This is a genomic window from Plastoroseomonas arctica (assembly GCF_018128965.1).
In the GTDB taxonomy this organism is placed as follows: Bacteria; Pseudomonadota; Alphaproteobacteria; order Acetobacterales; family Acetobacteraceae; genus Plastoroseomonas; species Plastoroseomonas arctica.
On the sequence record NZ_JAAEDH010000006.1, the window covers coordinates 55,619 to 111,975 of the forward strand.

The following is a 56,357-nucleotide window of genomic DNA, read 5'->3' on the forward strand; positions in this document are numbered from 1 at the left end:
CCGGCGAACGCCCCCCAGCGGGCCAGCGCGAAGCCGGCGACGCCGCCGATCAGCGTGGCGAGCGTGGCCGAGCCCGACGCGACGCGGAGCGATAGCCAGGCGGCCTCGACCAGCCGCTCATTCGTGGCGAGTGCGGCGAACCAGTGCAGGGAAAAGCCGCCCCACTGGAAGGGGATGCGGTCCGCGCTGAAGGCGAAGCCCACCAACAGCAGCACCGGCACCCAGAGGAACCCCAGCCCGAGGACGAGCACGCCGCGCCACATCACGACGCGCGCTGGAACAGGCGGATGGGCACGATCAGCAGCGCGAGCAGCGCCACGGCGAGGGCCGCCGCCATGGGCCAGTCACGGTTGCTGAAGAATTCCTGCCACAGCACCCGCCCGACCGGCAGCGCGTCCGATGGCCCCAGCAGTTCGGGGATGACGAACTCGCCGGCGGCAGGGATGAACACCAGCAGAGACGCCGCGACGACGCCTGGCAGCGCCAGCGGCAGGGTCACCGTCCAGAACACCGTCGCCGGCGTCGCGCCGAGATCGGCCGCCGCCTGCTCCAGCACCGGATCCAGGCGCGAGAGCGTGGCGTAAAGCGGCAGCACGGCGAAGGGCAGGTACGCATGCACCATCCCCGCCAGCATCGCGCCCTCCGTGTAAAGCAAGGTCAGCGGCTCCTCGATGAGACCGAGGCCGAGCAGCGCGGCGTTCACCAGCCCCTGGTCGCGCAGCAGCCCGATGAAGGCGCCCATGCGCAGCAGGAAGCCGGTCCAGAACGGCAGCAGGACCAGGGCCAGCAGCGGCACCCGCCAGCCGCGCCGCGCACGTGCGATGGCGAAGGCCATGGGGAAGCCCAGCAGCAGGGTGAGCACCGCGGTGCTGCCGGCCAGCAACGCTGCGCGCCACAGTGAATCGCGGTAGAACTCATCCTGGATCAGCGTTGCGAGATTGCCGAAGCTGCCCTGCCAGGCAAGGCCCGGCCCGAACGGCCAGCGGAACGGCGGCACGCCCTCTGCCCCGGTGCCGAACGCGATGCCGAGCAGGATCACCGCCGGCGCCGCCACGAAGGCCAGCAGCCAGGCCCAGGCCGGCAGCAGGACCAGTACGCGCCGCATCACGCGGCCAGCGGCACGAGGTCGTCCGGATCCCAGGCAAGGGCCACGCGCTCTCCCATCGCGGGCATCGGGTCATCGGCCGGCACCATCACGCGCAGCTCGCCGCCGCCATCGAGGGCGACGACAAACAGCGTCGCGTCACCGCGGAATGCCGCTTCGCGCACCTGGCCGATGGCCGCGTTGGCGCCGATGGCCTCGCCGCCCGGCGTCAGGCGGATGCGCTCCGGCCGCAGCGCATAGGCCGCCGCCCCAGGCTCGGCTGCCGCGAGAGAGAGGCACGCGGCTTCCACGATGTTCGCGGCACCCAGGAACCGCGCCACGAAGGCGCTCGACGGCCGCGCATAGACCGCCTCCGGCGAACCCACCTGCATCAGCCGACCGCCCTCCAGCACCGCGACGCGGTCGGCGAGGGCGAGCGCCTCGCCCTGGTCATGCGTGACCATGACGAAGGCGGCGCCGGTTGCCCGCTGCAGAGCGCGCAGCTCGAACCCGGTCTGCTCGCGCAGGCCGGCATCGAGGGCGGCCAGCGGCTCATCCAGCAGAAGCAGTTTCGGGCGCATCACCAGGGAGCGGGCGAGGGCCACGCGCTGCTTCTGCCCGCCGGAGATCTGGTGCGGCCGGCGCGCGGCAAAGCCCTCGAGCTTCACCAACGCCAGCACCTCGGCGACGCGGCGCGCCTGCTCCGCCTTCGCGACCCCGGCGCGGCGCAGCCCATAGCCGATATTCTCCGCCACGCTCATATGCGGGAACAGCGCGTAGGACTGGAACATCATGTGCACCGGCCGCGCCCAGGGCGGATCACGGGTGATGTCGCGCCCCTCCAGCAGCAGGGTGCCGCCATCGGGCGCCTCGAGCCCGGCGATCAGCCGCAGCAGCGTGGATTTTCCCGAACCCGAGCCGCCGAGCAGCGCGAAGAACTCGCCCGGCAGGATGGCGAGGTCGAGCGCCTCCAGCGCGACCGCCGCGCCATAGGATCGCCGCAGCCCCCGCGCCTCCAGCAGCAGTGGCGGCACGCCGATCAGCGCCCGGCCTTGAAGCGCGACCAGAGCCTGGTGCGCAGTCGCTCCGTCGCCTGGCTCGGTGTGGTCGCGACGAAGCTGGCGGCCAGGGTCGCTTCGGTCGGGTAGACGCTCGGGTCGTTGCGCACCCCCTCGGACACCAGCGCGCGCGCCGCCGGCACCGCGTTCGGGTAGCGCACGTGGGTGGTGATCGTGGCCATCACCGGCGGCCGCAGCACGAAGTCGATGAACGCCTCCGCTGCTTCCGGGTTCGGGGCATCGGCCGGGATCGCCAGCATGTCGAACCACAGCTGCGCGCCCGCCCGCGGAGCCACATAGGCCACCTCCACCCCGCGCCCGGCCTCGCGCGCCCGTGCCGAGGCCTGGATCACATCGCCCGAATAGGTAAGCGCGAGGCACACATCGCCCGTCGCCAGCGCGTCCAGCACCGACCCCGAGGGCAGGATCGCGCGCACGAACGGCCGGATCGCCAGCAGCGCCCGTTCCGCGGCGCGCAGGTCCTCGGCGCTGTCGGTGTTCGGGTCGAGGCCGAGATGGCGCAGCACGGACGGGATCACATCCGTCGCGCTGTCCATCACCTGGATGCCGCACCGCGACAGGCGCTGCGCGTGCCGCGGGTCCAGCAGCAGGGCCAGGCCATCCATCGTCGCATCGGGAGCCAGCACGCGCACCCGATCGGGCCGGATGCCCATCCCCACCGTGCCCCATAGATAGATCGCGCCATGCCGGTTGCCCGGATCGACCGCCGCGGCCCGCGCCATCAGCGCCGGATCCAGGTTCGCCCAATTCGGGATCCGCGCCCGGTCCAGCGGCCGCAAGGCGCCTGCGCGCACCAGCCGCGCGAAGGTCGGCTCGCTGGTCGGCACGACCAGGTCATAGCCCGAGCGCCCGGCGGAGAGCTTGCCCTCCAGCGTCTCGAGGCTGTCGAAGACGTCGTAGCGGACGCGGATGCCGGTCTCGGCGGTGAAGCGCTGCACCACGTAGGGGTCGATGTAGTCGGACCAGTTGTAGATGTTGAGCACCGGCTGTGCCTGCCCCACGACCGGCAGCAGCAGCATCACGACCAGGGCGGCAATCCAGCGCGGCATCGCATCCATATCCCTCAGGCAACCACGATGTTCGCCGCTGCGGCGCGCCAGCGGAAGGGGCAAGCGACGCGCGATCATGTGGAGGAATTATTTCCTTTACACTAGGCTGTTATTCTCCTAATGCAGACGGGCCAAGGGGCGAACCATGTCCCGAAGGCCTCACGGCCAAGCCCTCCCCCCTCTCAGGCGCCCCCCATCACAACCCGCCCGCACCGCCCGGCCGCAAGACCGGGTGGCTTTGCGCCTTGCGCGGATGCAGGAGACCCGCATGCCCTATGACGAACGTGGCCTCAACGCGCTGTCCACCATCTCGGGCTTCACCCTTTGGCACTACCGCACGGGCGACCAGCGCGGCAGCGTGATCGCGCCGGGCTACTTCACCGCCGCCGCGGCGCGTCTGGCGATCGGTGACGTGATCATCGTCCAGGCATCGGACGCCACGGCCTTCCTGCCGGTGGGCGTGGCGAACACCACCGGTGCCGGCCTCACGCTCGACACCACGGGGGCGGGGCTTCGGCTGATCCGCTCGGCCACGCAGTTCATCGAGGTCAACCATGGCGGCATCGCCACGGCCCGGGCGATCATCCTGGCCGGCCTGCCTCCATCCGCACTGCCCGAGACGCCGGCGGCGCTGACCATCACGGTGATCGGCCCGGTCGCGCAGGTCACACTGTCGCTCATCGACGAGAACGACCAACCCGCGGCCGCGCCACAGATCTTCACCGTGGTGGGCGGCCTCGTCGCAACGACCATCACCCTGCCCGGCCCGCCCGGCGCGGAGTGGCGCCTGCGCGTGGCGGATACCGCCGACGCAACGCTGGTGACGATTTCCGCGCCGACGCTCATCCGCGCCTATGCCCGCCTGCTGCGTGAATCCGGCGGCCTGCTGCTGCTCGAAAACGGCGCCGTTTTGTTGAGTTAGCGTTCCCCTTCGGCGAGCCGCCAACGCAACAGCATTCTTGTGCCCTCAAGCGCCGGGCGCGCTTGGCTCGCTGGACGCCCGGCAACGCCCGTTCGGGCTTGCGGCCCGCAATGCGGGCCGGGTTCCCGTCCCTCACACCCGCACAGCCTCTCCCCCCGATCATCGAGCGAGGATCCCACACCGATGTCCGATACCAAGATCAGTGCCCTTCCCGCGGCCAGCGGCGCCGCGGGCGCCGACATCATCCCCATCGTCCAGGGCAGCGGCGCCGCCGCGGTCACGCGCCGCGCCTCGGTCACCCAGCTGCGTGGCGCCGTGCTGAGCGGCCGGTCCGTCAGCGTCGAGGATTTCGGCGCGGTGGGCGATGGCATCACCAATGACGGCCCGGCCATCCAGGCCGCCATCAACAGCCTCACGGGCACCGGCGGCACCATCCTGTTCGCGGCCAAGCGCTATCGCATCGCCTCCGCCGTCGTGATCGACAGCGAGGCCATCACGCTGCAGGGCATGGGCTTCACCGAAGGCCCCAACGCCGCCGATGGCAGCTGGATCACCATCGACACCACCGGCTTCACGCCCTTCACCTTTACCGGCACCGCCGCGCGCGGCTCCGCCGTGCGCGACATCGCCTTCCGCCAGACGCATCCCTCCCTGGCGCCAGGCTGGACGCCGACCAACTACGACTTCGTCTTCCGCGTGCAGGACTGCCTGGGTGCGGTGGATTTCCGCAACGTGTTCCTGTGCTCGATCAACCGCGGCATCTTCTGCGACAATTCTGGGCGCCTGAACGTGGAACGCCTGCGCGGCCAGGTGTTCACGACGGGCATCGAGATCGATCGCTGCTTCGACATCCCGCGCGTCAACTACGTCCACTTCTGGACCTTCGCGACATCCGACGTGAACGTGCTCGGCTACCAGCAGCAGAATTTCGACGCGCTCGTGATGCGCCGCGTGGACGGCATCTTCATGGACGACATCTTCGTTCTCGGCTGCCGCTCGGTCTTCCGCTTCGCTTCCTCCGCCTCAGGCACCACGACAAAATTCTACCTCGGCAACGGCTACACCGATTTCGCAAAGTACAGCCTCTGGGTCGAGGGCAACGACGTCTCCGGCCAGATCGCCAACCTCACCACCCAGGGCGAGCTGATCACGCCTGCCGGTGCGCCGATCCCCGGCGGCACCGGCATCCGCATCGACGGCAGCAATGCCCGCATCCAGATCGCGAACCTGCGCATCGACGCAGTCGAGACCAACGCCATCCAGGTCAATGGCGTGAACAACCGGCTCGATGTCTTCTCCGCCCGCGTCGAGAAGGCGAACCTCGCGAATAATGGCTCGCCGGCGATCAACCTGCTCAACGTCGCCTCGGGCACCCCGAACCAGATCTATCTCGGCGCGCCGGTGCTGATCGCGAACAGCAACGGCGCCGCGCTGCAGAACGGCAGCACCAACGGGTTCGTCGCGTCGATGTCGCCCGCCGGTTCCATCGCGGCACCCGGTGCGATGGTCGGTGCAACGAACACCGGCCTGTCCAGCCCGGCCACCAACCAGCTCGCGATCAGCACCGGCGGCGTGGAGGTGATGCGGGTGCAGTCCGGCACGGTCACCATCGGCGGTGCCTCCGGCGCGCACGCGCTGGGCGTCACCACGCCCGCCAGCACGGTGAACGAGTTGCGCGTCAGCGGCGCCGTCACCGGACAGCCGGTGGTCGCCGGGGCGCAGGGGAGCGACACCAACATCGCGCTCAGCCTGCGCAGCAAGGGCACCGGCCCGGTGCAGATCGCGCCCAACGCCATCCTCGCCTTCGAAGCGCTGGCGGGTGCGACCCAGGCCAACTATCTCCGCGCCAATGGCGCGGTGGCAGCCGGCCGCGTCAGCGTTCAGGCGCAGGGCAGCGACGCAAATATCGGCTTCGACGTCGCCGCCAAGGGCACCGGCACGCTGGGCCTGCAGGCGAACAGCGCCAATGCCGTGGTGGTCACCAATCCGGCCTCCGCGGTGAACTTCCTCCAGGCTTCGGGGGCGGCGACGGCGGGCAAGGTGAGCCTCTCGGCACTCGGCACCGACGCCAATGTCAGCTTCGACATCACGGCCAAGGGCACCGGCGTGCTCGGGCTGCAATCCAACAGCGCCTATGCCTTCGTCATCACCAACCCGACCTCGGCGGTGAACTACCTCCAGGGCACGGGTGCAATCACCGGGACCGGCCCGCTGATCACCGTCAACGGGTCCGACGCGAACGCCGCACTGCGGCTTTCGGCGAAGGGCACCGCGCCGGTCAGCGCACTGTCGCCGCTGCAATTGCCCAGCTTCACGGTCGCGACCGTGCCGGCCGCGGCCAGCTACCCGCGCGCGATGATCTACGTCTCGGACGGCACGCTCAACAAGCGCCTAGCCATCAGCGACGGCACCGCCTGGCGCTGGCCGGACGGCGCGGTGGTCTCGTGACGGACAGCGGAAGGAGAACCAAGCCATGACCGCATTGACCGACTACGCGCGCAACCTGGTCGCCCGCGCGGTGTGCGCGCGGGTGCCGGCGCTGCCCACCAACGCCTACCTCGCGCTGGGCACCGGCGGCTCGCTCGCCGCCGGCGTCACCGGGGAGCCGGTGGGCGCGGGCTATGCCCGCCAGCGGGTGACCTTCGCCGGCACGGGCGACCAGGCCAACGCGGCGCTGCTGCGCTTCACCTTCACCGCCGGCGTCGGCAGCCTGACCCATATCGGCCTGTTCGACGCGGTGCAGGGCGGCAATCCGCTGACCTTCAGCGCGCTGGCGACACCCGCCGCGCTGCCGGCTGCGGGGCAGGTGACCGTGCCGGCGAGCAGCTTCGTGGTGACCGCGAGCTGAAAGTAACGTGCCCGACAACCCTACCGGCGACGCCGTCTTTCCAACCACTTGGGCGGCGGCGCCGGGTAAGGTGTCCTTGGTGGCTTATCCCAGGGCGCTACTCGACGCGGCCGATCCGGTTGATCGCTGCCTCGATGCGCACGCGGTCGGCGTCGAGAAAGGCCTGGAAGGCCGCCCCTTCGCGGTGGTCGACCACCATGCCGGTGGTCTCCAGCTGGCGCTGCATCTCGGGTTCGCGCAGCGCGGCGGCGACACCTTCGCGCAGCCGGCGCTGGATAGCGGGCTCCACCCCCGCTTGGGTGAACAGCCCGACCCAGAGGTAGAACTCCACGCTCCGGAAGCCGAGCTCGATCGCGGTCGGGCAATCAGGCAACAGAGCGACGCGCTGTGCCCCTGTGTGCACAAGTGCACGCATCTGCCCGCCCCGGATGAAGGGGTTCACGACGGAGGGCACGGATGCGGTCGCCGAGACCTGCCCGCCGAGCACTGCCGTCATCGCCGGCCCACCACCCGAATAGGGCACGTGGTTCAGCCGCATCTCGCCGGCCTGTGCCAGCATTTCGAAGGGCAGATGCAGCGCGCTGTAGGGGCCGGAGGATCCATAGGCGATCTCGCCCGGCCGCCGCTTCGCGTCGGCCACGTAGTCAAGCCAGGTCCGCCACGGCGCGTCCGCCTTGACCACCACGACCAGCGGATCGGCGGTCAGCAGGGCCACCGGCGCAAGTGCGGTGCGATCCAGGCTCGGCGGCCGCCCGAACAGCGCGTCCGCCGCCGGGATCGAGGAATAGGAGACATGGGCAATCAGCGCGGTGTAGCCATCCGGCCGCGCCGCCGCACCCGCCGCCATGCCGATGCCGCCGCCGGCGCCACCGCGGTTCTGCAGCACCACTGATTGGCCCCAGACCTTCTGCAACGCCGCACCGAGCGGACGCGCGATCAGGTCCGTCGCGCCGCCGGGCGGGAACGGCACGATCACCGTCACCGGACGTGTCGGGAAGTCCTGCTGCGCGGACGCGGCACCCGCCGCCAGCAGCGGCAGCGCCAGCGCGCCGCGCCGGGTGAGACGCGCGCTCATACGCCGGCGAGGCCGGTGACCTGACCCGTCGCGTTGCGCGAGACACCCATGGCCGCCGCCTTCTCCAGCACGCTCGGCTCCCACGCCACCTTGCCGGCATCGGGGCCGCCGATCAGCGTCAGCAGCGTGCCGCGGCCTTCGCCGACGTAGCGGAAGCCGCGATAGACGCCGGTGGGCACGTGGATGCAGTCGAAGGGCTGGAGGATGATTTCCTTCTCGCCCGCCTCGGTCATCCACACCACGGCCCAGGGGCCGACCAGCGGCATGAACACCTCCTCGGTGGTGTGCGCATGCAGGGATGCGCCGTTGCCGTGCTCGGCCTGGATCATGCCCAGGTTGAAGCCATGCGCGCCGAGCGGGATGTTGGGCTTGAGGTCGGGCAGGTCCTCGCGCTCGACCACGCCCATGCCGACCAGGTTGATCTTGAAGCGGCGGCTGCCGGGAAGGTGGGAGTCGACGAAGGCTTCCTCGGAACCGCGCAGCGTGGCGAAGCGCGCGACGAAGCGCTCCATCTCGGCCACGGACATGTTCTGTGGGTTGCTGATTGCGGTCATGGGGTTTCCTTTTTCCTTACCCCGACGCTGGCAAGCGGCGTTGCGACTGTCAAACCACGCAGCGTAAAAAAGCGGTTCATCTGAAATCGCGGCTGTCTGGCAGCTTCGCCTTGGGGCGGCGCGCGCCCGGCTCCGGCCGCTTCACCTCATCGGCGCGCCCGATCGAGCGTTCCGCCCAGGCGCTGTCGCCCATCAGCCCGTCGAGCAGGTCCGACCGGTCGATCAGGCGCCGCACGATCAGGTGGGTGATCGGCACCTCGGCATGCTCGACCACCCGCTCCACGCGACCTTCGGCGAGCAGCAGGCGGCCGGCGATGAGTGCCGCGCGGTCGCGCGCGGCGATGGACGCGTAGACCACCAGATTGCCCACGCCCCACTCATCCTCGATGGTGAGGAACACCACCCCCTTTGCCGTCCCCGGGCGCTGGCGCATCAGCACGAGGCCCGGGATGCGCACCGAAGACCCCTGCCGCGCGGTGGCGAGCGTGCGGGTATCGTCGCGCGTCAGCCGCACCAGCGCCGGCCGTAGCAGTGCCAAAGGATGCCGCCCGAGCGTGAGGCCGGTGGCGCGGTAATCCTCCACCACCCCCTCCCCTTCCGAGGGCGGCGCGAGTGCGACGGCGGGCTCCACCACCACCGGCTCATCGGGCTCGGTCATGGCCGCGAACAGGGGCAGGTCCCGCGGGCCGCCGGCGACCCCGCGCGCCGCCCACCCCGCCTGCCGCCTGCCGTCGCCCAGGCCCGCGAACCCATCCGCCGCGGCCAGCGCATCGAGCGCGCGCTTGCCCACGCCCGATCGCCAGGCCACCTCCTCGACGCTGGCGAAGGGGGCGCCGTTGCGCGCGACCCGCGCGGCCATGATCGCCTGCCCGTCCTCCACCGGCAGCCCGCCCGCCAGCCGCAGGCCGAGCCGCAGCGCGAGGCCGTCCGCGCTGTCGGGGGCGGGTTCCATCGTAGAGTCCCAGGCACTGGCGTTCACATCGACGGCGCGCACCGCGACGCCGTGCTCGCGCGCATCGCGCACGATCTGCGCGGGTGCGTAGAATCCCATCGGCTGGCTGTTGAGCAGTGCGGCCGCGAAGACGCCGGGATGGTGCCGCTTCATCCAGGCCGAGGCGTAGACGAGATGCGCGAAGCTCGCCGCGTGGCTTTCGGGAAAGCCATAGCTGCCGAACCCCTCGATCTGGGCGAAGACGCGCTCGGCGAATTCCTGGACATAGCCGCGCCGCACCATGCCGGCGACCAGCTTGTCGCGGTGCTGCTCCACCAGCCCGCGCGCCTTGAAGGTGGCCATCGCGCGGCGCAACTGGTCCGCCTCGTCCGGCGTAAACCCCGCCGCCACGATCGCAATGCGCATCGCCTGTTCCTGGAACAGCGGCACGCCCAGCGTCTTGCCGAGCACCTGGCGCAGCTCGTCCGCTGGCCCGAATTCCGGGGAAGGTGCGGGATACTCCACCGTCTCCACGCCGGATTTCCGCCGCAGATAAGGGTGCACCATGTCGCCCGCGATGGGGCCAGGGCGCACGATCGCGACCTCGATCACCAGGTCGTAGAATGTCTTGGGGCGCAGGCGCGGCAGCATGTTCATCTGCGCCCGGCTTTCCACCTGGAACACGCCCACGGAATCCGCGCGGCGCAGCATCGCGTAGGTCTCGGGGCATTCCTTGGGCAGCGTCGCGAGTTCGAGATCGTCGCGCCCATGGTCGCGCAACAGATCAAAACCGCGGCGCAGACAGGACAGCATCCCCAGGCCCAGCACATCCACCTTGAGGATGCCCAGCGCCTCGATGTCGTCCTTGTCCCATTCGAGCACGGTGCGGTCCTCCATCGCCGCCTTCGTCACCACCGCGAGGTCCACCAGCCGCCCGCGCGTGATGACGAAGCCGCCCACATGCGTCGCGGCATGGCGCGGGAAATCCTGCAACTCCTCCGCCAGCTCCATCGCCATCGCCAAACGCGGGTCGGTGATGTCGAGGCCCTCCGCCTTCGCGAGCTCAGCAAAACCCATCGATCCGCCAGGCCCCCAGCTGCCCTTCGCCAGCCGCGCCGTGACGTCGGCGGTGAGGCCGAGCGCCTTGCCCACCTCGCGGATCGCGCTGCGGGCGCGGTAGCGGATGACGGTTGCGCAGATCGCCGCGCGATCGCGCCCGTAACGCTTGTAGAGGTGCTGGATCACCTCCTCGCGCCGCTCATGCTCGAAGTCGATGTCGATATCCGGCGGCTCGCCACGGCTGGCCGAGATGAAGCGCTCGAACAGCAGATCGTGCTGGCTGGGATCGACGGCGGTGATGCCCAGCACGTAGCAGACCGCCGAATTCGCCGCCGAACCGCGCCCCTGGCACAGAATCGGGTGCTTCTGCTCGCGCGCGAACCGCACGATCTCATGCACGGTCAGGAAATACGGCGCGTAGCCAAGCTCCCCGATCAGCGCCAGCTCATGCGCCACCCGATCGCGCACGCTGGCGCCGGCACCCTCCGGCCAGCGTTCGGCGAGTGCGGCCATCACCCGCGCCTCCAGCGTCTGCTGCGCGGTGCGGCCGGGTTCGTAGATCTCGTCGGGATACTCATACCGCAGCTGGTCGAGCGAGAATCCCGCCGTCGCCTCCAGCACCTCGAGCGTGTTCGCGAGTGCGAGCGGGTGGCGCGCGAAAAACCGCGCCATCATCGCAGGCGACTTCAGGTCGCGCTCGGCATTCATCTCCGCCGCATCGCCGAGATCATCGACCGTGACGCCAAGCCGGATCGCGCTCACCACATCCGCGAGCCGCCGCCGCGAGCAGTCATGAAACCGCACATCGCCGATTGCGAGCAGGCTGCCCCCCGCAATCGCCGCCAGGCGATCCAGACGGCGCTGGTCATCGCCGCGATACCCACACGCGGCGGCCAAAAACAATGGACGCATCAGGCGCCCGCGCAACGCCGCCGCATCCGCCCGAAACCGCGCCGCGAAACCGGCATCGAGATCCTCGGGCGGGACCGCCGCCAGGACCCAGCCCTCGGCCGCATCAAACATCGCCGCACGGGACATCCGGCACGCGCCGGCGACCGCCATCCGGCCCTTCGAAAGCAGCGCCGTCAGCCGGCCATAAGCGGCGCGGTCGGACGGCCAGGCAAACCAGGCGCTGCCGTCCTCCAGCACCAGGCGGCAGCCGACGCGGAACGGCAGCCTGCCCTTCGAGGCGACATGCGCGCGCACCACGCCGCCCAGGGTGTTGGTGTCGCAGATGGCAATGCCGGCCAGGCCCAGGGACTGGGCGCGGAACACCAACTCATGCGGGTGGGAGGCGCCGTCGAGGAAGGAGAAGTTCGAGCGGGCGGCCAGTTCGGCGTAAGCAAGAGCGGGGGAAAGAATTCCCCCGGACCCCCATCTTTTATTTTTATCCGTGGGCGTCGTCACGGGAGGTGGCCGTGGAGGTGCCAGTCGTCGGCGCGAAAAATCCACAGACGAAGTCCAGACTCCAACTCCACCTCAAAATAGTCCCGCGAACCTTCCTCGCCGCGCCACCACTCCGCCGCAACGCGCCGAGGCCCCTGCGCCCGCAACACCCGATGCGCAGCCCCACCCCAGCGCACCAACGCCGGCGGCCCATCCGGCACCGAAGCCACCACACCGATCGCCTCCGGCCGGCGCAACAGCCGCACCGCCGGCTGCAGCCGCCAGCCCACCGAAACCGCCGGCGAAGAAACACCCTGCACCATCCGCTCCGGCCAATGGCTCGAGCGCATCGCCACCCGCCGTACCCGCACCCGCTGGCGCAAGCGGTCGAGCAGCTCCAGCGCCGCCCCCGCATCCCGCCGGCCACCGATCGCGAGCGCCGTCTGCAAGCCACTCGCCACCGGGTCCGTCGCCCGCGCCTCAAGGGCGAAACGCTCGATCCCCAGGCCCGGCGACAAAGCCTCCAGCCGGTCGCGGAACAGCAGGCGCAGATGCGCCACGCCGCGCACCGGCTGGCCGGTGCCGATCGCCACCTCCTGCACCGCCGCATCCACCCGCCAGGCGGAGAGCACCACCTGACGCGCGCCCAGCCCCTCCGCGCGCAGCTTCGCGCACAACGCCTCCAGCAGCACATCCAGCACCGCCTCGATGCCGGCGCGCGTCACGATCGGCTCCAGCATCTCCCGCATCACCACCAGCTCCGGCGGGGGCAGCACCGGCCGCAGCACCACGCGCCGGTGGCCGAGCAGCGCATCCAGCCGCTCGAGCAACGCACCGCCAAAACGCCGCGCCAGAGGCCCCCGCGGCAGCGCCAGCAGATCGCCCACGCGGCGCAACCCCAGCCGCTCCAGCGCCGCCACCTCGCCCGCATCCAGCCTCAGCGCGTCGGCGAGCGGCAAGGACTCCACCGGCCCACCATGGCCGGCCCGCGCCATCGCCCCCGCCAGCGGCGCGATGCCGGCGACGCCCCCCTGCGCGGTCAAGCCACCCTTGCGCAGCCGCGCCAGCGCATCGTCCAGGAGCCCCGCCTCATCGCCCCAGAAATGGGTGCAGCCGGTGATGTCCAGCAGCAGCCCATCCGGCGGGTCGGTGGCGGCCAGCGGCGTATAGCGCCGGGCCCACAGCGCCAAGCCCTCCAGCGCCTGCGCATCGGCGGGCGCATCCTCGGGGAACAGCGCCAGCTCCGGCGCAATCGCCTGCGCATCGGCCAGCGCCTGCCCGGCCCGCAGCCCGGCCATGGCCGCCGCCCGGTCCACCGCCACCAGCACCCGCCGCGGCCCCAGCGTGGCCCACACCCCGAGCGGACGATCCGCGGGCAGCTCCGGCGCCGCGCGACGGATGCGGTCCGTGGCCAGCGTCGGCAGGTGCAGCGCCAGGAAGCGCCGCCCACCGGCGACCGGCGGCGGCGGGAGGAGGATTTCGCCCAACATGGGCGAACCCTACTGCACCGATGAGAACAAAAAAAGAACAAACTCCCGAGAGCCGCTGGCTTGTCCAAAACACCATCGCGTCTATCGTGCGCCCCAAGGAAACCCAAGGAACCTCTGCATGCCGCCCCGCATTCTTCTGATGGCCAGCCCGCTCAGCGACCCCGACCTCGCGCGCGAAATCGCTCCCTCCGGCATGGAGCTGACCATCGCCAATTTCGGCAGCCCCGAATTCACGGCTGAGGCCGCCAAGGCCGACTTCCTGGTCGGCTTCGGCAACAAGGCGATCGACGCCGGCTTCTACGGCGCGGCCCCGAACGTAAAGCTGTTCCAGCTGCTCTCCGCCGGCTACGACACCGTCGACATTGAGGCCGCGCGTGGCGCCGGCGTGCCGGTCTGCAACAATGGTGGTGCCAATTCCACCGCCGTCTCCGAACACGCGATGATGCTGATGATGGCCGTCTGCCGCCGCCTGGTCTGGCAGCATGAGAGCGTTGTCTCCGGCCGCTGGCGCGGCAACAATCCGGGTTCGGTGAAGCTGTTCGAGCTGCGCGACAAGGTGCTCGGCCTGGTGGGCCTGGGCGCGATCGGCAAGAAGGTCGCGCGCCTGGCCAACGCCTTCGGCATGCGCGTGCAGTACTACGACATCAACCGCGTCTCCGAGGCCGAGGAGGATGCGCTGACCGTCCGCTTCCGCCTGCTGGGCGAGATTCTTGCGACCTCGGACATCGTCTCCCTGCACGTCCCGCTCACCCCCGCCTCGAAGCACATGATCGGCGCGGCGGAGCTTGCCTCGATGAAGCGCACCGCCTTCCTGGTGAACACCTGCCGCGGCCCGGTGATCGACGAGGTCGCGCTGATCGCGGCCCTCGAGGGCGGCACCATTGCCGGCGCCGGCCTGGACGTCTTCGACCAGGAGCCGCCGCCGGCCGACAACCCGCTGTTCCGCCTGCCCAACGTGATCCTGACGCCGCACTACGCCGGCCCCACCTGGGACAACCAGCAGGCGCGCTTCCGCAACGCCTTCGACAATTGCCAGCGGGTCGCGCGCGGCGAGAAGCCGCTCTGGGTCATCCCAGAACTGCAGTAACGCCAAGGCGTCTTCACGCCCCGGCGGCGCATGCTAGGCTTTCCGCAATGCCCCGCCATCAAGAGCGGGGCGCCCTGAGGAACGCCCTATGCACCGTCGTCACCTGCTCACGGCAGCAGCGGCAATTTCCGTTGCACGCCCGCTCTCCCGCCCTGCCCTGGGCCAGCAGCCCAGGACACTGATCCATGTGCCGCAAGCGAGCATGGGCAGCCTCGATCCCGTCTGGACCACCGCCGTGGTCACCCGCAATGCGGGCGCGATGCTGTGGGAGACGCTCTACGGCCGCGACGAGCGGCTCAACGCGCGCCCGCAGATGGTCGAGGGCCACACGGTCGAGGATAACGGCAAGCGTTGGACGATGCGCCTGCGCGAGGGCCTGTTCTTCCATGATGGCGAGCCGGTCCGCTCACGCGACTGCGTCGCCTCGATCCGGCGATGGATGAAGCGCGACCTGGTCGGCCAAACGATCGAGGCACGGCTCGATGCGCTCGAAGCGCCTGACGACCGCACCCTGGTGTTCCGCCTCAAGGCCCCGTTCTCCTCCTTGCCCTACGCGTTGGCGAAGACGCAGCCCACGCCGGTCATCATGCCCGAACGGCTCGCCCTGACCGACCCGTTCCGCCAGGTCACGGAATTCATCGGCAGCGGGCCGTTCCGCTGGGTGGCGGATGAATACGTCCAGAACAGCAGCGCCGTCTTCGTGAAGAACGAGCGCTATCGGCCGCGCGACGAGCCGGTCAGCTTCTGCGCCGGCGGCTATCGGGTGAAGGTCGATCGCGTCGAATGGCGCTTCATTCCCGACCCCGCGACGGCGGCCAACGCGCTCATCAACGGCGAGGTCGACTGGATCGACCAGCCGCTGCCCGACCTGCTGCCGCTGCTGCGCCGCGCGCGCGGCGTCAATGTCGAGGTGCTCGACAATTACGGCACCTACGGCGCGATGCGGCCGAACGCGCTGCATGGCGCGACCGCCAACCCCGCGATCCGCCGGGTGATGCTGGCCGCGGTCGACCAGGTGGCCTGCATGACGGCGGCTATGGGGACGGACCCGTCGCTGTTCCGCGCACCCGTCGGATACTTCCTGCCCGGCACGCCCTCCGCCAATGACGCTGGCATGGCGGCGGTGCGGAACCGGCCCAGCATGACCGAAGTGAAGCGCATGCTCGCCGCCACAGGCTACACGAACGAACGCGTCGTGCTGATGCACCCCACCGACCAGAGCTTCTATCACGCGATGACCTCCGTGGTCGCCGCGAACCTGCGCGAGGCCGGCTTCAACCTCGACGAGCAGTCGATGGACTGGGGCACGATCGTGCAGCGCCGCACCAGCCGCGAACCGCTGGAGCGCGGCGGCTGGTCGCTGTTTCCCGCCGGATTCCCGGCCGCCGAGTATCGCGACCCCGTCTTTGCGACCAATCTGCACCAGACCGGCAGCACGGCCTGGTTCGGCTGGCCCGAGGATGCCGAGGTCGAGGCGATGCGCGCACGCTGGATGGATAGCACTGACGAGGCCGAGCAGCAGCGCCTCGACCGCGCCATCCAGGAGCGCAGTTTCGCGACGGTGCCTTTCATCCCGCTCGGCCAATACCTGCCGCCGACCGCCTATCGCCGTAACATCACCGGATTGTTGAAGGGCGCGGTCCCGGTTTTCTGGAATGTCGATAAGACCTGACAGCGCTTGCATGGCCCCGCAATCGGGGTGAGGCTGATAGCGAATGCGGCGGCCGCCAGAGCACGCCCAAGGGGAGACGAAGAATGCTGTCCAGGATCAGCCTGCTGCGTGGCGCCGGGCTTCTAACCGGTGCTGGTTTCTTCACCTCATCCGCCCAGGCGCAGACCGCGACGGGGCCGATCACCACCGCCGACATCATCCGCCGCGGACGTGTGCGCATCGGCGTTGTCACCGGCGCGCCGCCCTTCGGCATGGTGGACCCACAGGGCAATGCTGTGGGCTACGATCTCGATGTGGCCGCGCTGCTGGCCCGCTACCTGGGCGTGCCGGCCGAGATCACATCCCTCACACCGCCCTCGCGCATCCCTGCACTCGAATCCGGCCGCGTCGATTTCCTCTGCGCCACCCTCGGTGCCACGCCGGAGCGCGCCCGTACGGTCATGTTCACCATGCCCTACTCCGCCTTCCGCATGGTGCTGATGGCCAAGCGTGACAGCCCGATCCGCGACTGGGCCGACCTGGCGGGCAAGCAGGTGGGCGTCCCCCGCGGGACGCCGCAGGAACAGGCGCTCGTCCGCCGGGCACCGCGGGGCACGCGCATCGTGCGCTTCGAGGATGACGCGACCTCCGCCCAGGCGCTCATTGTTGGTCAGATCGATGCGATCGGGATCCCCGATACCATCGGCGGCGAGATCGCGCGCACCCGGCCCGAGGCTGGTCTCGAATCCAAGTTCCTGATGTTCAACCAGCCCAACTGCATGACGGTTCGCAAGGACCAGTTTGAAATGCGCGCCTGGCTGCAGAACGCGATCTACTTCGCCAAGACCAGCGGCGAGCTGGACGACATTTGCCAGAAATGGACGCAGAACCCGCTACCGACCGACCTGCCGGTCTTCTGATGCCGCGCGTTCGCGCGCGGCGCCGACACGAATGAGTTTCCAGTTCCAATTCGAACCGGTCTTCGCCCGCGCCGATGTGCTGTTCGACGGCTTCCTGCTGACGGTGCAGCTCGCCGGGCTGGGCATCTTGCTCGGCGGGCTGCTCGGGACGCTGCTTGCGTTGCTGCGGCGGCTGGTGCCCGCACTCGGGCTGCCCATCACCGCTTATGTCGAGGTGGTGCGCAACACGCCGTTCTTGGTGCAGCTCTTCATCGTCTATCTAGGCCTGCCGCAGATCGGCATCCGCCTCACGCCCGAACAGGCCGCGGTCATCACCATGGCGCTCAACCTCGGCGCCTATACGACCGAGATCGTGCGCGCGGGTCTCGACAGCGTCCACCCCAGCCAGATCGAGGCCGGGCTTTCGTTGGCACTCAGCCGCTGGCAGGTGCTGCGCTACATCGTGCTCGCGCCCGCGCTGGCTCGCGTGTGGCCCTCGCTGTCGAGCCAGTTCGTGCTGATGATGCTTTCCTCATCCGTGTTCTCGTTCATCTCCGTCCAGGAGCTCTCCGGCGCCGCGAGCAATGTCGAGCAGGACACCTTCCGCAGCTTCGAGACCTACATCGTCGTCACCCTCGCCTATCTCGGCCTCGCCATGGTGCTGCGGTTGATCCTGATGGCGCTGGGCGCGGTGCTGTTCCCTTCGGGATCCGGGCTCGGGCGGCTGCGGCAATCGGCAGGCAATCGATGATCCGGCAATTCGGCATCGACGAGTTCATCTTCATCCTGCTGTCCGCTCGCTGGACGCTGGTGCTGACGCTGATCGCGCTCAGCCTCGGCGGCGTGTTCGGCTTCGTCATCGCGCTCACGCGGGTCTCGCGCTTTGCGCCGCTGCGCCTGCTCGCCGGCGCATGGATCGGCCTGGTGCAGGGCGTGCCGGTGCTGATGCTGCTGTTCCTGTCTTATTTCGGCCTGGCCCTGGCGGGCCTCGACCTGCCGCCGATGATCGCGGCGGGCATTTCGCTCTCGCTCTATGCGGGCGGGTTCCTGGGCGAGATCTGGCGCGGCGCCATCCAGTCGGTCCCGCATCCGCAATGGGAGGCGTCGGCCGCACTCGCGCTCACCCGTGCCCAGCAATACCGCTACGTCATCCTGCCCCAGGCGGTGCGCATCGCGACCCCACCCACGGTGGGCTTCGTGGTGCAGCTGGTGAAGAACACCGCCATCGTCTCGATCATCGGCGTGGTCGAGCTCGCGCGCGCGGGCAACCTCATCAACAACGCCACCTTCCAGCCCTTCAAGGTCTTCGCCGTGGTGGCGCTGATCTACTTCTGCATCTGCTGGCCGATCTCGCTGCTGGCGCGACGGCTCGAAAGGGGGATGCATGCCGGTCGTCCAGGTTGACCAGGTGCACAAACGCTACGGCCCGCTCGAGGTGCTCAAGGGCGTCTCCATGGCGGTCGAGCGCGGCGAGGTCGTGGCCATCATCGGCCGCAGCGGATCCGGCAAATCCACCCTGCTGCGTTGCCTCAACGGGCTGGAGCCGATCCAGTCAGGCCGGATCGAGGTCGCCGGTCACGTGCTCGATGCCTCCGGGCGGGGCCTCCGCGCGCTCCGCAAGGATGTCGGCATCGTCTTCCAGAGCTACAATCTCTTCCCGCATCTGCGCGTGGCGGAGAACATCATGCTCGCCCCGCGCGTGGCCCTCGGCCTGTCGAAACGCGACGCCCGCGCACGGGCCGAGGCAACCCTGGCCCAGGTGGGCCTCGCGGAGAAAATCGAAGCCTGGCCCGACAACCTCTCCGGCGGCCAGCAGCAGCGCGTTGCCATCGCCCGCAGCCTGGCGATGCAGCCCAAGGTGATGCTGTTCGACGAGGTCACCAGCGCGCTCGACCCGGAACTGACTGGCGAGGTGCTGGCGACGCTGGAGGCACTCGCACGCGACGGCATGACGATGCTGCTGGTGACCCACGAGATGGCCTTCGCCCGGCGTGTGGCGCACCGCACCATCTTCATGCACCAGGGGCTTCTGCATGAGGAAGGCCCATCCGAGGCGCTGTTCGGCGCGCCGCGCACGCTCGAGCTTCGGCAATTCCTGGCCGGCGGCCTCAAATAGGCAGCCTCTACGTCACATAAATATATCCTTATGTCTCACTGCAACCCTACCCTCGCCGGGCTGGGCATGCTAGCGGCACGCCCGAAACCGAACGCAGGATCTATCGCCATGGCCGCCGCCGATTACATCATCAAGGACCTCTCCCTCGCCGCCTGGGGCCGCAAGGAAATCTCGATGGCCGAGGACGAGATGCCCGGCCTGATGGCGACCCGCGAGGAATACGGCACCAGCCAGCCGCTCAAGGGCGCGCGCGTCGCCGGCTGCCTGCACATGACCATCCAGACCGCCGTCCTGATCGAGACCCTCCAGGCCCTCGGCGCCGACGTCCGCTGGTCGTCGTGCAACATCTTCTCCACCCAGGACCACGCCGCGGCCGCCATCGCCGCCACCGGCACCCCGGTCTTCGCGATCAAGGGCGAGACGCTGCCGGAATACTGGGATTACGTGCGCAAGACGCTCGAATGGGCCGATGGCGGCACGCCCAACGTCCTGCTCGACGATGGCGGCGACATGACCCTGCTCGTCCATTACGGCCTGCGCGCCGAACAGGGCGACGTGGCCTTCCTGGAGAATCCCACCAACGAGGAAGAGGAAGTCTTCTTCGCGCTTATCAAGAAGTGCGTCGCCGAAAAGCCCGGCTGGTTCGCCCAGCTCGCCGCGAACATCAAGGGCGTCTCCGAGGAGACCACCACGGGCGTCCACCGCCTCTACGTCATGGCCAAGGAAGGCAAGCTGCTCTTCCCCGCCATCAACGTGAACGACAGCGTCACCAAGTCGAAGTTCGACAACCTCTACGGCTGCCGTGAATCCCTCGTCGACGCCATCCGCCGCGGCACCGACGTGATGATGGCCGGCAAGGTCGCCATGGTCGCGGGCTTCGGCGATGTCGGCAAAGGCTCCGCCGCCTCGCTCCGCAACGCCGGCTGCCGCGTCATGGTCAGCGAAGTCGACCCGATCTGCGCGCTCCAGGCCTCGATGGAAGGCTACGAGGTCGTCACCATGGAACAGGCCGCGCCGCGCGCCGACATCTTCGTCACCGCCACCGGCAACGTCGACGTCATCACCGTCGACCACATGCGCGCGATGAAGCACCGCGCGATCGTGTGCAACATCGGCCACTTCGACTCCGAAATTCAGGTCGCCGGCCTGCGCAACATGAAGTGGGACAACATCAAGCCCCAGGTCGACGAGATCGAATTCCCCGACGGCAAGAAGATGATCCTTCTCTCCGAAGGCCGCCTGGTGAACCTCGGCAACGCCACCGGGCACCCGAGCTTCGTGATGTCTGCGAGCTTCACCAACCAGACGCTGGCGCAGATCGAACTCTGGACCAACCCGGGCAAGTACGAGAACAAGGTCTACACCCTGCCCAAGCACCTCGATGAGAAGGTCGCCGCACTGCATCTGGCGAAGGTGGGGGCGACGCTCACCAAGCTCACGTCGCAGCAGGCCGGGTATATCGGCGTGCCGGAGCAGGGGCCGTTCAAGGCTGAGCAGTACCGGTACTGAGAACAGGCTGGGGGAAATGAATTTCCCCCAGACCCCCATTCTTTTATTTTTGGCTACGGGTGCTGGCTGCACAGCCAGCACCGCTCCAAGATGACCAGGCATACGCTCAACAAGCCATTTACCCTCACCGGCAAGTCGCTGCACGCCGGCAAGCGCACCACGCTGACGCTGCGACCCGCGCCCGAAAACACCGGCATCCGCTTCCGCCGCACCGACCTTGAAACCGAACTTACCGTTGCGCCGGACCACGCACGCCGCGCCACGCTCTCCACCGCGCTCGACCTGCCCGGCGGGCATCGCATCCGCACCATCGAGCACCTGCTCTCCGCCTGCATGGCCCTCGGTCTCGACGACCTCATCGCGGAGATCGACACCGAGGAACTCCCCATCCTCGACGGCAGCGCCGCACCCATCTGCGCAGCGATCCAGGCGGCCGGCCTCGTCGCGACCGCCGCGCCGCGGCCCCACCTCCGCGTCCTCGCGCCCATCGAGGTCAGCACGCCCGACGATCGCCTGCTGCGCGTTGAGCCAGCGGACACGCTCACCTTCGACATCACCCTCGACCTCGCGCACTGGGGCATGCTGCGTTGGTCCGGAACGCCGCTTGGCGCGACCTACCTCAGCGAGATTGCGCCGGCGCGCAGCTTCCTCCGCCTCGGCCATGGCCTGGCCCAACGCCTCAAGCGCGGCCAAGGCGAGCCCGTGCTGCGCGGCGCTTGGTTCACCAACACTGCTCCCCTCTTTCGCGGCGGCATCCTCGGCGGCGCGCGGCTTCCGGCCGAGCCGGTGCGCCACCGCGCGCTCGACCTTCTCGGCGACCTTGCCCTGCTCGGCATGCCCCTTCTCGGCCACGTCACGGCGCATCGGACCGGCCACGCCCTGAACCTCGCTCTCGTCCAGACGATCATGGCGAGACCTGACGCCTGGGTCATTCTTCCCAGCTAGCCCCTTGGCATCCCAGGGCCGCTTGCCCTAGATGCGCTGGGATCAATCAATGAGGATGAAACGCCCATGAATCGCCGCTCCATCATGGGCGCCGCCGCCGCGGCGCCGATCGCGCTCGCGACGCCTGCCCTCGCGCAAACGCTGCCCGAAATCCGCTGGCGCTGCGCCTCCTCCTTTCCGCGCAACCTCGATGTGCTGTTCGGCGCGCCAGAAAAGATCGCGGCCCGCATTGCCGCGCTCACCGACAACCGATTCCGCATCCAGGTCTTCCCGGCCGGCGAGATCGTCCCCGCGCTCGCGGTGCTCGACGCCGTGCAGGCCGGCACGCTCGAATGCGGCCACACCGCGCCCTATTACTACCTCGGCAAGGATCCCAGCTTCGCCTTCTTCACCGCCGTGCCCTTCGGGCTGACCGCGCGGATGAACACCGCCTGGATGATCCAGGGCCCCGGTCGCGAGCTCGCGACCGAGCTGTTCGACGGCTACAACATCCACACGATCCCGGCCGGTGACACCGGCGCGCAGATGGGCGGCTGGTTCCGCAATGAGGTTCGCAGCCTCGCCGATCTGAACGGCCTGAAGTTCCGCGTGGCCGGTCTCGCCGGGCAGGTGTTCGCCCGCCTCGGCGCCGTCCCCACCCAGGTTGCGGCCGGCGACATCTACCCCTCGCTTGAGCGCGGCACGCTCGACGCCGTGGAATTCGTCGGCCCGCATGACGACGAGAAGCTCGGCTTCTACCGCGTGGCCCGCAACTACTACGCGCCTGGCTTCTGGGAGGCCGGCGCCCGGCTGCACTTCATGGCGAACAAGACCGCCTGGGCCACCCTGCCGGACAGCTACAAGGCCGCCATCGACGTCGCCTGCGGCGAGCAGAACGCGGACATGACCGCGCGCTACGACCACCTCAATCCGCAGGCCTTGCGCCGCCTGGTCGCCGCCGGAACCCAGCTGCGCTTCTGGCCACGCGAAATTCTCCAGGCCGCCTGGCGCGAGACCCACGCGCTGTACGAGGACATTGGCGGCCGAAACGAACGCTTCAAGCGCATCTGGACGTCGTACAAGACCTACCGTGACGAGGAATACCAGTGGTTCCGCGTGGCCGAGAACTCCTTCGACAACTTCGCCTTCCCCGCCGCCGCGGCGCGGTGAGGCCATCCCGGGGATGACACTGCGCATCCTCGGCAAGGCGAGTTCGATCAATGTGCGCAAGGTCCTGTGGACCTGCGCCGAAATCGGCCTGCCCTACACCCTTGAGGCTTATGGCAGCGGATACGAGCCGACCGACACGGCAGCCTTCCTGGCCCTGAACCCGAATGGGCTGGTGCCGGTCATCGAGGATTCCGAGGGCGTGCTCTGGGAATCCAACACCATCTGCCGCTACCTGGCCTCGAGGCACGGCCGCGACGACCTGCTGCCCTCCGCGCCTCGCCCGCGCGCCCTGGTCGAACGCTGGATGGACTGGCAGGCGACCGAGTTGAACACCGCCTGGCGCACGCCCTTCATGGCGCTGGTCCGCCGAGACAGTGCCTATGCCGACCCGGCGTCCATTGCCGCGGGCATCGATCGCTGGAACGCCATGATGGCCATTCTCGACGGCCAGCTCGCCGCGACCGGCGCCTATGTCGCCGGGGAGCACTTCACCCTGGCGGACGTGGGCCTGGGCCTTTCCGCCAATCGTTGGCTCGAGACGCCGATGGCGCGGCCGGACTACCCCGCCATCGCCGCCTGGGTCGAACGGCTGATGGTGCGCCCGGGCTTCCGCGAGCACGGGCGAAACGGCACGCCCTGATCGTTCAGGCCGCCGCCATCACGTGCTGCCGGCAGGCCATCTTTGGCTGGATATGTTCGCCGAAAGCATCCATCCCCGCGATGAAATCATCGAAGGTCAGCATGATGCCCTTCACGCCCGGCATCGCCGCCGCCTCGTCCAGCATCCGCGCGACACTGGCGTAGGACCCGACCAGCGTCCCCATGTTGAAGTTGATCGGCGACGCGGAGCGCTGGATGGCGGCCGCCATCGAGGTCGCCTCGGTGTTCACGTCTGCCGCCGCATGGCCCAGCAGGTGGGCCAGCGCTTCGCGGTCGGCACCCTTGTTGTAGAGGTCCCATTTCGCCAGCGCCGCTTCGTCGGTCTCGTCGGCGATGATCATGTAGAGCATGTAGCTGCCGACATCGCGGCCGGTCTTCTTCGCGTGTTCCAGCATGCGCGCCGGCACGCCGGCCGCCTTGGTCGGCTCGTTCACGCCTTCGCCAAGGGCGAAGTTGAAGTCGCAATATTGCGCGGCGAACTCCATGCCGCGGTCGCTCTGCCCGGCTGAAACCAGCTTGATCGGCACGCTCGGTGGCGGGCTGAGCTTGCAGTGATCCATCTGGAAGAAATCGCCCTTGAAGTCGGATTCCCCCGTCTCCCAGAGCTCTTTCATGATGTGCACGTATTCGGTGCTGTAGTCGTAGCGCTTGGCGAAATGCGCCTCGCCGGGCCAAAGGCCCATCTGGGTGTATTCGACCTTGTGCCAGCCGGAGACGATGTTCACCCCGAAGCGGCCGCCGGAGATCGAGTCGATCGTGCTCGCCATGCGGGCGACGATCGCCGGCGGGATGGTCAGCACCGCCGTTGACGCATAGAGCCTGATCTTGGTCGTCACCGAGGCGAGCCCCGCCATCAGCGTGAAGCTTTCAAGCCCATGGTCCCAGAACTCGGTCTTGCCGCCGAACCCGTGCAGCTTGATCATCGAGAGTGCGAAATCGAAGCCCAGCGCTTCGGCAGTCTGCACCACGTGCTTGTTCAGCGCGAAGCTCGGCATGTACTGCGGCGATGTCGCCGAGATCAGCCAGCCATTGTTGTTGATCGGAATGAAAACGCCGATATCCATGACGGCACCTCTTATGCTCGAAGCCCCGAACGCGGGCTGCCAAAATTCATCGAAGCAACGCCCGTGCCAGACCGGCGCCTGCTGGCGGTGCCGGACGGAGGCAGGTATGAGCTTCCCCCGAGACTGACAACGAGAGCGATCTAGGATGAATTTCGCGGCACTGGCTTCCGCGCTGCTCATGGGCATCGTCGAGGGCGTCACCGAATTCCTGCCAATCTCCTCGACGGGGCACTTGATCCTGCTGGGCGAGCTGATCGGCTTCCGCGGGCCGCCAGGCAAGGTCTTCGAGATCGCGATCCAGCTCGGCGCCATCTGCGCGGTCGTTGTGGTCTACCGGGAGCTGCTGCTGCGCCTGGTCAACGGCCTGCGCCGCAACGGCATCGAGCGCTTCTACCTCATCAACCTGGCCCTCGCCTTCGCGCCGGCCCTGGTCATCGGCGCCACCTTCCACAGCACCATCACGCGGCTGCTGTTCAATCCCTGGGTGGTCTGCTGCGCGCTGATCGTCGGCGGCGTCGCCATCATCCTCATCGAGCGACTGAAGCCGGTGGGCCGCATCCGCTCGGTTCCTGAGATCGGCCCCCTTGCGGCGTTGTTGATCGGGTGCGGACAGGTGCTCGCGATGATCCCGGGGACGTCGCGCTCGGGTGCGACCATCATCACCGCGCTGCTGATCGGCGTGGAACGTCGGACGGCGGCGGAGTTCAGCTTCATCCTCGCGATCCCGACCATGCTGGGCGCGACCGTGTTCAGCCTGTTCAAGGCGCGCAACGAGCTGGAGATCGAGGGGCTCGGCCAGATCGCGGTCGGTTTCATTGCCGCCTTCGTGGTCGCCCTCGTGACGATCCGCGTCGTGCTGGCGGTGATCGGGAGGATCGGGTTCACGCCCTTCGGCTGGTACCGGATCATCCTCGGCATCGCGATGCTCACGGTCCTGTCGCTGCGATGAGCGGCGCGATCGGCCAGCGCGGGCTGGCCGTCATCATCCTGTCGGGTTGCCTCGTTCCGCTGCTGCCCGTCGCCCTCATTCCCCTGCCGCCGCTGCTGGATTATCCGAACCACCTGGCGCGGCTTTGGCTGATCGCCGGCGGTGCCGCGGGAACCCCGCTTGAACACGTCTATGCGGTGGATTGGTCGCTTGCCTGGGTCAATATCGGCATAGACCTGATCGCTCGCGGCTTGAGCCCGGTCGTGGGCCACGGATCCATCGGCAGGCTGTGCATTGCGCTGGCCATGCTGTTGCCTGCCCTGGGGTTCGTGCTCCTCGGACGGATCATCGCGGGGCAATGGCATCCCCTGCTGTTGCTCGGGCCGCTGCTTTCGGCAAACGCATTGCTCGCGCTCGGATTTCTGAACCATCAGATCTCGGTCGGTCTCGCGCTGCTTTTCGCGACGGCGGACACAATCTGGCGCGCAGGCCCATGGGTGAAATCGATCCCGCGGGTGGTCGCGGGCGCGCTGATCGCGATCGTCCATCCCTTCGGCGCATTTGCCTATGCGACGGTCCTTGCCTGCCTATCCGTGGGCATCCTCCGCCCATCACGGCCGGGCTTTGTCGTGGCGATGGCACGGGCGGCCCTGGCCGCGGCGCCGGCCCTGGCCGCCGTGATCATTCTTGCTGCGATGGCACCCCATCTTCCAGGTGGCGATCCGCGCACGACGACGCCCGGCTGGGTGTATGATATCGAGACCAAGTTCATCGGGTTCCTGTTCGGGATCGTGAGCTACGATCCGGCCTGGGAGATCGTGCTGGCCGCCATTCTGGGTTGGTTCGTCGTGCTCGGCGGCCTTCGCATGTACCTCCATGCCCATTGGGGATTGCTGATCGGTGTGGCCGGGTGCGCTTGCCTGATCCTGATATTGCCGTCGAACATCGGAGACGGCGGCCAGATGGAAATCCGCTTCGCCGGATTGACGATCCTGCTGGCCAGCTTGGCCCTCCTGCCACGCCCCTCGTTGCACGCCATCAGCGCTCCGTTGGCCGCCGCCCTGTTCCTGCTCATCAGTGCGCGGAGCGTGTACGTGTTCGAGCGCTGGAGCCAGGGCGCGCAGAACCTGGCCGCCGTCGAGGCTGTTCTTGCAGACTTGCCGCTGGGTGCCTCGCTGCTGCCGGTCCACGTCCAGTTCGGTCGCAATGCCGACGATCTGAAGCTTCTCGGCGTCTGGTCCACCAGCATTCATTTTCCGACGCGGGCTATCCCGCTGCGGCACTCCTTCGTCCCCAACCTGTTCAGCGCCGTGGGCAAGCAACCGATCCGCGTCCTGCCGCCCTGGTTCGCGCGATCCGCGCCGGACGGCGTGCTGCCCGACCCGTACTTCCTGACCGTGCCCATGTTCCCCGAGTTGGCGAGGGCCTTTCCCTACCTGGCGGATTGGCGTGCCAATTTCGACCACGTGCTTCTGGTCGATGCCGCGGGGGTGGAGATGCAAGCCTCGGGTCTTGCCCTTGTCGCCGACACCGGGTTCGCCCGGCTTTACCGGGTCACCGCTCCGAATCCCTGAACCCACGAAGCTGGGACGTGTGAGCGCTGCCTACCCTTCGAGCGCGACCTCGAACGCCGCTTCGGTCTTCTCGCGCATCTCCGCCTCGCTCACGCCCGGCGCCAGCTGGACCAGGGTGAGCCGCGGCTCGCCTCTGCGCGCGATCCGGAACACGCCGAGGTCCGAGATCACCATGTCCACCACACGCTGCCCGGTCAGCGGCAGGGTGCAGGCGTTCAGCAATTTGGGCTTGCCGCCCGCGGTATGTTCCATCAGCACCACCACGCGCTTCACGCCGGCGACGAGGTCCATCGCGCCGCCCATGCCCTTGACCATCTTGCCCGGGATCATCCAGTTCGCGAGGTCGCCATTCCCCGCGACCTGCAGGGCGCCCAGGATCGACAAATCGATATGGCCGCCGCGGATCATCCCGAAACTGTCGGCCGAGGAGAAATAGCTGCTCGTCGGAAGTTCGGTGATGGTCTGCTTGCCGGCATTGACCAAGTCCGCATCCTCCTCGCCCTCGAAGGGGAAGGGGCCGAGGCCGAGCATGCCGTTCTCACTCTGCAGCTGCACGTTCATCCCGGCGGGGACGTGGTTCGCGACCAGCGTGGGAATGCCGATGCCGAGGTTCACGTAGTAGCCATCCTGCAGCTCGCGCGCGGCGCGCGCGGCCATCTCGTCCCGATTCCAGGCCATCTGCTCGTCTCCCTCAGGCCGCGCGCTTGGTGACGGTGCGGCTCTCGATGCGCTTCTCGTAGCCCTCCGGAAGCGCGATCATGCGCTTGACGAAGATGCCCGGCGTATGGATGGCGTCGGGCTCGATCGCGCCGGCGGGGACCAGGTGTTCCACTTGTGCGACGGTCATGCGCGCCGCGGTGGCCATCATCGGGTTGAAGTTGCGCGCCGTCTTGCGGTAGGCGAGGTTGCCCTCCGCATCGCCCTTCCAGGCGTGGATGATGGCGAGGTCGGCGAACAGGCCGCGCTCCATCACATAGGTCTCGCCGTCGAAGTCGCGCAGCTCCTTGCCCTCGGCGACCGCGGTGCCGACACCGGTCTTGGTGAAGAAGGCGGGGATGCCGGCGCCGCCGGCGCGGATGCGCTCGGCCAGCGTGCCCTGCGGGTTGAATTCGATCTCCAGCTCGCCGGCCAGGAACTGGCGCGCGAATTCGGCATTCTCGCCGACATAGGAGCTGATCATCTTGCGCACCTGGCGGGTGTGCAACAGCATCCCCAGGCCGACATTGTCGGTGCCGGCATTGTTCGAGATGATGGTGAGGTCGCGCACCCCGGCATCGCGGATCGCCTCGATCAGCACCATCGGCACGCCGCACAGGCCGAAGCCGCCAGACATGATGGTCATGCCATCGCGCAGTTGCTCGGCCAGCGCTGCCCTGGCGTCCGGATAGAGTTTTGGCATCGCGCACCTCCCGCTGATCGCGCCGACCCTAAGGCCTGGGCGGCCTCGGCGAAAGGGGCGCGCGACTGCTCTTGCGGTGTTCGGGGGCGGGCGCTATACGCCGCGCTCCCGAGGGTCCGGGGCCATAGCTCAGTTGGTAGAGCGCTTGAATGGCATTCAAGAGGTCGGCGGTTCGATTCCGCCTGGCTCCACCACTTCGCGACCGCGCCGATCCAAAGCCGACGGAGACGCGCCGACCTCGATAAGATCTCTCACCGATGGTCTGCGAGCTCGATCCAGGTCGGCGCATGATCGCTGGTCTTTTCCCAGCCGCGAACGTGCCGATCAACGCCGGCTTCGACGAGGTGTCCCGAGAGCGCGGGGCTGAGCAGCAAATGGTCGATGCGCAGCCCGGCGTCGCGCGCATAGGCATTCCGGAAGTAGTCCCAGAAGGTGTAGATCCGTCCGGTCGGGTGAAGCGCACGCAGCGCGTCCATCCAGCCCTGTGCAAGAAGCGCCTGGAACGCCGTACGGACCTCGGGGCGGAACAGGGCATCATCCTTCCAGCGCTCGGGTTTGTAGACGTCGAGATCGGTCGGCATCACGTTGAAATCGCCGATCAGGGCTGCCGGTATGTCCAGGTGCAGAAGCTCGTCGGCATAGGTGGCCAGGCGATCGAACCATCGCAGCTTGTAGTCGAATTTGGGGCCGGGCGCCGGGTTGCCGTTGGGCAGGTAGAGACAGCCGATGACGATGCCTTCGACCACGCCCTCGATGTAGCGGCTCTGTGCGTCGTCGGGATCGCCAGGAAGGCCGCGCCGCGTTTCCAAAGGTGCCCGCCCTCTGGCGAGGAGCGCGACGCCGTTCCAGCTCTTCTGGCCATGCCAGATCGCTCCATAGCCGGCGTCGCGCAGCGCGGCCGCCGGAAAGCTCTCCTGGGCGGCCTTGAGTTCCTGCAGGCAAACGATGTCAGGTGCCTGCTCCTTCAGCCAGCGCAGCAATATGGGCAGCCTGCCGTTGACGCCGTTGACGTTGTAGGTCGCGATCTTCATGGCACCTGACCTTCTCGCGACGGCTTGAGCCGCCCTACCCGACGACGCCGACCTCGATACCGCGCGGGCGCCGATTTGCAATCCCTGAGGAACCGGTTCGAAAGCGGGCAGCCTGAGCTGATCGACGCAGGCTGATCCCTGCGCGGCCGCGTTTGAAAGGGACGTCGTTCTGGCACGACTCTTGCTCTCATGTTCCTCCGACGATCTTGCGCGAGACGCCATTCGGCGCGTTGCAGCCAAGGTCGTCGCGATCGTGCGCAGGAGCATCGCCATCCATGCCTCGCAACGCCGCATTGCAGGTCGAGACCGCCGCGGCGGTCGCGGCTCCGCTCATTTCGGTGAGGAGCCTCACGGTCGATTTCTTCACGGCCCGTGGGCGGTTCACGGCGCTGCATGGCATCAGCTTCGACGTGCGGCCGGGCAGTGTGCTGGGCATCGTGGGGGAATCGGGTAGCGGCAAAAGTGTGACCGCACTGGCCATGATGCGACTGCTGCCGGACCACACTGCGCGCATCACCGGCGGGCAGATCCTGTTCCAGGGCACCGACCTCGCGCACGCTGCTGAACGCGATCTGCGCCGGCTGCGTGGGCGCGACATGGCAATGATCTTCCAGGACCCCACCACCTCGCTGAACCCGATCTTTTCCATCGGACACCAGCTGCGCGAAGGGCTGGCGCTGCATCTGGGCCTAGGACGTGCCGCGGCGGACCGACGCGCCGAAGAACTGCTCGCGCTGGTGCGCATCTCCTCGCCGCGCGCTTGCCTGGCGAAATTTCCCCATGAGCTGTCGGGCGGCATGCGGCAGCGCGTGATGATCGCCATCGCGCTCGCGTGCAACCCAAAACTGCTGATCGCGGATGAGCCGACCACCGCGCTCGATGTCACCACCCAGGCGCAGATCCTGGAGCTGCTGCGCGACCTGCAGGGCGAGCTGGGGATGGCCATCATCCTCATCACCCACGACCTCGGCGTGGTCGCCGAATTCGCCGACGAGGTGCAGGTTATGTACGCCGGCCGCATCGTCGAGCGGGCGCCGGTCGCCGACATCTTCGCCGTGCCAAGCCACCCCTATACCGGGGGCCTGCTTCACTCCATGCCCTCGCTGGAGGAGGAGGACCCGGCGCTGCTGCCCACCATCGCGGGCATGGTCGCGAGCCCCTTCGCCATGCCGCCGGGCTGCGCCTTCCATCCGCGCTGCCATCTTGCCGGCGCCGACTGCACGCGCGCTGTGCCGCCGCTGGCGCGGGTGGGGGCCGGCCACGACAGCGCCTGCATCCGCACCGCCCATGTCTGAGGTGGCGCAACCCCTCGTCCGGGCACGTGCCCTCGCACGGCATTTCCCGGGACAGGGTGGCAAGCGCGTGACCGCCGTCGACGGCGTCAGCTTCGACATCGCGCGCGGCGAAACGTTGGCGCTGGTGGGCGAAAGCGGGTGCGGCAAGACCACGACGGGCCGGATGCTGGTGCGCCTGGTCGAGCCCGATGCCGGCACCATGGCCTTCGACGGGATGGACATGGCGACGCTCACCGCCGGCGAGCTGCGCGGCCTGCGCCAGCGCATGCAGCTGATCTTCCAGGACCCCGGCAGCGCGTTCAATCCGCGCATGAACGTTGCGACGCTGATCGCCGAGCCCATGCGCCTGGCCGGCTATCCCCCCGCCGAACAGCGCGCCCGCGTGGCGGAGTTGCTGCCGCTCGTCGGTCTCGCGCCCGAATACGCCGAGCGCTTCCCGCATGAGTTCTCCGGCGGGCAGCGCCAGCGCATCGGCATCGCCCGCGCCCTCGCGCTGCGGCCGGATTTCATTGTCTGCGACGAGCCGGTGAGCGCACTCGATGTTTCCGTGCAGGCGCAGGTCATCAACCTGCTCACGGAATTGCAGCGCCAGTTCGGACTCACCTATTTGTTCATCTCGCACGATCTGCGCGTGGTGCGCCACGTCGCGACGCGCATCGCGGTGATGTATCTCGGCCGCATCGTGGAAACAGCGCCCAAGGCCGCGCTCTACGCCACGCCGCGCCATCCCTATACGCGTGCGCTGCTTTCCGCCGTGCCCTCGCACCGGCCCGGTGTCGCGCGCACGCGGCTGGCCGATATCGGCGAAATCGCGAGCGCCGATGCGATCCCCTCGGGCTGCCGTTTCCACACTCGCTGCCCGCACGCAATCGCGCTGTGCCGCGAGAAGGACCCCGAACTCACGACCATCGGCGACGGCCATGAGGCCGCCTGCCACCGCCTTGACGACCTGGCTGCCTGACCCCCGACCCGCGAAGGAATGCCCGCCATGCCGAACATCCCCGCCCCCAGCCGCCGCCAGATCGGGCAGGCCACGCTCGCCGCCGCCATCGCCGGCGCGGGACCAGCGCGCGCGGCGGACAAGACGCTCGTTGTCGGCGCCTCGGTGTTTCCCGACAGCCTGCGGCCGGGCATCTCCTCCTTCGCCTCGGAAAGCCTGCTGGACCAGACCAACGAGCCGCTGGTCGCGCGCACCAATGAGGGCGGGCTGACGCCGTGCCTGGCCACCAGCTACACAGTTCTTGATGACACGACCGTGCAGTTCAAGCTGCGCAGTGGCGTGAAGTTCCACGATGGCAGCAACCTCACAGCCGAGGATGTGGCCTTCACGATCAACTACATCCTCGATGTCAGGAACGGGTACGGGCTGCTCGCACGCATTGCGCCGGTCTCGGGCGTGACGGTGGTCGATCCGCTGACCATCAACATCACCACGCGCGCGGTCTTCCCGACGCTGCTGATGGGCCTGTCGAGCGTGCTCATCCAGTCCAAGGCGTATTTCGACCGTGTGGGGATCGCCGGCATCCAGGCGCGGCCGATGGGCACCGGCCCCTTCATCTACGAACGCTGGACGCCGGGCGACCGCTACACGCTGACCGCGAACCGCAATTACTGGGACGGCGCGCCGAAATTCGACCGGCTGGTGATCCGCGAAATTCCTGATCCCGGCACGCGCGTGGCCTCGCTCGTCGCCGGCGAGACGCAGATCATCGAGGAGGTGCCGATCGACCTGATCCCGCAAGTTGAGCGCTCGCCGATCGCGAAGGTGGATGAGATCACCTCCACGGCGGGGCTGATACTGACCTATGACGTGCGAGTGCCGCCGTTCAATGATCCGCGGGTGCGGCTGGCGTTCGATTTCGCCGTGGACAAGGAAGCGATCCGGCGCGAGATCCTGAAGGGCCGAGGCGAGGTGCTGCAAGGGCAGCTGCTCACCTCCACCAGCTTCGGGTTCAACCCGAATATTCGCGCGCGCGGTTTCGACCCCGACCGGGCGCGGGCGCTGCTGCGCGAGGCGCGCTATCCCGCGCGCTACCCGGTGGTGATCTCGACGCAGTCGGGCAAGTACGTGTCCGATGTGGACATCTGCAACGCGGTCGCGGGCATGCTCGGCAATGTCGGGGTGAATGCGACGGTGAATGTGGTCGAGGGCGGGGTGTTTCAGCAGATGCAGAACGCCTTCCGCACGGGGCCTATGTACATGATCGGCTGGTACAGCCTGGGCGATGCCGATTTCGCCACCGTGTGGTTCACGCAAGGCGGACGCCGCGCGATCTGGAACAATGCCGAATATGAGCGGCTGTTCCTCGCGGCGCGGTCCACCAATGACCGCGAAATCAGGACCGCCGCCTATCACCGGATGATGGAGATTTTGCACGAGGAGAATCCCGCGCTCTTCCTGCTCGGGCTGCCGAGCCTCTATGGCGTGAACAAGCGCATCACGAATTTCTCGGCGGCACCGGACAAGATCCTGCGTCTTGCCAAGACGGATTTCGTGTAGCGGATGGGACGCTACATCGCCCGGCGTCTCGCGCTGCTGCCGCTGTCGCTGCTGCTGGTGGCGCTGATCACCTTCGTGATCCTGCGGCTGACCGGCAATCCGGTAGAGATCTTCCTCGACGTGAATTCCACGCCCGAGCAGATCGCCGAACTCACCGCGCGGCTGCACCTGGATGAGCCGATTCCAGTGCAGTTCTTCATCTTCCTGCGCGACCTGATGACCGGGGATTTCGGCGAATCGCTGCAGTTCAACGCGCCCGCCGCGGGCATCGTGCTGGAGCGGCTGGGGGCGACGCTGACGCTGGCCTCCACCGGGCTTGGCTTGGCGATGACGCTGGGGATCGGGCTGGGCCTGGTGTGTGCCGTGCAGCGCGACAGGGCGGCGGATTTCGTTATCACCTCGGTCGCGGTCGCCGGGCAGTCGATGCCGAGTTTCTGGCTGGGCATCCTGCTGATCCAGTTGTTTGCGCTGAAGCTGGGGTGGCTGCCGACATCGGGCGCGGGCGGCATTCAGCACATCATCATGCCGGCGTTTACGATCTCGGCGTTTCTGCTGCCCAACATCATCCTGATTACCCGCGCGAGCGTGCTGGACCTGTCGCATGAGCAGTTCGTGGTCGCGGCGCGGTCCAAGGGACTGTCGCGCGGGCGGGTGCTGATCACGCATATCCTGCCCAATGCGTTCAACCCGATCCTGAGCTTTCTGGGCATCCAGATCGGGGCGCTGATTGGCGGGTCAATCATCACGGAGACCATCTTCGCCTGGCCGGGGGTCGGCCGGCTGATCCTGAACTCCATCGCCCATCGCGACGTGCCGGTTGTGGAGGCGGCGGTCCTGATCATCGCGGTCGGGATCGCGCTCACCAACCTCGCGGTGGACCTGTTGCAGATGCTGATCGACCCGCGGGTGCGCCGGCAATGAGCGATGTGACGCAGGCGCGCCGGGTATGGCTGCCGTGGCGCGCGCGGGCGGCCGCGCCGGCGCGGCTGCGCGCGCCGAGCTTTGGGAAGAATTTCAAGATCGGGCTGGGTGCGGGGATCATCCTCGCGATGATCCTCACCGCGATCTTCGCGCCCTTCATCGCGCCCTATGACCCGTACCAGCAGTCCCTCGCGATGCGGCTGAAACCGCCCGCCTGGATGGAAGGCGGCAGCGCGCGCAACTGGCTCGGCACCGACACCTATGGGCGCGATCTGCTCTCGCGACTCATCTACGGCGCACGGCTGTCGATCCTGGTGGGCGTCGCGTCGATGCTGCTCTCCTGCGTCATCGGCACCACGGCGGGGCTGGTCGCGGGGTACAAGGGCGGGCGCGTCGAGCAGGTCATCATGCGGCTGGCCGATGCGCAGATGGCCATTCCCGAAATCCTGCTCGCGATCCTGATGGTTGCGGCGATCGGGGGGAGTGCGACGAACCTCATCCTGGTGCTCGGCGTGTCGCGGTGGATGGTCTATGCGCGGGTGATCTTCGGGCTCACGCGGTCGCTGAAGCAGCGGCCCTTCGTGGAGGCGGCGACGCTGTTCGGCGGCTCGGACCGCTACATCATCCGCCGCCACATCCTGCCGCAGATCATCCCGGTGCTGACGGTGGTCGCCACTTTGCAGGTCGCGCAGATGGTGTTGCAGGAGACCGCGCTGTCCTATCTCGGCCTGGGGTTGCCGAACCCGACGGCGACCTGGGGGAACATCCTCGCCGAGGGATCGTCGCGGCTGTTCGTGGCACCCTGGATCGCGGACCTCGCCGGTGTGGCGATCATTCTGCTCGTCTGGGGGATCAACATGTTCGGCAATGGGTTGCGCGAACATATCGACCCGCAATCGCGTCTCGCGCCTCGCTGAAAGGAAGCACTCGATGCCCAAGCCGTTTCACCTCGCCTGGTTTCTCTCGCGTGGGTATGGCCCGAAGGCCTGGCGCCATGATTGGGGCGGCACCGATGGCACGCAGGCGCGGTGGATGCAGCCCGACCTGTTCGTCGATCTCGCGATGGCGATGGAGCGCGCCTGCTTCGACTACCTGATCATCGAGGACAGCTGCAACGTCAGCTATACCTACAAGGGCAACCACGACACCTATCTGCGCTATGCGGCGGCGACGCCGAAGCTCGACCCCGCAGTGCTGGTGCCCTACCTCGCGCAGGCGACGAAGAATCTGGGCATCGTGCCGACGCTGTCCGCTTCCGAGTATCCGCCGTTTCTGCTGGCGCGGCTGGTCAACTCGCTCGACCACGTGACCGAGGGGCGCGTCGGGTGGAACATCGTCACCGGCAGCAATGATGGCGGCGCGCAGAATTACGGGTCGGACAAACACATCCCGCATGATGAGCGCTACGACCGGGCCGACGAGATGTGCGATGTGGTGACGCGGCTGTGGGAGTCTTGGGAGCCCGACGCGATGGTGCTGGACCGCGAGAACGCGATCTTCGCGGATGGGCAGAAGGTCCATGCGATCAACCATGAGGGGAAGTACTTCAAGGTGCGCGGGCCGCTGAGCGCGCCGCGCTCGCCGCAGGGGCGGCCGGTGCTGTGCCAGGCGGGCGGGTCACCGCGGGGGATCACCTTCGCGTCGAAATGGGCGGATACGATCATCGCGTCGCAGACCTCGGTGGAGTCGATGAAGGCGTATCGCGACGAGGTGCGGCGCAACGCCGTGCTGCACGGGCGCGACCCCGACAAGATCAAGGTCCTGTTCCTCGCCGACCCGATCGTGGATGTGACGATGGAGCAGGCGCGGCTGCGGCGGCAGAAGGACATCCAGTTCGCCTCCGACAATGTCGAGTTCACGCAGGCGATGATGTCCACGCTGACGGGGATCGATTTTTCGAAGTACCCCGTGGATGAGCCGCTGCCCGCGCTCACCTCCAACGGCCATCAATCCGTCGTCGCGAAATACGCCGGGCGCACGCCGCGCGAGATCGGGATGGCGCAGGCGAACCGTTCGGGGCTCGACTACACCGGCACGCCCGACCATGTCGCGGGGATGATGCAGGAGGTGATGGAGGAGGTCGGCGGCGATGGCTACCTGCTCACCTATGGCGATTTCAGCCGGCGCTACGTGGCCGAGATCACCGATGGCCTGGTGCCGGAATTGCAGAAGCGCGGGCTCACCAAGCGCGGCTACGCGCACAAGACCTTCCGCGACAATCTGATGGATTTCTGAGATGCCAAAACCCTTCCACCTCGCCTGGTTTCTCTCGCGCGGCTATGGCCCGAAGGCGTGGCGGCAGGAATGGGGCGGCACCGATGCCGCCCAGGCGCGGTGGATGATGCCCGATCTCTTCGTCGATCTCGCGCAGGGAATGGAGCGGGCCTGCTTCGACTACCTGATCATCGAGGACAGCTGCAACGTGCCCTATACCTACAAGGGCAATCACGACACCTATCTGCGCTATGCGGCCTCGACGCCGAAGATGGATCCGGCGGTATTGGTGCCGTATCTGGCGCGCGCCACGAAACACCTCGGCATCATCCCCACGCTTTCCACGTCGGAATACCCGCCCTTCCTCTTGGCGCGGCTGGTCAATTCGCTGGACCACACGACCGAGGGGCGCGTCGGGTGGAACATCGTCACCGGCAGCAATGATGGCGGCGCGCAGAATTACGGCATGGACAAGCACTTCGCCCATGATGATCGCTACGACCGCGCCGATGAGTTTGCCGACATCGTCACCCAGCTGTGGGAATCCTGGGATCCCGACGCGGTGGTGCTGGATCGTGAGGGCGCCATCTTCGCCGATGGGCAGAAGGTCCGCGCGATCAATTACGAGGGGCAGTACTTCAAGGTGCGCGGCCCGCTGAGCGCGCCGCGCTCGCCGCAGGGCCGGCCCGTGCTGTGCCAAGCCGGAGGCTCGCCGCGCGGCCAGGTCTTCGCCGCGAAATGGGCCGACACCATCATCGCCTCCCTGGAGACCGTGGCCGACATGAAGGCCTTCCGCCAGAAGGTCCACGCCCAGGCGCGCAGCACCGGCCGCGACCCCGCGAGCATAAAAATCCTGTTCCTCGCCTACCCGATCATCGACGTCTCGATGGAAACGGCGCGGCAGCGTCGTGACACCGAGATCGCCGATGCCGGCAAGCACATCGATGCCTCGCTCGCGATGCTGTCGCGGATCAGCGGCATCGACCTCTCGAAATACCCGCTCGATGAGCCGCTGCCGGTGCTCACCTCCAACGGCCACCAGTCGAGTGTCGCGAAATACGCCGGCCGCACGCCGCGCGCCCTTGCACTCGCCAACGCGAACAAGTCCGGCATCGACTACACCGGCACGGTGGACCACGTGGCGTCGATGATGGAGGACATCATGGAGGAGGTCGGCGGCGACGGCTTCCTGCTGTTCAACGGCGATTTCACGCGCCGCTACATCGCGGAAATCTGCGACGGGCTGGTACCGGAACTGCAGAAGCGCGGCCTCACGAAACGGCGCTACGAGCACCGGACCTTCCGCGACAACCTCATGGCATTCTGATCGCTGACCGTCGCCGGAAGCCAAGTCTTCCAGCGCCTGTGGACGATCGCCTATGAACGCGTCAAGGAAGCAGCTGTTCCACGGTGTTCGCCGCTCTCGCGCGCCAGCAACCGCCGTAGCGCGGCGTGCAATTCGCCCTCGGCCAGCGGCTTGCGCAGCAACTCGGCACCACGGGCGACGCTGCTGCCGGGCGGAAGCTCCCCGTAACCCGTCGCCCAGACCACCGGGACGCCACGGTCGGACAGCAGCTCCGCCACCGGAAAGGCAAACCGCCCCTTCAGGTTCACATCGAGCACCGCCGCACTCAGGCGGCCTGCCTCTGCCGCCGCGAGCTTCAGCGCCTCGTCCAGCGCCATGGCGGGACCGATCACTTCGCAGCCGAGCCGGGTCAGCGTCTCGGTGATCTCCATCGCGATGAGCGGCTCGTCCTCCACGACCAGAACCGCGCGCCCGCGCAGCGACCTTGGCGCCACGACGGGCGCCGGGCGGCCCGAAGCCGGATGTTCGATCCTGTCGACACCGCCGCCATCGGCGGCCGCCAGGTGTCTCGGCGCGATGGTCACCTCGCAGCACAGGCCACCCGTCTCCCACGCCATCGTCGCCACGCCGTCGAGCTGGCCGCGGACCGTCGCCTCGATCAACGTGGTGCCGAAGCCGCGGCGCTCCGGTGCCGCAGCGATCGGCGGCCCGCCCTGCTCGTGCCAGCAGAGGCGAACCGGCGCATCGGGCGCGTCCTGCTTCCAGGAGACGCTGAGGCGGCCTCCCGTGGTGGAGAGCGCACCGTATTTGACCGCATTGGTCGCCATCTCGTGCAGCACCATCGACAGGGGCTGGACCGCCTCGGGTCGCAGGCGCAGCGCCTGACCCGCGATCACCACGCGCGCGCCGCCGCTATGGGCGGCCAGCTCCTCATCGACGACCGCGCGCAGGTCGGTGCCGCGCCAGCGATCATCGGACAGCAGGGTATGCGCCCGGGCGAGCGCGGCGACGCGGCCTTCCACCGCATGCGCATATTCCCGCACGTCGGACGCCTTGGTCAGCCGCACCACGCTCTGCACGACGGCGAGCGCGTTCTTCGCGCGGTGGTCCACCTCCCGCGTCAACAATGCCTGGCGCTCGGCGGCGGCCCGCCGCGCGGTGACGTCGAGGAACAGCGCGCCGAACCGCCCGGGGCCGACCCGGTAGGCGGAGAGTTCGAACCAGCGCTTGAGCGCGGCGGTCTCGTGCTCGACATGGGCCGGTTCGCCCGTCTCGACCACGCGGGCGAAGGTCTCGACCCAGAACGGCTCGATGCCCGGCAGCACCTCGCTGGCCAGCCGCCCGGTAAGCCGGTGGACGGGAATGCCGGTCAGGCGTTCGACGGCCGCGTTGACCTCCACATGACGGAAATCCACCGCGCGGCCCGTGGCGTCATGGACCAGTTCGCCGATGAAGCAGCCCTCGTGCATGCGGTCGAGCAGGTCGCGCCAACGCGCCTCGCCCGCATCGACCGCCGCCGCCGCTTCCCGCCGGATGCGCGCGAGCCGGAGATTGGCGCCGACGCGTGCGAGCAGTTCGCGCGCCGAGAACGGCTTGACCAGGTAGTCATCGGCGCCGGCATCGAGACCCTCGATCTCCGCCTCCTCCCCGGCGCGCGCCGAGAGAAGCAGCACCGGTGCCTCGCGCGTGCGCGGATCCGCGCGCAGGGCACGCACCAGCCCGTAGCCGTCGAGCCGTGGCATCATCACGTCGGACAGCACGAGCGCGGGCGGGTTTTCCCGCGCGACCGCGGCCGCCTCTTCCCCGTCGGGCGCCGTCTCCACCCGGTAGCCCGCGGCGGTGAGGAGCCGGCGCAGGTAGTCCCGCATATCGGCATTGTCATCCGCGACGAGGATGCGCTCGGCCGTGGCGGTGGTCGCCCCGACCGCCAGTTCGGCGCCGGCGAGGTCCAAAGTCTCATCGGCGCGCGCGGCATCCTCCCCATCGGGGAGCCAGCGCAGCGCCTCGCCCACGAAGGCTTCGGTGCGCGCGGCGGTGGACGCGATAGCCGCAGTCGACGCGGCGGCGGCGAGCGCCTCGGCCGGCACATGCGCGGTGCCGAGCGGAACACGGACGGTGAAGACGCTGCCGCGACCGCGCTCGCTCGTCGCGAAGACGTCGCCGCCGTGCAGCCGCGCGAGTTCGCGCACCAGCGCGAGCCCAATGCCGCTGCCCTCATGCGTGCGCCCCGCGGCACCCTCGACGCGATGAAAGCGGTCGAACAGACGCGGCAGCTCCTGCTCGGGAATGCCGGTGCCGGTGTCGCGCACGACGAGCTCCGCGCAGCCATCCGCGGCGCGGAGCGACACGGCGATCATGCCCTCGAAGGTGAACTTGAATGCGTTGGAGACGAGGTTGAGGACGATCTTCTCCCACATTTCGCGATCCACATGCACCGGGTCGCTCAGCGTCGGGCAGTCCACCACGAGGCGCAGCCCGGCGCGCTCGCAGGCCGAGCGGAAGGCGCTGGCGAGGTCGGCGGTGAGCGGGCCGAGATCGGTGGGTGCGAAGCGCGCCTGCACGCGCCCGGCCTCGACGCGGGAGAAATCGAGCAGCGTGTTCACCAGGCGCAGCAGCCGCAGGCCGTTGCGGTGCGCGGTCTGGGTGAGGTCGCGCTGGTCACCCGGCAGCGGCACCCGCAGCAGCTCCTCCAGCGGGCCCAGCATCAGCGCGAGCGGGGTACGGAATTCATGGCTGACATTGGAGAAGAACGCGGTCTTCGCGCGGTCGAGCTCGGCCAGGGATTCCGCGCGGCGGCGCTCCGCCTCATAGGCGCGGACATTGGCGACGGCGGTGCCGATATGCCCTGCGGCGAGTTCGAAGAATGACCGGTAGGCGGCGTCGAGGGGGCGCCGCGGATTGACGCCGCAGACCAGGAAGCCCGCCGGCTGCTCGTGCCCGGGTGCGGCGAGCGGCAGCACCAGCGCACGCGACGCCGCGTCGCCCCAGGGACCACCGGGGAGCGGCGGCAGGCCATCAAGGCTGGCCTCGACCGGCAGGCCGGATTCGGCGGCGGCGCGCAGCGGCCAGGGCGCGCCGATGCCGGCAGCATCGCCGACGGCGGCGGGATGGTCCTCGGGCAGGCCCGCGTGCGCCGCGAGGCTGACCCGGCCACCCTCCGCATCGAGCAGGTAGATCAGCGCGAACGGCACGTCGGCGGGCGAGGTCTCCAAAGTCGCGGCGGCGCGGGCGCAGGCATCCTCGGCGCTGCGCGCCTCCTTCGCCCGCGCCCCGAGCTCACCGAGCACGCGCAGGCGGCGCTCACCTAGGATGCGCTCGGTCTCCTCGGTCACCACGCACAGCATGCCCGAAATCCGCCCGTCATCATCGGCAAGGGGCGAGTAGGAGAAGGTGTGGTAGGTCTCCTCGGGAAATCCGGAGCGCTGCAGGAACAGCAGCAGCGCCTCGTCCCAGGTCGCCTCGCCGGTGGAGAGCACGCGCTCGATCCGCGGCCCGATATCCGGCCAGATCTCCTGCCACACCCTGTCCGAGCGCGCGCCCAGCACCCAGTCGCGCTTGATGCCGACGGTCGGGAGATAGGCGTCGTTGCACAGGAAGGTCAGCTCCGGCCCCCACGCCATCCACATGGCGTAGCGCGAGCCGAGCATGGTGCGGACGGTGGTGCGCAGCGCGACTGGCCAATGCTCCGGCGGACCGAGCGGCGTCGCCGCCCAATCCTGGCGGCGCATGCGGTCGCCCATGTCGCCGCCGAGTGCGAAGAGGTCGGGCGAAGCGGCGCGAGGCAAGCTGACTTTCCCAGGAAGTTCCATGCACACCGTCGATCGAGCGCAGATCATTGAGACATTTGGCAGCGTCCACGCCAGCTAACGCGGCACCCGGCGAATGAGGAATGTAACGGCTGCCTCGATCGGTTCACGTTTCCGTGACTGCAAAGCCGCCGGGCCGACGCCGCCGCCCGGTTCGCCCATTCGAAAGCACGGCATCGAGGGCGGCTCATTGCGCCTCGAAATGCTGCTCTCCTAGGCCGCCCAGAGGCAGCCACAGCACGTCGTCGATCCCTCGCGCACCGCTCGCCAGCATCGCCAGCCGGTCAAAGCCCAGCGCGATGCCCGCGCTCGCCGGCATGCCGTGGTCCAACGCGGCGAGGAAATCCTCATCGGCTGGCCAGCCCTCGCCATAGCGGCGCTGGCGCTCGGCGACATCGGCCGCGAAGCGCGCCCGCTGCTCCGCCGCGTCGGTGAGCTCGTCGAACGCATTGGCCAGTTCGATCCCCGCCACGAACAGCTCGAAGCGGAGCGCGGCGCGCGGGTCGGCGGGGTCGCGCCGCGCCAGGGCCGCCTGCGGCGCCGGCCAATGCGTGAGGAAGGTCGCGCACTCGCGCCCGATCACCGGCTCCACCCGCTCCAGCAGCAGGCGGAAGAACAGGTCCTCCCAATCCTCGCCTTCGCGCAGCGCGACACCGGCGGCCGCCGAAAGCATCGCGGCATTGCCCCGCCCCTCCGGCGAGACCGTCGCTAACAGATCGGGCACGGCGGCGTGGCGCGCGAAGGCCTCGGCCATGGGCAGGCGCTGGAAAGGCAGCGCGAGGTCGGTCTCGACGCCGGCATGGCCCACCCGCGGCGGGCAGACGGCGCGGATGAACGCCTCCGTCTCATCCATCAGCCCAGCGAGATCGGCACCCGGGCTATACCATTCGAGCATGGTGAATTCCGGATGGTGGCGCGGCGAAACCTCGCCATTGCGCCACACCCGCGCGAGTTCGAAAACCGGCCCGGCGCCGCCGGCGAGCAGCCGCTTGATCGCGAGTTCGGGCGAGGTGCGCAGCCACAGCGTCGTCTCCCGCCCGCGCCCCAGATGCGGGCGATAGCGCGTGGAGAAACCCATCAGGTGCACCTCCATCCCCGGCACCGGCACCAGGCAGGGCGTCTCCACCTCGCGGTAGCCGCGCGCGGTGAAGAATGACCGCGTCGCAGCGCTCAGCCGTGCGCGCGCATCGAGAAAGGGCAGCCGCGCGGCCAGACGCTCAGGATGCCATATGGGCTTCTCCGCCATGGACGCGCTCACCCTTCCCGGACTACCACCGCATCATGCCCGATGGCCTGCCCCCCCGCACCCTCCGCGATGCCGATGCATTGCTCGCCGCCGGGCTGATCACGCCCGCTGCAGTATACGATGCGCGTGCCGTCGGAGCGCGCTACGCCATCGCGCTGACGCAAGCGGTTGCACGCCTCATCACCGCTCCCGATGACCCGATCGCGCGGCAGTATCTGCCCCATCCGAACGAACTGATCAGCGCGCCGGACGAGATCAGCGACCCCACGGCGGATGCACCGTTTACGCCGGTGAAGGGCGTAGTGCACCGCTATCCCGACCGGGCCCTGCTCAAGCCGCTGCTGGCCTGCCCGGTCTATTGCCGCTTCTGTTTCCGCCGCGAGGTGGTGGGGCCCGATGGCGGCCTTCTCACCGAAGCCGAGCTCGACACCGCCATCGCCTGGTTCGCGCACACGCCCGAAGTGCGCGAGGTGATCCTCACCGGCGGCGATCCGCTGATGCTCTCGCCGCGCCGCCTCGCGGACCTCCTGGGCCGGCTCGCGGCGATCCCGCATATCGACATCCTGCGCATCCACAGCCGCGTGCCGGTCGCCGATCCCAGCCGCGTCACCGCGGCGCTCGCCGATGCGCTGACGCTGGACAAGCCGCTCTACCTCTGCGTCCACGCCAACCACGCGCGCGAATTTACCGATGCGGCGCGCGACAGCCTGCGGCGGCTGCACGGCGCGGGTGTCGTGCTGCTCGGGCAGTCGGTGCTCCTGGCCGGCGTCAACGACAGCGAAGCCGCGCTGGAGGATCTGTTCCGCGCCATGCTGGCGGCGCGCATCAAGCCCTACTACCTCCACCAGCTCGATCTCGCGCCGGGCACGGCCCGCTTCCGCGTTCCGGCCGCGCGCGGCCGCGCGCTGCTGCAGGGGCTGCGCGGCCGTGTTACCGGCCTCGCCTGGCCGGCCTATGTCGAGGAGGCGCCCGGCGGCGCCGGCAAGCGGCCGATCGGCCCAGGATTTCCCGCATGAGCGCGCCACCCAGCCGCATCGTCAGCCTCGCGCTCGGCCGCACCGCCATCGGCGCGCATGAGGTGGAACGCCTCGCCCCGGACACGCTGCTCACCATGCTGCGCCCAGGCACCGAGCAGCGGCCGCCTCTGTGGGTCAACCGCGAGGATGAATCCTTCGAGGCCCTGCGGGTCGACCAGACGCTGCGCCCTAGCGCGATCGCGCTGCTGGAGGATGTGACGATCCATCCCGGGCGCTACCTGATCGCCGGCGACGCCTATGTGCTCGAGAGCCTGAACAACTCCATCCTGGACGGCGCGATGGACCTGTCCGCGGAAACGCTGCCGTCCGAGGCCCTGCTCGACTCCCATCGCGCCGAGGCGCTCGAGCAGCCGCGCGCGTTGCCGGATGCGGAACGGACCTATGCCTGGGTGTCCAGTTTCTGGTGGCGGAACTTTGGGCACTGGCACATCGAGACCTTGTCGGCGCTCTCGATGATCGAGATGGCGGGGCTAGCCGTGACGCCGCTGTTCCCACCGCTGGCGCCCTGGCAGCGGACCTGCCTGCTGCTCGCCGGCTGGGGACCGAAGCGCTATGTCGAATTGCCCGACCTCGATCCGGTGCGGGTCTCGCGGCTGATCTATCCCTCGCCCGCCTGGCTGTTCCAGGGCAAGACACTGGACCTGTTCGGCATTCCGCCGCAGCTCGGTGGCTGGGTGCGGCGCATCGCCAGCAGCGTCGCCGCCCGCGCGCCTGGCCGGGTCCTGCCGCGGCGCTTCTTCATCCGCCGCAGCGCGGGTGCCGCGATCAACCGGCCGCTCGACAACGAGGCGGAGGTCGAGGCGGTGTTTTCGGCGCGCGGCTATACGCCGATCGCGCCGGAAACCATGGGCTACGAGGACCAGGTGCGGCTGTTCTCCGGCGCCGAGCGCATCGCCGGCGCGGCCGGTGCGGCCTTCGCGCTGCTGCCCTTCGTGGCCCCGGGCACGCATGTCGTGCAGCTCGGCCATCGCGAGGGCTGGTCCTATGCCTGGCATGGCTGGTCGTCCTGCTTCACCGCGCCGCGCCACTTCGCCTATCACGAGCACCCCGACCGCATCGCGATGCAGCAGGGGCCGGGATGGAAGGATGTGGATCACTGGTCGATCGACGTGCCGCGGATGCAGCGGGTGCTGGCGCGCCTCGACGCCGTGTGGGGGTGAGCCGCGCCGGGTGCTAGCGGATCAGCCGCTGCAGCGCCTGCTCGGTGCATTCGCGCGGGAAGACGTAGAACACGAACACATAGGGGTCCGAGGCCTCGAACACCGAGGGGTCGGGCGAGGCGCGCTGCATCGTCGCGCGATCCAGCGCCGCCATCGGCTGCCAGGCGCCGTCGAGCTCGAAATAGGTCTCGTAGCCGAGCGCATCGAGATAGGCCGGCACCGACCAGGTGGAGCCCAGGCGATGGCGCTCCTCGATCTCGATCGTGAGATAGGGGCGGCAGCGGATCAGCGTCTCGCGCGCGCCGCGCAGCACCTCGTATTCCGCACCTTCGCAATCGAGCTTGATGTGGGTGAGGTCGGTCAGCGCCAGGCTGTCGAGCGGGCGGATCGGAACCTGCCATTTGCGCACCGCCACGCGCGCCGGGTCGAAGCCGGCATAGGTCTTGGCCGTCGAGGCCCATTGCTCCTGCGCGACGCCGTCGAGCACCGGCATGGCGAGGGTGATGGAGCCGAGCGTGTCGCCCAGCGCCTCCGGCACCAGCGTGACGTGGGGCGGCGGAGCGGGCGCGAAGGCGGCCTCGAGCCGGGCGAAGGCGGGCGGCGCGGGCTCGAACGCGACGACGCGCGAATCGCGCAGCGCCGCGAAGGGCCGCGTGATCAGCCCGTCATGCGCACCGACATCGAGCAATGTGCCCGGGCGATGCAGCCTTGTGTGGAAAGTGATCTCGTCCATGCCGGCCCAGGCTACCGCATCCCGCGCCGCGACGCACGCAACCGGGCGCTGTGCTTCGGGCCCGATCCGCGTGATGATGTCGCGACACAAGACGGAGTGCGGCGATGCGGCTGGGGCAATTGATCTACACATCGCGGCCGTTCGGCTTTGACGCGCCGACGCTGGACGACATCCTGCTCGTTGCGCGCGCGAACAATGCGCGCTCGCGGATCACTGGCGCGCTGATCTGCCGGGCGGATCTCTACATGCAATTGCTGGAGGGCCCGCGCGACACGCTGACCGACACGTTCGGCCGCATCCTGCGCGATGATCGCCACCTGGAGGTGCGCCTGGTGCATTGTTCCGACGCGCCTGCGCGGCTGTTCCCCGAATGGTCGATGCGCGACGACCCACCGCATTCGTGGATGTGGACGCAGGAGCAGGTGCGGGCGGGTGCGGCGCGCGACGCGCTGGCGAGCGAGGCGATGGACGTGTTCGCGCGACTCGCGACGCTGCCGCGCGGCGGCTGAGCCGGGCTCAGGCGGCCGCGATGGCGGCGTTCATGGCGCGCACGCCGGCGGCCGGGCCGTCCGGATGGCTCCACACCGCACCCACGACCGCGAGGAAATCCGCCCCGGCCTGCACCAGCGGCGCGCAGTTCACGGCCGTGATGCCGCCGATCGCGACGGAGGGGATCTCGAACATCTCCGACCACCAGGCGAGCAGCTCCACATCGGCGCTGTGCGCCGTCTCCTTGGTAAGCGTTGGGAAGAAGGCGCCGAAGGCCACGTAGTCGGCACCCACCTCGCCCGCCTGCATCGCAAGGTGGCGCGAGGCATGGCAGGTGATGCCGAGCGTCCTGCCGTCGAGCAGCTTGCGCGCGGCTTCGTGGTCGCCATCGCCCTGGCCGAGATGCGCGCCATCGCAGCCCAGGCTCGCCGCGAGTGCGGCGTCGTCATTGAGCAGGAAGGCCACGTTGCGGGCCTGGGCGATGGGCATCAGGGCATCGACGGCGCGCTTGATCGCGTCGGGCAGGGCGTCCTTCAGCCGAAGCTGCAGGCAGGCGACGTCGCCAGCGTCGAGTGCCGCGGCGAGCAGGTCCGGGAACTCCGGCGGCAGCACCGGCGGCGTGATGAGGTAGAGGCGGCAGTCTGGCTCCATGGCCGCAGGAATTCACGCCCGCAGCTCGATGGCAAGGCCGAGTGCGACCACGGCCGCGAAGAACACGCGCTTGAAGGCGGCCTCGGAGAGGCGCCCGCGCATCCGCGTGCCGAGCGCCTGGCCGGCGAGGGCCGGCAGCAGCGCCAGCGCGGAAGCCGCGACGAGGCGGCCGTCGAGCCCCCCCGCCGCGCGCAGCAGCACCGCCAGTGCCAGGGTGGAGACCGTGAAGGAGAGCGCCAGCGCCCGCACCAGCGCGTCCTTGGCGAGGCCCAGCGTCTGCAGCCAGGGGACCGCCGGGATCACGAACACACCCGTCGCGGCGGTGAGCGCGCCAGTCGCGACGCCCACCGGAAGCCCGGCGCGCTCCGGCAGCGCGATCCGCACGCCGAGCAGGCCCAGCGTGCCGTACAGCGCCAGCACCAGGCCCAGCACGGCGCCGCCATAGCGCCCGCCGAAGCCACCCCAGAGCAGCGCGCCGAGCCCGGTGCCCAGCACCACGCCCAGCAGCATCGGCCACAGCCGCCTGGCCAACCGCGCCGTCTCCGGCCAGGGGCGCATCTGCACCAGGTTGGTGACGATATTGGGCAGCAGCAGCAGCGCCGCCGCCTCGGCCGGTGCGATGAGCAGCGTCATCAGCGCCATGCCGATGGTGGGCAGCCCAAGCCCTATGGCGCCCTTCACGAAGCCGGCGAGGAGGAAGACGAGAGCGAGCGGGAGGAGCATGTCCATGTGCGACCACTACACGCCGCACTGACAGCCACGCTTCGTCCGGGACCGAAGCGGTGGACGGCTTCAGCCCAGCAGGCTCGTCCCGGTCATCGCCGCGGGCTGGTCCAGGCGCATCAGCGCCAGCAGCGTCGGCGCCACATCGGCAAGCCGTCCCTCGCGCAGCGCCACCCCTTCGCCACCGCCGAGAAGCAGGACCGGAACCACGTTGGTGGTGTGCGCGGTGTGCGGGCCGCCGGTCTTGGGGTCGGTCATCTGCTCGGCATTGCCGTGGTCGGCGGTGACGAGCAGGGCGCCGCCCACCTCACGGATCGCCTGCGCGATGGCACCAAGCCCGCGATCCACCGCTTCCACCGCCTTGATCGCGGCGGGCAGGCTGCCGGTGTGGCCGACCATGTCGGCATTGGCGAAGTTCAGCACGATCAGGTCCTGGGTGCCGGCACGGATTGCGCGCACCGCTTCCTCGGTCAGCAGCGGCGCCGCCATGTCCGGGGCCAGGTCGTAGGTCGCGACCTTGGGCGAGCTGATCATCAGCCGCGTCTCGCCCGGCAGCGGCTGTTCGTCGCCGCCGTTGAGGAAGTAGGTGACGTGCGGATACTTCTCGGTCTCGGCCATCCGCAGCTGGGTGCGCCCGACGGCCGACACCGTGGTGCCCAGGATGTCCGCCATCGGCTGGGGCGGGAACAGCGTGGCGATGAACGGCTTCAGCGTGCTCGCGTATTCGGTCATGCCCAGGGCGGTCGCGAATGCGGGTCGCGGACCGGCCGGGTAGCCGGAGAATTCAGGGTCGAGAAGTGCGGCCAGCAATTGCCGGATGCGGTCGGCGCGGAAGTTGAACGACAGCAGGCCGTCGCCATCCTTCATGCCGTCATAGGTCCCGATGATGGTGGCGGGCACGAACTCGTCGGTCTTGCCGCCGGCATGGGCGGTGGCGATGGCCTCCGCGGCGGTCTGCGCGCGCGGGCCTTCGCCGCGCAGCATGGCGTTGGTCGCCTCGCGCACGCGCTCCCAGCGATGGTCGCGGTCCATCGCGAAATAGCGGCCGATGATGGTGCCGATGCGCACATCGTCCATCGGCGCGATCGCGGCTTCCAGGCGCTCGATCGCCTCGGGGGCGGAGCGCGGCGGCGTATCGCGCCCATCGGTGAAGGCGTGGATGACGACCGGCACGCCGGTATGGGAGATGTGCTCGGCGAGGGCCGCGGCATGGTCCTGGTGCGCATGCACGCCGCCGGGCGAGATCAGCCCGATCAGGTGCGCGGTGCCGCCCGAGGCGAGCAGCCGGGCGATGAAATCTTCGAGCGGCGGCATCGCGCCGAGCGTGCCGTCGTTGATCGCGGCGTCGATGCGCGGCAGGTCCTGCATCACCACCCGCCCGGCGCCGATGTTGAGGTGCCCAACCTCGGAATTGCCCATCTGCCCCGGCGGCAGGCCGACATCGCCGCCCGAGGTGCGCAGCGTCGCGTGCGGGCATTCCGCCCAGAGCGCGTCGAAATTGGGCGTCTGCGCCAGGGTGACGGCATTGTCGGGCGCCGGGGGCGCCTGCCCCCAGCCATCGAGGATCAGCAGCATCACGGGGCGGGGCGCGGAGGACATGGCGGCGGGTTACGGCGCCCAGGCGAATGGCGCAAGGGTCCGGCACCCCGCACCCGGCAGCAATCGCGGCGTTCATGCGCCTTTGATCGCTGCGCCCGTTCAGGCAGGGAAAGGCGAGACGCCGATCACCCAGCGATGCGCCAGAAGCATCGCAATCCAGGCCACCGTCCCGATCGCGACGGGCAGGACCAGCTCCGTCGGCACCACATGGTTGCGCCCGGCCGCGATCGCTCCGCCGGGCAGGATCGAGGTCTGCGCCCGCAGCGCGGCGAAGCCGGCCGGGTTGCGCGCGGCGAGCTTCGCATCGATCGAGGGCATGCCGGCCAGCGCGGTCACCGCGAACGCGCCGAAGAACACCAGGCCCGACTGGGTGCCGTTCACCAGCGCGTGGAGGATCGCCCAGATCGCGAAGGACCACAGCATCGGGTGGCGGGTGATGCGGATCATCCCGCGCGGCGCCGCCCCTTCCCCGCCCATGGCGGTGGGGTTCTTCGTCGCGAGCGAGCCGGCGAACAGGATGAAGGCCGGCAGCATCAGCACCAGTGCCAGCCACTTCAGCGCGCCGGGCGTGGTCCACAACGCGACGGCCGGGCTCGCCTTCCAGGCACTCACCAGCAGCGCGATCGCGACCACCGAGCCGAGCGAGAACGCGATGCGGAACCCGTTCTCGCCGATGCGCGCCACCAGCACCCCACGCAGCCCGGTGCCGGCGATGCCGACATGGACAGCCACCCAGAGCAGGCCAGCCAGGACGAGGAGGAGCATGCGCGATGACCTCTCAGGGACGCCAGGGGCGGTGGTAGGGATGACCCTCGCGGATCATCTGGGCACGATACAGTTGTTCCGCGAGCAGCCCGCGCACCAGAAAATGCGGCCAGGTGAGCGGCCCCAGTGAAAGGCTCGCCTCGGCCCGCGCCAGCACCGCCGGATCCAGGCCCTCGGCGCCGCCGATGAGAAACGCCAGCGGCCGGCCGGCATCCTGCCATCGGACCAGCATCGCCGCGAGCCCTTCCGAACCCGGCGCGGCACCGCCGAGGTCGAGGGCCACGGCCAAAGTGGAGGGCGCGAGCGCGGCGAGCAGCGCTTCGCCTTCGCGCCGGCGGATCTCGGCCGCGCTGCCGCGCGCCTCCGCAAACTCGGTCACCGCGAGCGGGGGGCGCATGCGGCCATTATAGTGGTCGAACAGCGCGGCCTCCGGCCCCGGCTTGATCCGGCCGATGGCGAGGAGGCGAGCGGGCTTCAGGGCAGCGCGGGCGTGGCGCCATCCGGCGCGGGGCTGTCCGGGCCCCACATCCGCTCGAGCCCGTAGAGCGCGCGCGCCTCGGGCTTGAACAGGTGGATGACGAGGTCGAGCGCGTCGATGAGCACCCAATCGGGCGAGGCCTGGATGGCATCGCGCTTGAGGCGCAGGCCCACCTGCTCCAGCGCCTCGACCAGGTGCGTCGCCATCGCCTGGATCTGCCTGTCGACCAGGCCCGTCGCGATGATGAGGCGGTCGGCGTAGTCGGCGCGGCCGGTGACGTCGAGGATGCGGATATCCTCGGCCTTGTCGTCCTCGAGGCTTTTCGCGGCGGCGGCGACGAGCTGCTCCAGCCGGTCGGGCGCGACCTTGGGCGGGCGGGTCTTGCGCGTCGGGCGCGGCGGCGCGGGCCGCTTGGCCTCCGTGACGGCAGGGGTAGGCTTCGCACCGCGGGTGCGGGGCACCGCCGTCACGCGCGTTGACGTCGTGGCCCGGGCCGGCGCCTTGGTGGCGCGCTTGGCCACGGCGGCCGGCTTGGCGGCCGTTTCAGGCTTGGCTTTCGGCTTCGACTTTGCCTCGGGGACCGCGGGCTTCGCCTTGGGCTTGGTGGCGGGTGCCGCCACGCGCTTCAGCGCGGGCTTTGCCGCCGGCGCTGCGGCATCGGGCTTCGCGGCTGCCCGCGGCTTCGCGACCTTGGCCGGCTTGTCCGCCGCCGGACCCGGCTTGGCCGCCGTGGTCGCCTTGGGAACGCGCCTGGGGCGCGGGGGATCCTCGGCGGGGGCGGGCGGGCTGGCCTTGGGCGTGCGGGCTATGGAAGCCTCCTGGTGTTGATGCGCTGTCTCATGCCGCAACGCGCCTCGCCGCGCCATCCCTTCTTGCGTTGCGGATCGCGGTGGCACTCAGCGCCACCTCGCGCGCCGGGATCAGACACCAGCCGGCATGGCGCGGTGCGGGGCCGGCCAGCAGCGCCCGCGGCTTGCGCCGATGCCGCGCGAGCACCGTCGCCGCCTGCCCGTGCAGGGCCGCGCGCGAGTGACCGGGCCGCGGCAGGATCGCGATCGGCGTGTCCCGCGCGAGCGCGCGCCAGCGCCGCCACTGCGGCAGCTGCGCGAGGTTGTCCGCACCCAGCAACAACACGAAGCGCGCATGGCGGAACCGCCGCCTCAGAGCCGCCAGCGTATCGGCGGTGAAGCGGGTGCCAAGCGGGCGCTCGATGTCGGTCGCGATGCTGCGCGGCGGGGTCGCGATCGCCTTCGCCGAGGCCAGGCGATCCGCCAGCGGGGCCATGCCTCTCGCCGGCTTCAGCGGGTTGCCCGGCGAGACCATCAGCCAGACCTGGTCGAGGGCGAGTGCGGCCAGCGCGCGGCGGGCGACATGGGCGTGGCCGGCATGGGCGGGGTTGAAGCTGCCGCCGAGCAGGCCGATGCGGGTGCGTCGCGCATCGCCCCAGGGGTTGGGCGCGCTGTGGGTGGCAAGGCGCGCGTTGTGCTGCACGCGGAGGTTCCGAGGCTTCTGCCCCTCCCTGTGCGTCACGAGATGCGATGGAGACAGACCTTCGCGTCGTGTTCGCCTCGGCGAAGGGACCGCCCCTTCGCGTGGCACGCGGTTCGGCGAGGGGCTCGGCCCCTCGCGCTCCTGGCCGGGGCATGGCGGCATGCCCGGGGTCCCACCATCAGATGCCATGGATGGCGGGACGGGTCCCGGGGTCAGTAGTCGTCGTTGCCGCCGCCACCGCCGCCGAAATCGGCCGAGGCGTCATCCTGGCTGCCGCTGCCCCAATTGTCGGCCTGGCCACCGCCGCTGCCGGCATCCCAGCCGCCCTGGTCAGCGACCGGCGCCGCGTCGGGCGTGGGCGAAGTCCAGGGCGAGGATGGTTCGGCCGGAACCGCCTCCTGGCCGAAGGCGCCCTGGCCCGGTGTGGCCGCCGCGGCCTGGGCCGCGCCGCCATGGCCGCCCAGCGAATTCATCAGCATGTTGCCGAGCACGAGGCCGCCGGCAACGCCGGCCGCACCGGCCAGCGCGGTGCCCAGGAAGCCCATGCCGCCCCGGCCCTGCTGCAGCGCCTGGGGGTTGTAGCCCGGCGGATATTGCGGCTGCGGCGGCGGCGGCATCGGCGCCTGCTGCGGGCGGCCACCGCCGAACATGCCGCCGAACATGCCGCGCGGCTGCTGGGCGCCCTCACCCTGACGGCGGGCATTCTCGACTTCCCATTCCAGGCGCTGGATGCGGTTGTTGGCCTCGACCAGCGCGGCCTCCTGCACGAAGGCGGATTGCGTCAGGCGGTAGCGCGCTTCGGGCAGGCGGGCAAACAGGTCGGCGATGAAGCGGTCCGCCTCCGGGTCGACCGGCGGCAGGTTCGGCGCCTGGCCGACCTGCGGCACGGAGGCGCCCCAGGGGCTGCGCGACGGCGCGGCCTGCGCGACGCCGGCAATGCGTTCGATGAAGGTCTGGATGATGCGGCGTTCTTCGTCGGTCATTTGGGCTGATCCTTCTCCCGGCGGTGCTTTCGCGGCATGACGCGAAGTGGTCCGGCGGCTGGTGGGATTCAAGACGCGGGATTGCGGTCCGGTAATGCAAGGCGCCGCCACTCGATCGCGGGGCATCGGTCCATGACGATCGCAAGGCCGGCGGCGCGCGCGCGCTCGGCCGCGGCCTCGTCGACGACGCCGAGCTGGAGCCAGATGCTCTTCGCGCCGAGCGCGATGGCCTCGTCCACCACGGCCCCGGCTTCTTCCGAACGGCGGAACACGTCCACCATGTCGAGCGGCGCGGCGTCTGCGAGCGAGGCGGCGACCGGCGTGCCGAGCAGCGTCTGGCCGGCGAGGCCGGGGTTCACAGGCGTCACGTCGAAGCCGCGCTCGATGAGGAAGGCGCTGACCGAATGGCTCGCGCGGGCAGGGTTCTGCGACGCGCCGACCACGGCGATGCGGCGGGTGCGGAGCAGGAGGTCGCGGATTTCAGCGTCGGTCATGGGGGGATGCTATCAAGAAAGGATCGGTTCGGGCAGGGTGCGCGCCCATGAGCCGGATTCTGGCCGCATTGGCGGCGATCGTATTTCTGACCCTGGCCGCCTGGTGGTGGCCGAACCGGCCCCAGGCGGCCGACGTGCCCATGCTGGCGGAGCGGTTCAACTCTGTGAGCTTCGCGCCCTTCCGCCCCGGCCATTCGCCGCTGCGCGACATCTTCCCCACTGCCGCCGAGGTCGATGCCGACATGGCGCTGGTCGCCCGCCGCGTGCGCGCCATCCGCACCTACGCCTCGATCGAGGGGAATTACGAGGTGGCCGAGATCGCCGCCCGCCACGGCGTGCGGATGTGGAAGGGCGCCTGGCTCGGGTCCAACAGGGCGCAGAATGAGCGCGAGCTGGCCCGGCTGATCGAGATCGCGAACGCCCACCCCGAGACGGTGGAGCGCGTGGTGGTCGGCAACGAGGTGCTGCTGCGCCGCGACCTGCCGCCGTCCGAGCTGATCGCCGCACTCGACCGCGTGAAGGCCGCGGTGCGCCAGCCGGTGACCTATGCCGATGTGTGGGAATTCTGGGTGCAGTTCCCCGAGATCGCCGCGCATGTGGACATCATCACCATCCATATCCTGCCGTACTGGGAGGATGAGCCGCTGGGCGTCGAGCGCACAATGGCGCATGTGCGCGATGTCTATCAGCGGATGCAGGCGCTGTTCCCGGGCCGCCCGATCGCGATCGGGGAAATCGGCTGGCCTTCGCGCGGCCGCTGGCGCGAGGATGCGGCGCCGAGCCGGGTGAACCAGGCGGTGTTCATCCGCGAGTTCATCGCGCTGAGCCGGGAGATGGGGTTCGACTACAACCTCATCGAGGCCTTCGATCAGGTGTGGAAGTACAAGAGCGAGGGCACGGTCGGGGCGGCGTGGGGCCTGTGGACGGCGGATCGGGCGGAGAAGTTTCCGCTGTCCGGGCCGGTGGTCGAGAACCCGGACTGGCCCTGGTACGCGGGGCTCGCGCTGGTGCTGGCGGGATGCCTGTTCATCCTCACGCGCTTCGCCTTTCCTGGCTCGGGCTGGCGCGAGGCGCTGGCGGCCGGCGCCCTGGGCAATGCGCTCGCCTATGCCGTCTGTGGCGGGGTGCCCTATGCCTTCGATGAGCATCTGATGCTCGCGGTGACGGTCAACCTCGTCGGCCAGGGTTTGCTCGCGGCGTTGTTGATGCGCCGCGTGGCAGGCGCGCCGGCTGCGCCGCGTTCGGGGCGCGACGCCACGGTGCTGGTGCGCGGCCTGTTGCTGGGCCGCTGGCGCGTTCTGCGCGGGTGGCGCGGCTTCGCCTTCGAGGATCTGTGCTTCGTCTTCGCCTGGGCGGCGATGGTGTTGCAGGTGATGCTTTTGGTGGACCCGCGCTATCGCGATTTCCCCTTCGCGACCTTCGCCGTGCCGCTGGTTGTGGTGCTGGTGGGTGTCGTCTTGCGGCGGTTGCCGCGTGGCGGTGGCGGCCGCGAGGAATGGGTTCTGGGCCTGGCGCTCGTGGGCTGCGCCTTGGCAAGCGCCGCGCGTGAGCACCCGTCCAACCTGCAGGCCATGGGCTGGACCGTCTGCGCGTTGATTCTGGCGCTGCCCGTGCTCTTGCGGATGCTGCCTTCGCCGGCCAGCCCCACGTCGCAAAAATAAAAGAATGGGGGTCTGGGGGAAATTCATTTCCCCCAGTCTTTCAGCCAGCCACGTACCCGTAGGCGAGGTTGCTCCGCTCGCCACCCGCCGCCGCGTATTGCGACTTCATCGTGCTGACCGGGTCATTCTCCAGCCCCGCGCGCTGCCGGTCGTAGCGATACATCCGCACGGAGTTGTCCGCGAAGATCGCGGTCTTCGCCGGCCCATCGGCAGCACCCAAGGGGGCGAAGCCATGGCGCCGCTGCATGTCCTCGGGGATTTCGAGCCGGCGCAGCGCCTCGATCTGCCACTGCGGCGAGCCGGTCCAGACCGCGTCCGTCCCCCACACCACATGGTCGGCACCGAGCCCCTTGATGAGGATGCCCATCAGCGCCGCGGCGAGGTTGGGCTGCACCACGGTCGTCTGCGCGAAGATCTGCCCGAGGTCGCCGTAGACGTTGGTGACGCCATACTTCTCGGGGATCTCGGCAAGGTCGGAGGTCCACTCCACGCGCCCGGTGCGCTCGAATTGCTCGAGCCCCTGCTCGGCGGTGCCGCCGCCGGCGAAGCGGTAGGCGGAGTGGTAGACGACGAAGCGCATCTGCGGGAAATCCTTCGCCGCCTTGCCGAGGTCATCGACCTTCGCGTAGGGCAGCAGATGCGGGAAGCGCTGCTCGATGGCGGGCGGGAACAGCCCCTTGTGGACGCAGACGATGTCGTGCCCGGCGGCGAGAAGCTTTTCGTAGAAGGGATACATCAGCCGCTCGTCATCGAGGCGCCAGGGCCATTGCGCGAGGTGCTTGTTGGTGTTGTCGCCGATCGTGTAGCCCTTGAAGCTGTCCGGCCGGAGCTCGGCAATCGCGCGGTCCACCTGGTCCATCCAGCCGGGCTGGCCGGGGGTGAAGATCGCGTGGCTCATGCAGCGCCGCGTGCCGGCGGCCTCGTTGATGCGGCGGCGCGCGTTGAACTTCATCTCGTTGGTGAGGAACCAGTCCTGCGGCTCGTCGGACGGCGCGCCGCTGATAAGCGCGACCTTGGTGTCGCTGTCGAGGAAGATCTCCTTAAACCAGTTCGCGTATTTGAGGCTGTCGATGGTCTGTTCCTCGGGATTGAGGGCCGGGTTCCAGCCCGCCCGGCCGACCGCCCGGCGCATCTCGACGAATCCCATGATGCGGGTGTCGTCGCGCAGGTAGTGCGTGTGGACATCCATGATGAACTGGTCGCGCAGCGAGGCGGCGCGCGCCGCGGCCGCATCGGGCTGCTGCGCCTCGGCCCGCGACACGCCGAAGACCGGCCCATAGACCTCGTTCATCGCGAGGAAGGCGGCCGCCATGCCG

General features: G+C 69.1%; 51 protein-coding genes and 1 tRNA gene (2 of these 52 running past the window's edge). 27 read left to right on the plus strand and 25 right to left on the minus strand.

What is annotated here, in order from left to right; all coding sequences use genetic code 11:
* The 4 genes in view from GXW79_RS07110 to GXW79_RS07125 are tightly spaced (at most 5 nt apart) and all read right to left on the minus strand, a layout consistent with a single transcriptional unit that may run on beyond the window.
* Positions 1–263: the start of an ABC transporter permease subunit gene (locus GXW79_RS07110; protein ID WP_211873765.1), read on the minus strand. It extends 538 nt beyond the left edge of the window; 263 of the gene's 801 nt are visible here — the first part of the coding sequence; it begins with the start codon at positions 261–263; its stop codon lies beyond the left edge, outside the window.
* Complete coding sequence (locus GXW79_RS07115; protein ID WP_211873766.1) at positions 263–1,105, minus strand: ABC transporter permease; 843 nt, start codon at positions 1,103–1,105, stop codon at positions 263–265. Before GXW79_RS07115 ends, GXW79_RS07110 begins: the two co-directional genes overlap by 1 nt.
* A complete protein-coding gene (locus GXW79_RS07120) occupies positions 1,105–2,118 on the minus strand; it encodes an ABC transporter ATP-binding protein (RefSeq protein WP_367614829.1) in 1,014 nt (337 codons plus the stop codon). The genes GXW79_RS07115 and GXW79_RS07120 overlap by 1 nt, the downstream gene beginning before the upstream one ends.
* 5 nt (positions 2,119–2,123) lie before the next feature.
* On the minus strand, positions 2,124–3,212 hold the full coding sequence (locus tag GXW79_RS07125; RefSeq protein WP_246503793.1) for a polyamine ABC transporter substrate-binding protein: 1,089 nt from the start codon (positions 3,210–3,212) through the stop codon (positions 2,124–2,126).
* Positions 3,213–3,480: 268 nt separating this feature from the next.
* Here GXW79_RS07125 and GXW79_RS07130 point away from each other — a divergent pair, with 268 nt between their 5' ends.
* The 3 genes from GXW79_RS07130 to GXW79_RS07140 all read left to right on the plus strand — a co-directional run bounded on the left by GXW79_RS07130 (position 3,481) and on the right by GXW79_RS07140 (position 6,982).
* Positions 3,481–4,134 carry a hypothetical protein gene (locus tag GXW79_RS07130; protein ID WP_211873660.1) on the plus strand — a complete coding sequence of 218 codons (654 nt, stop codon included), beginning with the start codon at positions 3,481–3,483 and terminating at the stop codon, positions 4,132–4,134.
* Between the two features lie 183 nt (positions 4,135–4,317).
* Entirely contained in the window at positions 4,318–6,582 is a 2,265-nt protein-coding gene (locus GXW79_RS07135) for a glycosyl hydrolase family 28-related protein (RefSeq protein ID WP_211873661.1), read from the plus strand.
* A 25-nt stretch (positions 6,583–6,607) separates the two neighbouring features.
* Entirely contained in the window at positions 6,608–6,982 is a 375-nt protein-coding gene (locus GXW79_RS07140; RefSeq protein ID WP_211873662.1) for a phage tail fiber protein, read from the plus strand.
* A 97-nt stretch (positions 6,983–7,079) separates the two neighbouring features.
* Here GXW79_RS07140 and GXW79_RS07145 read toward each other — a convergent pair whose 3' ends face one another.
* The 4 genes from GXW79_RS07145 to GXW79_RS07160 form a co-directional block, all read right to left on the minus strand.
* Complete coding sequence (locus GXW79_RS07145) at positions 7,080–8,057, minus strand: tripartite tricarboxylate transporter substrate binding protein (protein WP_211873663.1); 978 nt, start codon at positions 8,055–8,057, stop codon at positions 7,080–7,082.
* The gene (locus tag GXW79_RS07150) at positions 8,054–8,611 is read right to left on the minus strand and encodes a cupin domain-containing protein (protein ID WP_211873664.1); all 558 of its coding nucleotides are present in this window, start codon (positions 8,609–8,611) and stop codon (positions 8,054–8,056) included. The genes GXW79_RS07145 and GXW79_RS07150 overlap by 4 nt, the downstream gene beginning before the upstream one ends.
* Positions 8,612–8,687: 76 nt before the next feature.
* The gene (locus tag GXW79_RS07155) at positions 8,688–12,008 is read right to left on the minus strand and encodes an error-prone DNA polymerase (protein WP_367614830.1); all 3,321 of its coding nucleotides are present in this window, start codon (positions 12,006–12,008) and stop codon (positions 8,688–8,690) included.
* Positions 12,005–13,477, minus strand: a complete 1,473-nt coding sequence (locus GXW79_RS07160; RefSeq protein ID WP_211873665.1) for a Y-family DNA polymerase — start codon at positions 13,475–13,477, stop codon at positions 12,005–12,007. The genes GXW79_RS07155 and GXW79_RS07160 overlap by 4 nt, the downstream gene beginning before the upstream one ends.
* Positions 13,478–13,595: 118 nt before the next feature.
* On the opposite strand from GXW79_RS07160, the gene GXW79_RS07165 reads away from it, so the two are divergent.
* The 10 genes from GXW79_RS07165 (at position 13,596) to GXW79_RS07210 (ending at position 23,473) form a co-directional block, all read left to right on the plus strand.
* Entirely contained in the window at positions 13,596–14,564 is a 969-nt protein-coding gene (locus tag GXW79_RS07165; protein ID WP_211873666.1) for a 2-hydroxyacid dehydrogenase, read from the plus strand.
* Positions 14,565–14,652: 88 nt separating this feature from the next.
* Positions 14,653–16,236 carry an ABC transporter substrate-binding protein gene (locus tag GXW79_RS07170; protein WP_211873667.1) on the plus strand — a complete coding sequence of 528 codons (1,584 nt, stop codon included), beginning with the start codon at positions 14,653–14,655 and terminating at the stop codon, positions 16,234–16,236.
* 83 nt (positions 16,237–16,319) lie between these two features.
* Positions 16,320–17,135: a transporter substrate-binding domain-containing protein gene (locus GXW79_RS07175; protein WP_211873668.1), complete on the plus strand. Its 816-nt coding sequence runs from the start codon at positions 16,320–16,322 to the stop codon at positions 17,133–17,135.
* Between the two features lie 31 nt (positions 17,136–17,166).
* Positions 17,167–17,865 carry an amino acid ABC transporter permease gene (locus GXW79_RS07180; RefSeq protein WP_211873669.1) on the plus strand — a complete coding sequence of 233 codons (699 nt, stop codon included), beginning with the start codon at positions 17,167–17,169 and terminating at the stop codon, positions 17,863–17,865.
* Positions 17,862–18,518 carry an amino acid ABC transporter permease gene (locus tag GXW79_RS07185; RefSeq protein WP_211873670.1) on the plus strand — a complete coding sequence of 219 codons (657 nt, stop codon included), beginning with the start codon at positions 17,862–17,864 and terminating at the stop codon, positions 18,516–18,518. The genes GXW79_RS07180 and GXW79_RS07185 overlap by 4 nt, the downstream gene beginning before the upstream one ends.
* On the plus strand, positions 18,499–19,230 hold the full coding sequence (locus GXW79_RS07190) for an amino acid ABC transporter ATP-binding protein (protein ID WP_211873671.1): 732 nt from the start codon (positions 18,499–18,501) through the stop codon (positions 19,228–19,230). Before GXW79_RS07185 ends, GXW79_RS07190 begins: the two co-directional genes overlap by 20 nt.
* 108 nt (positions 19,231–19,338) lie before the next feature.
* On the plus strand, positions 19,339–20,739 hold the full coding sequence (ahcY, locus tag GXW79_RS07195) for an adenosylhomocysteinase (RefSeq protein WP_211873672.1): 1,401 nt from the start codon (positions 19,339–19,341) through the stop codon (positions 20,737–20,739).
* Between the two features lie 90 nt (positions 20,740–20,829).
* The gene (lpxC, locus tag GXW79_RS07200) at positions 20,830–21,684 is read left to right on the plus strand and encodes a UDP-3-O-acyl-N-acetylglucosamine deacetylase (protein WP_211873673.1); all 855 of its coding nucleotides are present in this window, start codon (positions 20,830–20,832) and stop codon (positions 21,682–21,684) included.
* Positions 21,685–21,750: 66 nt separating this feature from the next.
* Positions 21,751–22,833 carry a TRAP transporter substrate-binding protein gene (locus tag GXW79_RS07205; RefSeq protein WP_211873674.1) on the plus strand — a complete coding sequence of 361 codons (1,083 nt, stop codon included), beginning with the start codon at positions 21,751–21,753 and terminating at the stop codon, positions 22,831–22,833.
* A gap of 13 nt (positions 22,834–22,846) precedes the next feature.
* Complete coding sequence (locus GXW79_RS07210) at positions 22,847–23,473, plus strand: glutathione S-transferase family protein (protein ID WP_211873675.1); 627 nt, start codon at positions 22,847–22,849, stop codon at positions 23,471–23,473.
* Between the two features lie 4 nt (positions 23,474–23,477).
* On the opposite strand, the gene rutA is transcribed toward GXW79_RS07210, so the two are convergent.
* A complete protein-coding gene (rutA, locus tag GXW79_RS07215) occupies positions 23,478–24,557 on the minus strand; it encodes a pyrimidine utilization protein A (RefSeq protein ID WP_211873676.1) in 1,080 nt (359 codons plus the stop codon).
* A 145-nt stretch (positions 24,558–24,702) separates the two neighbouring features.
* Between rutA and GXW79_RS07220 the strand changes: the two genes are divergently transcribed.
* Together GXW79_RS07220 and GXW79_RS07225 are read left to right on the plus strand one after the other, a co-directional pair.
* Positions 24,703–25,506 (plus strand): undecaprenyl-diphosphate phosphatase, encoded by an 804-nt coding sequence (locus tag GXW79_RS07220; protein ID WP_211873677.1) that lies wholly within the window; start codon positions 24,703–24,705, stop codon positions 25,504–25,506.
* Entirely contained in the window at positions 25,503–27,059 is a 1,557-nt protein-coding gene (locus GXW79_RS07225; protein ID WP_211873678.1) for a hypothetical protein, read from the plus strand. The genes GXW79_RS07220 and GXW79_RS07225 overlap by 4 nt, the downstream gene beginning before the upstream one ends.
* Before the next feature lie 30 nt (positions 27,060–27,089).
* Here GXW79_RS07225 and GXW79_RS07230 read toward each other — a convergent pair whose 3' ends face one another.
* Positions 27,090–27,737, minus strand: coding sequence for a 3-oxoacid CoA-transferase subunit B (locus tag GXW79_RS07230; protein ID WP_211873679.1), 648 nt, complete (start codon positions 27,735–27,737; stop codon positions 27,090–27,092).
* A gap of 13 nt (positions 27,738–27,750) precedes the next feature.
* Entirely contained in the window at positions 27,751–28,458 is a 708-nt protein-coding gene (locus GXW79_RS07235; RefSeq protein WP_211873680.1) for a CoA transferase subunit A, read from the minus strand.
* Positions 28,459–28,576: 118 nt separating this feature from the next.
* Here GXW79_RS07235 and GXW79_RS07240 point away from each other — a divergent pair.
* A tRNA-Ala gene (locus GXW79_RS07240) sits at positions 28,577–28,652 on the plus strand.
* 57 nt (positions 28,653–28,709) lie between these two features.
* Here the strand turns inward: GXW79_RS07240 and xth are convergent.
* Positions 28,710–29,489 carry an exodeoxyribonuclease III gene (xth, locus tag GXW79_RS07245; protein ID WP_211873681.1) on the minus strand — a complete coding sequence of 260 codons (780 nt, stop codon included), beginning with the start codon at positions 29,487–29,489 and terminating at the stop codon, positions 28,710–28,712.
* Between the two features lie 275 nt (positions 29,490–29,764).
* On the opposite strand from xth, the gene GXW79_RS07250 reads away from it, so the two are divergent.
* The 7 genes from GXW79_RS07250 (at position 29,765) to GXW79_RS07280 (ending at position 37,746) form a co-directional block, all read left to right on the plus strand.
* On the plus strand, positions 29,765–30,784 hold the full coding sequence (locus GXW79_RS07250) for an ABC transporter ATP-binding protein (protein ID WP_211873682.1): 1,020 nt from the start codon (positions 29,765–29,767) through the stop codon (positions 30,782–30,784).
* A 67-nt stretch (positions 30,785–30,851) separates the two neighbouring features.
* Positions 30,852–31,745: an ABC transporter ATP-binding protein gene (locus GXW79_RS07255; RefSeq protein WP_367614831.1), complete on the plus strand. Its 894-nt coding sequence runs from the start codon at positions 30,852–30,854 to the stop codon at positions 31,743–31,745.
* Positions 31,746–31,772: 27 nt separating this feature from the next.
* Positions 31,773–33,284, plus strand: coding sequence for an ABC transporter substrate-binding protein (locus tag GXW79_RS07260; RefSeq protein WP_211873684.1), 1,512 nt, complete (start codon positions 31,773–31,775; stop codon positions 33,282–33,284).
* A gap of 3 nt (positions 33,285–33,287) precedes the next feature.
* Entirely contained in the window at positions 33,288–34,205 is a 918-nt protein-coding gene (locus tag GXW79_RS07265; protein ID WP_211873685.1) for an ABC transporter permease, read from the plus strand.
* Positions 34,202–35,122, plus strand: a complete 921-nt coding sequence (locus tag GXW79_RS07270; RefSeq protein ID WP_211873686.1) for an ABC transporter permease — start codon at positions 34,202–34,204, stop codon at positions 35,120–35,122. Before GXW79_RS07265 ends, GXW79_RS07270 begins: the two co-directional genes overlap by 4 nt.
* A gap of 13 nt (positions 35,123–35,135) precedes the next feature.
* Positions 35,136–36,440 carry an NtaA/DmoA family FMN-dependent monooxygenase gene (locus GXW79_RS07275; RefSeq protein WP_211873687.1) on the plus strand — a complete coding sequence of 435 codons (1,305 nt, stop codon included), beginning with the start codon at positions 35,136–35,138 and terminating at the stop codon, positions 36,438–36,440.
* Position 36,441: 1 nt separating this feature from the next.
* Positions 36,442–37,746 (plus strand): NtaA/DmoA family FMN-dependent monooxygenase, encoded by a 1,305-nt coding sequence (locus GXW79_RS07280; protein WP_211873688.1) that lies wholly within the window; start codon positions 36,442–36,444, stop codon positions 37,744–37,746.
* Positions 37,747–37,796: 50 nt separating this feature from the next.
* Here the strand turns inward: GXW79_RS07280 and GXW79_RS07285 are convergent, their stop codons facing one another.
* Both GXW79_RS07285 and epmA read right to left on the minus strand, forming a co-directional pair.
* Positions 37,797–41,510, minus strand: a complete 3,714-nt coding sequence (locus GXW79_RS07285) for a response regulator (protein ID WP_211873689.1) — start codon at positions 41,508–41,510, stop codon at positions 37,797–37,799.
* A 208-nt stretch (positions 41,511–41,718) separates the two neighbouring features.
* Complete coding sequence (epmA, locus tag GXW79_RS07290) at positions 41,719–42,777, minus strand: EF-P lysine aminoacylase EpmA (RefSeq protein WP_211873690.1); 1,059 nt, start codon at positions 42,775–42,777, stop codon at positions 41,719–41,721.
* Positions 42,778–42,812: 35 nt separating this feature from the next.
* On the opposite strand from epmA, the gene GXW79_RS07295 reads away from it, so the two are divergent.
* Positions 42,813–43,793: a lysine-2,3-aminomutase-like protein gene (locus GXW79_RS07295; RefSeq protein ID WP_211873691.1), complete on the plus strand. Its 981-nt coding sequence runs from the start codon at positions 42,813–42,815 to the stop codon at positions 43,791–43,793.
* On the plus strand, positions 43,790–44,974 hold the full coding sequence (locus GXW79_RS07300; protein WP_211873692.1) for a glycosyltransferase family 61 protein: 1,185 nt from the start codon (positions 43,790–43,792) through the stop codon (positions 44,972–44,974). The genes GXW79_RS07295 and GXW79_RS07300 overlap by 4 nt, the downstream gene beginning before the upstream one ends.
* Positions 44,975–44,987: 13 nt before the next feature.
* Here GXW79_RS07300 and GXW79_RS07305 read toward each other — a convergent pair whose 3' ends face one another.
* Positions 44,988–45,707, minus strand: coding sequence for an FkbM family methyltransferase (locus GXW79_RS07305; RefSeq protein ID WP_211873693.1), 720 nt, complete (start codon positions 45,705–45,707; stop codon positions 44,988–44,990).
* A gap of 104 nt (positions 45,708–45,811) precedes the next feature.
* Here GXW79_RS07305 and GXW79_RS07310 point away from each other — a divergent pair, with 104 nt between their 5' ends.
* Positions 45,812–46,216 (plus strand): BLUF domain-containing protein, encoded by a 405-nt coding sequence (locus tag GXW79_RS07310; protein WP_211873694.1) that lies wholly within the window; start codon positions 45,812–45,814, stop codon positions 46,214–46,216.
* 7 nt (positions 46,217–46,223) lie between these two features.
* Here the strand turns inward: GXW79_RS07310 and thiE are convergent, their stop codons facing one another.
* From thiE to GXW79_RS07355, 9 genes are all read right to left on the minus strand, one after another.
* Complete coding sequence (gene thiE, locus GXW79_RS07315) at positions 46,224–46,847, minus strand: thiamine phosphate synthase (RefSeq protein ID WP_211873695.1); 624 nt, start codon at positions 46,845–46,847, stop codon at positions 46,224–46,226.
* A gap of 12 nt (positions 46,848–46,859) precedes the next feature.
* A complete protein-coding gene (locus GXW79_RS07320) occupies positions 46,860–47,576 on the minus strand; it encodes a sulfite exporter TauE/SafE family protein (RefSeq protein ID WP_211873696.1) in 717 nt (238 codons plus the stop codon).
* Positions 47,577–47,639: 63 nt separating this feature from the next.
* The gene (gene gpmI, locus GXW79_RS07325; protein WP_246503794.1) at positions 47,640–49,169 is read right to left on the minus strand and encodes a 2,3-bisphosphoglycerate-independent phosphoglycerate mutase; all 1,530 of its coding nucleotides are present in this window, start codon (positions 49,167–49,169) and stop codon (positions 47,640–47,642) included.
* 99 nt (positions 49,170–49,268) lie between these two features.
* Entirely contained in the window at positions 49,269–49,934 is a 666-nt protein-coding gene (locus tag GXW79_RS07330; protein ID WP_211873697.1) for an NnrU family protein, read from the minus strand.
* Between the two features lie 13 nt (positions 49,935–49,947).
* On the minus strand, positions 49,948–50,388 hold the full coding sequence (locus tag GXW79_RS07335; protein WP_211873774.1) for a 23S rRNA (pseudouridine(1915)-N(3))-methyltransferase RlmH: 441 nt from the start codon (positions 50,386–50,388) through the stop codon (positions 49,948–49,950).
* 20 nt (positions 50,389–50,408) lie between these two features.
* A complete protein-coding gene (gene rsfS / locus GXW79_RS21870) occupies positions 50,409–51,260 on the minus strand; it encodes a ribosome silencing factor (RefSeq protein ID WP_408901545.1) in 852 nt (283 codons plus the stop codon).
* Positions 51,250–51,903, minus strand: a complete 654-nt coding sequence (locus GXW79_RS07345) for a nicotinate-nucleotide adenylyltransferase (protein WP_367614833.1) — start codon at positions 51,901–51,903, stop codon at positions 51,250–51,252. The genes rsfS and GXW79_RS07345 overlap by 11 nt, the downstream gene beginning before the upstream one ends.
* Before the next feature lie 212 nt (positions 51,904–52,115).
* Positions 52,116–52,886 carry a DUF2076 family protein gene (locus GXW79_RS07350; protein ID WP_211873700.1) on the minus strand — a complete coding sequence of 257 codons (771 nt, stop codon included), beginning with the start codon at positions 52,884–52,886 and terminating at the stop codon, positions 52,116–52,118.
* Between the two features lie 68 nt (positions 52,887–52,954).
* Positions 52,955–53,380, minus strand: coding sequence for a CoA-binding protein (locus GXW79_RS07355; RefSeq protein WP_211873701.1), 426 nt, complete (start codon positions 53,378–53,380; stop codon positions 52,955–52,957).
* Positions 53,381–53,427: 47 nt separating this feature from the next.
* Here GXW79_RS07355 and GXW79_RS07360 point away from each other — a divergent pair, with 47 nt between their 5' ends.
* Complete coding sequence (locus tag GXW79_RS07360; protein WP_211873702.1) at positions 53,428–55,041, plus strand: glycoside hydrolase family 17 protein; 1,614 nt, start codon at positions 53,428–53,430, stop codon at positions 55,039–55,041.
* Positions 55,042–55,081: 40 nt separating this feature from the next.
* On the opposite strand, the gene GXW79_RS07365 is transcribed toward GXW79_RS07360, so the two are convergent.
* On the minus strand, positions 55,082–56,357 hold the 3' portion of the coding sequence (locus GXW79_RS07365) for an amidohydrolase family protein (RefSeq protein WP_211873703.1). It continues 218 nt past the right edge of the window; only the last 1,276 of its 1,494 coding nucleotides appear in the window; its start codon lies beyond the right edge, outside the window; the stop codon is at positions 55,082–55,084.

Bases quoted from the DNA above. Each gene is read 5' to 3' on its own strand.
- GXW79_RS07115 (WP_211873766.1), bottom strand. From the start codon at position 1,105: ATGCGGCGCGTACTGGTCCTGCTGCCGGCCTGGGCCTGGCTGCTGGCC.
- GXW79_RS07125 (WP_246503793.1), bottom strand. From the start codon at position 3,212: ATGCCGCGCTGGATTGCCGCCCTGGTCGTGATGCTGCTGCTGCCGGTC.
- GXW79_RS07130 (WP_211873660.1), top strand. From the start codon at position 3,481: ATGCCCTATGACGAACGTGGCCTCAACGCGCTGTCCACCATCTCGGGC.
- GXW79_RS07135 (WP_211873661.1), top strand. From the start codon at position 4,318: ATGTCCGATACCAAGATCAGTGCCCTTCCCGCGGCCAGCGGCGCCGCG.
- GXW79_RS07140 (WP_211873662.1), top strand. From the start codon at position 6,608: ATGACCGCATTGACCGACTACGCGCGCAACCTGGTCGCCCGCGCGGTG.
- GXW79_RS07145 (WP_211873663.1), bottom strand. From the start codon at position 8,057: ATGAGCGCGCGTCTCACCCGGCGCGGCGCGCTGGCGCTGCCGCTGCTG.
- GXW79_RS07150 (WP_211873664.1), bottom strand. From the start codon at position 8,611: ATGACCGCAATCAGCAACCCACAGAACATGTCCGTGGCCGAGATGGAG.
- GXW79_RS07160 (WP_211873665.1), bottom strand. From the start codon at position 13,477: ATGTTGGGCGAAATCCTCCTCCCGCCGCCGCCGGTCGCCGGTGGGCGG.
- GXW79_RS07165 (WP_211873666.1), top strand. From the start codon at position 13,596: ATGCCGCCCCGCATTCTTCTGATGGCCAGCCCGCTCAGCGACCCCGAC.
- GXW79_RS07170 (WP_211873667.1), top strand. From the start codon at position 14,653: ATGCACCGTCGTCACCTGCTCACGGCAGCAGCGGCAATTTCCGTTGCA.
- GXW79_RS07175 (WP_211873668.1), top strand. From the start codon at position 16,320: ATGCTGTCCAGGATCAGCCTGCTGCGTGGCGCCGGGCTTCTAACCGGT.
- GXW79_RS07180 (WP_211873669.1), top strand. From the start codon at position 17,167: ATGAGTTTCCAGTTCCAATTCGAACCGGTCTTCGCCCGCGCCGATGTG.
- GXW79_RS07185 (WP_211873670.1), top strand. From the start codon at position 17,862: ATGATCCGGCAATTCGGCATCGACGAGTTCATCTTCATCCTGCTGTCC.
- GXW79_RS07190 (WP_211873671.1), top strand. From the start codon at position 18,499: ATGCCGGTCGTCCAGGTTGACCAGGTGCACAAACGCTACGGCCCGCTC.
- ahcY (WP_211873672.1), top strand. From the start codon at position 19,339: ATGGCCGCCGCCGATTACATCATCAAGGACCTCTCCCTCGCCGCCTGG.
- lpxC (WP_211873673.1), top strand. From the start codon at position 20,830: ATGACCAGGCATACGCTCAACAAGCCATTTACCCTCACCGGCAAGTCG.
- GXW79_RS07205 (WP_211873674.1), top strand. From the start codon at position 21,751: ATGAATCGCCGCTCCATCATGGGCGCCGCCGCCGCGGCGCCGATCGCG.
- GXW79_RS07210 (WP_211873675.1), top strand. From the start codon at position 22,847: ATGACACTGCGCATCCTCGGCAAGGCGAGTTCGATCAATGTGCGCAAG.
- rutA (WP_211873676.1), bottom strand. From the start codon at position 24,557: ATGGATATCGGCGTTTTCATTCCGATCAACAACAATGGCTGGCTGATC.
- GXW79_RS07220 (WP_211873677.1), top strand. From the start codon at position 24,703: ATGAATTTCGCGGCACTGGCTTCCGCGCTGCTCATGGGCATCGTCGAG.
- GXW79_RS07225 (WP_211873678.1), top strand. From the start codon at position 25,503: ATGAGCGGCGCGATCGGCCAGCGCGGGCTGGCCGTCATCATCCTGTCG.
- GXW79_RS07230 (WP_211873679.1), bottom strand. From the start codon at position 27,737: ATGGCCTGGAATCGGGACGAGATGGCCGCGCGCGCCGCGCGCGAGCTG.
- GXW79_RS07235 (WP_211873680.1), bottom strand. From the start codon at position 28,458: ATGCCAAAACTCTATCCGGACGCCAGGGCAGCGCTGGCCGAGCAACTG.
- xth (WP_211873681.1), bottom strand. From the start codon at position 29,489: ATGAAGATCGCGACCTACAACGTCAACGGCGTCAACGGCAGGCTGCCC.
- GXW79_RS07250 (WP_211873682.1), top strand. From the start codon at position 29,765: ATGCCTCGCAACGCCGCATTGCAGGTCGAGACCGCCGCGGCGGTCGCG.
- GXW79_RS07260 (WP_211873684.1), top strand. From the start codon at position 31,773: ATGCCGAACATCCCCGCCCCCAGCCGCCGCCAGATCGGGCAGGCCACG.
- GXW79_RS07265 (WP_211873685.1), top strand. From the start codon at position 33,288: ATGGGACGCTACATCGCCCGGCGTCTCGCGCTGCTGCCGCTGTCGCTG.
- GXW79_RS07270 (WP_211873686.1), top strand. From the start codon at position 34,202: ATGAGCGATGTGACGCAGGCGCGCCGGGTATGGCTGCCGTGGCGCGCG.
- GXW79_RS07275 (WP_211873687.1), top strand. From the start codon at position 35,136: ATGCCCAAGCCGTTTCACCTCGCCTGGTTTCTCTCGCGTGGGTATGGC.
- GXW79_RS07280 (WP_211873688.1), top strand. From the start codon at position 36,442: ATGCCAAAACCCTTCCACCTCGCCTGGTTTCTCTCGCGCGGCTATGGC.
- epmA (WP_211873690.1), bottom strand. From the start codon at position 42,777: ATGGCGGAGAAGCCCATATGGCATCCTGAGCGTCTGGCCGCGCGGCTG.
- GXW79_RS07295 (WP_211873691.1), top strand. From the start codon at position 42,813: ATGCCCGATGGCCTGCCCCCCCGCACCCTCCGCGATGCCGATGCATTG.
- GXW79_RS07300 (WP_211873692.1), top strand. From the start codon at position 43,790: ATGAGCGCGCCACCCAGCCGCATCGTCAGCCTCGCGCTCGGCCGCACC.
- GXW79_RS07305 (WP_211873693.1), bottom strand. From the start codon at position 45,707: ATGGACGAGATCACTTTCCACACAAGGCTGCATCGCCCGGGCACATTG.
- GXW79_RS07310 (WP_211873694.1), top strand. From the start codon at position 45,812: ATGCGGCTGGGGCAATTGATCTACACATCGCGGCCGTTCGGCTTTGAC.
- thiE (WP_211873695.1), bottom strand. From the start codon at position 46,847: ATGGAGCCAGACTGCCGCCTCTACCTCATCACGCCGCCGGTGCTGCCG.
- GXW79_RS07320 (WP_211873696.1), bottom strand. From the start codon at position 47,576: ATGGACATGCTCCTCCCGCTCGCTCTCGTCTTCCTCCTCGCCGGCTTC.
- gpmI (WP_246503794.1), bottom strand. From the start codon at position 49,169: ATGTCCTCCGCGCCCCGCCCCGTGATGCTGCTGATCCTCGATGGCTGG.
- GXW79_RS07330 (WP_211873697.1), bottom strand. From the start codon at position 49,934: ATGCTCCTCCTCGTCCTGGCTGGCCTGCTCTGGGTGGCTGTCCATGTC.
- GXW79_RS07350 (WP_211873700.1), bottom strand. From the start codon at position 52,886: ATGACCGACGAAGAACGCCGCATCATCCAGACCTTCATCGAACGCATT.
- GXW79_RS07355 (WP_211873701.1), bottom strand. From the start codon at position 53,380: ATGACCGACGCTGAAATCCGCGACCTCCTGCTCCGCACCCGCCGCATC.
- GXW79_RS07360 (WP_211873702.1), top strand. From the start codon at position 53,428: ATGAGCCGGATTCTGGCCGCATTGGCGGCGATCGTATTTCTGACCCTG.